The 57,671-nt window shown below is 68.2% G+C and carries 51 protein-coding genes, 1 tRNA gene, 3 rRNA genes and 1 riboswitch (2 of these 56 only partly in view); of the genes, 9 read left to right on the top strand and 46 right to left on the bottom strand.

Annotated elements, in window-relative coordinates; genetic code table 11:
* The 13 genes from ABI214_RS01445 to ABI214_RS01385 form a co-directional block, all read right to left on the bottom strand.
* Positions 1-365, bottom strand: the start of a protein-coding gene (locus tag ABI214_RS01445; protein ID WP_348605441.1) for a class I SAM-dependent methyltransferase. Its footprint begins 475 nt before the window's first position; the window shows 365 of its 840 coding nt (coding positions 1-365); it begins with the start codon at positions 363-365; its stop codon lies off the left edge, out of view.
* Between the two features lie 255 nt (positions 366-620).
* Positions 621-3,464, bottom strand: a complete 2,844-nt coding sequence (gcvP, locus tag ABI214_RS01440; protein ID WP_348611111.1) for an aminomethyl-transferring glycine dehydrogenase — start codon at positions 3,462-3,464, stop codon at positions 621-623.
* Positions 3,465-3,673: 209 nt separating this feature from the next.
* A riboswitch (glycine riboswitch) is annotated at positions 3,674-3,779 on the bottom strand.
* Between the two features lie 53 nt (positions 3,780-3,832).
* The gene (locus ABI214_RS01435) at positions 3,833-4,450 is read right to left on the bottom strand and encodes a MerR family transcriptional regulator (RefSeq protein WP_348605440.1); all 618 of its coding nucleotides are present in this window, start codon (positions 4,448-4,450) and stop codon (positions 3,833-3,835) included.
* Between the two features lie 243 nt (positions 4,451-4,693).
* A complete protein-coding gene (locus ABI214_RS01430; RefSeq protein WP_348605439.1) occupies positions 4,694-5,167 on the bottom strand; it encodes a bifunctional nuclease family protein in 474 nt (157 codons plus the stop codon).
* Between the two features lie 98 nt (positions 5,168-5,265).
* Positions 5,266-6,003, bottom strand: coding sequence for a transcriptional regulator FtsR (gene ftsR / locus ABI214_RS01425; RefSeq protein WP_348605438.1), 738 nt, complete (start codon positions 6,001-6,003; stop codon positions 5,266-5,268).
* Positions 6,000-6,497 carry an oxoglutarate dehydrogenase inhibitor Odhl gene (odhI, locus tag ABI214_RS01420; RefSeq protein WP_280763925.1) on the bottom strand — a complete coding sequence of 166 codons (498 nt, stop codon included), beginning with the start codon at positions 6,495-6,497 and terminating at the stop codon, positions 6,000-6,002. The genes ftsR and odhI overlap by 4 nt, the downstream gene beginning before the upstream one ends.
* 212 nt (positions 6,498-6,709) lie before the next feature.
* Complete coding sequence (gcvH, locus tag ABI214_RS01415) at positions 6,710-7,114, bottom strand: glycine cleavage system protein GcvH (RefSeq protein ID WP_348605437.1); 405 nt, start codon at positions 7,112-7,114, stop codon at positions 6,710-6,712.
* Between the two features lie 43 nt (positions 7,115-7,157).
* Positions 7,158-7,952 carry a DUF881 domain-containing protein gene (locus tag ABI214_RS01410; protein ID WP_408586768.1) on the bottom strand — a complete coding sequence of 265 codons (795 nt, stop codon included), beginning with the start codon at positions 7,950-7,952 and terminating at the stop codon, positions 7,158-7,160.
* A 5-nt stretch (positions 7,953-7,957) separates the two neighbouring features.
* Positions 7,958-8,317, bottom strand: coding sequence for a small basic family protein (locus ABI214_RS01405; RefSeq protein WP_348605436.1), 360 nt, complete (start codon positions 8,315-8,317; stop codon positions 7,958-7,960).
* Complete coding sequence (locus ABI214_RS01400; protein WP_348611100.1) at positions 8,314-9,120, bottom strand: DUF881 domain-containing protein; 807 nt, start codon at positions 9,118-9,120, stop codon at positions 8,314-8,316. Before ABI214_RS01400 ends, ABI214_RS01405 begins: the two co-directional genes overlap by 4 nt.
* 56 nt (positions 9,121-9,176) lie before the next feature.
* Positions 9,177-9,800 carry a CDP-alcohol phosphatidyltransferase family protein gene (locus ABI214_RS01395; protein ID WP_348605435.1) on the bottom strand — a complete coding sequence of 208 codons (624 nt, stop codon included), beginning with the start codon at positions 9,798-9,800 and terminating at the stop codon, positions 9,177-9,179.
* Positions 9,801-9,918: 118 nt separating this feature from the next.
* Positions 9,919-10,950 (bottom strand): SMP-30/gluconolactonase/LRE family protein, encoded by a 1,032-nt coding sequence (locus ABI214_RS01390; RefSeq protein WP_348605434.1) that lies wholly within the window; start codon positions 10,948-10,950, stop codon positions 9,919-9,921.
* A gap of 42 nt (positions 10,951-10,992) precedes the next feature.
* On the bottom strand, positions 10,993-11,610 hold the full coding sequence (locus ABI214_RS01385) for an NUDIX hydrolase (RefSeq protein WP_348605432.1): 618 nt from the start codon (positions 11,608-11,610) through the stop codon (positions 10,993-10,995).
* Between the two features lie 92 nt (positions 11,611-11,702).
* Between ABI214_RS01385 and ABI214_RS01380 the strand changes: the two genes are divergently transcribed.
* The 3 genes from ABI214_RS01380 to ABI214_RS01370 are packed head-to-tail and all read left to right on the top strand — an operon-like array spanning position 11,703 to position 13,974.
* Entirely contained in the window at positions 11,703-12,968 is a 1,266-nt protein-coding gene (locus tag ABI214_RS01380; protein ID WP_348605431.1) for a hypothetical protein, read from the top strand.
* The gene (locus ABI214_RS01375; protein ID WP_348605430.1) at positions 12,965-13,429 is read left to right on the top strand and encodes a GyrI-like domain-containing protein; all 465 of its coding nucleotides are present in this window, start codon (positions 12,965-12,967) and stop codon (positions 13,427-13,429) included. Before ABI214_RS01380 ends, ABI214_RS01375 begins: the two co-directional genes overlap by 4 nt.
* Positions 13,430-13,485: 56 nt before the next feature.
* Positions 13,486-13,974: a DUF732 domain-containing protein gene (locus tag ABI214_RS01370; protein ID WP_348605428.1), complete on the top strand. Its 489-nt coding sequence runs from the start codon at positions 13,486-13,488 to the stop codon at positions 13,972-13,974.
* A gap of 253 nt (positions 13,975-14,227) precedes the next feature.
* Here the strand turns inward: ABI214_RS01370 and ABI214_RS01365 are convergent, their stop codons facing one another.
* Positions 14,228-14,905 (bottom strand): LysR substrate-binding domain-containing protein, encoded by a 678-nt coding sequence (locus tag ABI214_RS01365; RefSeq protein ID WP_348605427.1) that lies wholly within the window; start codon positions 14,903-14,905, stop codon positions 14,228-14,230.
* A gap of 33 nt (positions 14,906-14,938) precedes the next feature.
* Here ABI214_RS01365 and mqo point away from each other — a divergent pair, with 33 nt between their 5' ends.
* Together mqo and mdlC are read left to right on the top strand one after the other, a co-directional pair.
* The gene (gene mqo, locus ABI214_RS01360) at positions 14,939-16,402 is read left to right on the top strand and encodes a malate dehydrogenase (quinone) (RefSeq protein ID WP_408586815.1); all 1,464 of its coding nucleotides are present in this window, start codon (positions 14,939-14,941) and stop codon (positions 16,400-16,402) included.
* A 513-nt stretch (positions 16,403-16,915) separates the two neighbouring features.
* Positions 16,916-18,532, top strand: coding sequence for a benzoylformate decarboxylase (mdlC, locus tag ABI214_RS01355; RefSeq protein WP_348605426.1), 1,617 nt, complete (start codon positions 16,916-16,918; stop codon positions 18,530-18,532).
* Between the two features lie 123 nt (positions 18,533-18,655).
* Here the strand turns inward: mdlC and ABI214_RS01350 are convergent.
* The 15 genes from ABI214_RS01350 to ABI214_RS01280 form a co-directional block, all read right to left on the bottom strand.
* Positions 18,656-18,729 (bottom strand) — tRNA-Pro (locus tag ABI214_RS01350).
* Positions 18,730-18,912: 183 nt separating this feature from the next.
* Positions 18,913-20,355 carry a ribosome biogenesis GTPase Der gene (gene der, locus ABI214_RS01345; RefSeq protein ID WP_348605424.1) on the bottom strand — a complete coding sequence of 481 codons (1,443 nt, stop codon included), beginning with the start codon at positions 20,353-20,355 and terminating at the stop codon, positions 18,913-18,915.
* On the bottom strand, positions 20,352-21,044 hold the full coding sequence (gene cmk / locus ABI214_RS01340) for a (d)CMP kinase (RefSeq protein WP_348605423.1): 693 nt from the start codon (positions 21,042-21,044) through the stop codon (positions 20,352-20,354). Before cmk ends, der begins: the two co-directional genes overlap by 4 nt.
* Positions 21,041-22,003, bottom strand: coding sequence for a pseudouridine synthase (locus ABI214_RS01335; protein ID WP_348605422.1), 963 nt, complete (start codon positions 22,001-22,003; stop codon positions 21,041-21,043). Before ABI214_RS01335 ends, cmk begins: the two co-directional genes overlap by 4 nt.
* Before the next feature lie 15 nt (positions 22,004-22,018).
* Positions 22,019-22,717 carry an SMC-Scp complex subunit ScpB gene (gene scpB / locus ABI214_RS01330; RefSeq protein WP_348605420.1) on the bottom strand — a complete coding sequence of 233 codons (699 nt, stop codon included), beginning with the start codon at positions 22,715-22,717 and terminating at the stop codon, positions 22,019-22,021.
* Positions 22,714-23,562 carry a segregation and condensation protein A gene (locus ABI214_RS01325; protein ID WP_408586817.1) on the bottom strand — a complete coding sequence of 283 codons (849 nt, stop codon included), beginning with the start codon at positions 23,560-23,562 and terminating at the stop codon, positions 22,714-22,716. The genes scpB and ABI214_RS01325 overlap by 4 nt, the downstream gene beginning before the upstream one ends.
* On the bottom strand, positions 23,550-24,422 hold the full coding sequence (locus tag ABI214_RS01320; RefSeq protein ID WP_348611094.1) for a ParA family protein: 873 nt from the start codon (positions 24,420-24,422) through the stop codon (positions 23,550-23,552). The genes ABI214_RS01325 and ABI214_RS01320 overlap by 13 nt, the downstream gene beginning before the upstream one ends.
* 156 nt (positions 24,423-24,578) lie before the next feature.
* Positions 24,579-25,508 carry a site-specific tyrosine recombinase XerD gene (xerD, locus tag ABI214_RS01315; RefSeq protein WP_348605418.1) on the bottom strand — a complete coding sequence of 310 codons (930 nt, stop codon included), beginning with the start codon at positions 25,506-25,508 and terminating at the stop codon, positions 24,579-24,581.
* Positions 25,505-26,155 (bottom strand): NUDIX hydrolase, encoded by a 651-nt coding sequence (locus tag ABI214_RS01310; protein WP_348605417.1) that lies wholly within the window; start codon positions 26,153-26,155, stop codon positions 25,505-25,507. Before ABI214_RS01310 ends, xerD begins: the two co-directional genes overlap by 4 nt.
* Positions 26,156-26,164: 9 nt before the next feature.
* On the bottom strand, positions 26,165-27,895 hold the full coding sequence (locus tag ABI214_RS01305) for a CTP synthase (RefSeq protein ID WP_348605415.1): 1,731 nt from the start codon (positions 27,893-27,895) through the stop codon (positions 26,165-26,167).
* Between the two features lie 146 nt (positions 27,896-28,041).
* On the bottom strand, positions 28,042-28,986 hold the full coding sequence (locus tag ABI214_RS01300) for a copper transporter (protein ID WP_348605414.1): 945 nt from the start codon (positions 28,984-28,986) through the stop codon (positions 28,042-28,044).
* Positions 28,983-30,167 carry a putative cytokinetic ring protein SteA gene (gene steA, locus ABI214_RS01295; RefSeq protein WP_348611092.1) on the bottom strand — a complete coding sequence of 395 codons (1,185 nt, stop codon included), beginning with the start codon at positions 30,165-30,167 and terminating at the stop codon, positions 28,983-28,985. The genes ABI214_RS01300 and steA overlap by 4 nt, the downstream gene beginning before the upstream one ends.
* Before the next feature lie 103 nt (positions 30,168-30,270).
* Positions 30,271-32,049 carry a DNA repair protein RecN gene (recN, locus tag ABI214_RS01290; RefSeq protein WP_348605413.1) on the bottom strand — a complete coding sequence of 593 codons (1,779 nt, stop codon included), beginning with the start codon at positions 32,047-32,049 and terminating at the stop codon, positions 30,271-30,273.
* A 1-nt stretch (position 32,050) separates the two neighbouring features.
* On the bottom strand, positions 32,051-32,974 hold the full coding sequence (locus tag ABI214_RS01285) for an NAD kinase (RefSeq protein ID WP_348611090.1): 924 nt from the start codon (positions 32,972-32,974) through the stop codon (positions 32,051-32,053).
* A gap of 26 nt (positions 32,975-33,000) precedes the next feature.
* Positions 33,001-33,840, bottom strand: a complete 840-nt coding sequence (locus ABI214_RS01280; protein WP_348605412.1) for a TlyA family RNA methyltransferase — start codon at positions 33,838-33,840, stop codon at positions 33,001-33,003.
* A 43-nt stretch (positions 33,841-33,883) separates the two neighbouring features.
* On the opposite strand from ABI214_RS01280, the gene ABI214_RS01275 reads away from it, so the two are divergent.
* Positions 33,884-34,051 (top strand): hypothetical protein, encoded by a 168-nt coding sequence (locus ABI214_RS01275; protein WP_348605411.1) that lies wholly within the window; start codon positions 33,884-33,886, stop codon positions 34,049-34,051.
* Between the two features lie 86 nt (positions 34,052-34,137).
* Here the strand turns inward: ABI214_RS01275 and ABI214_RS01270 are convergent, their stop codons facing one another.
* The 7 genes from ABI214_RS01270 to ABI214_RS01240 all read right to left on the bottom strand — a co-directional run bounded on the left by ABI214_RS01270 (position 34,138) and on the right by ABI214_RS01240 (position 44,027).
* On the bottom strand, positions 34,138-35,148 hold the full coding sequence (locus ABI214_RS01270; RefSeq protein WP_348611088.1) for an HAD-IIA family hydrolase: 1,011 nt from the start codon (positions 35,146-35,148) through the stop codon (positions 34,138-34,140).
* Positions 35,149-35,159: 11 nt separating this feature from the next.
* A complete protein-coding gene (locus ABI214_RS01265) occupies positions 35,160-36,254 on the bottom strand; it encodes a hypothetical protein (RefSeq protein WP_348605410.1) in 1,095 nt (364 codons plus the stop codon).
* 60 nt (positions 36,255-36,314) lie between these two features.
* Positions 36,315-36,431: ribosomal RNA gene (gene rrf / locus ABI214_RS01260) — 5S ribosomal RNA — on the bottom strand.
* A 131-nt stretch (positions 36,432-36,562) separates the two neighbouring features.
* Positions 36,563-39,692 (bottom strand): 23S ribosomal RNA (locus tag ABI214_RS01255).
* 337 nt (positions 39,693-40,029) lie between these two features.
* Positions 40,030-41,548, bottom strand: a 16S ribosomal RNA gene (locus ABI214_RS01250).
* Together the 16S, 23S and 5S rRNA genes form the textbook arrangement of a ribosomal RNA operon.
* 558 nt (positions 41,549-42,106) lie before the next feature.
* Positions 42,107-43,384, bottom strand: a complete 1,278-nt coding sequence (gene tyrS, locus ABI214_RS01245) for a tyrosine--tRNA ligase (protein WP_348605408.1) — start codon at positions 43,382-43,384, stop codon at positions 42,107-42,109.
* Positions 43,377-44,027 carry a DNA-3-methyladenine glycosylase gene (locus ABI214_RS01240; protein ID WP_348605407.1) on the bottom strand — a complete coding sequence of 217 codons (651 nt, stop codon included), beginning with the start codon at positions 44,025-44,027 and terminating at the stop codon, positions 43,377-43,379. Before ABI214_RS01240 ends, tyrS begins: the two co-directional genes overlap by 8 nt.
* A gap of 109 nt (positions 44,028-44,136) precedes the next feature.
* Here ABI214_RS01240 and ABI214_RS01235 point away from each other — a divergent pair, with 109 nt between their 5' ends.
* Genes ABI214_RS01235 through ABI214_RS01225 form a run of 3 tightly spaced genes read left to right on the top strand, consistent with a single transcriptional unit; the run spans position 44,137 to position 46,270 of the window.
* Entirely contained in the window at positions 44,137-44,904 is a 768-nt protein-coding gene (locus ABI214_RS01235) for an ABC transporter ATP-binding protein (protein WP_348605406.1), read from the top strand.
* A complete protein-coding gene (locus tag ABI214_RS01230) occupies positions 44,901-45,662 on the top strand; it encodes an ABC transporter permease (RefSeq protein ID WP_348605404.1) in 762 nt (253 codons plus the stop codon). Before ABI214_RS01235 ends, ABI214_RS01230 begins: the two co-directional genes overlap by 4 nt.
* Positions 45,662-46,270 (top strand): TetR/AcrR family transcriptional regulator, encoded by a 609-nt coding sequence (locus tag ABI214_RS01225; RefSeq protein WP_348605403.1) that lies wholly within the window; start codon positions 45,662-45,664, stop codon positions 46,268-46,270. Before ABI214_RS01230 ends, ABI214_RS01225 begins: the two co-directional genes overlap by 1 nt.
* Before the next feature lie 4 nt (positions 46,271-46,274).
* Here ABI214_RS01225 and ABI214_RS01220 read toward each other — a convergent pair whose 3' ends face one another.
* The 10 genes from ABI214_RS01220 to argC form a co-directional block, all read right to left on the bottom strand.
* A complete protein-coding gene (locus ABI214_RS01220) occupies positions 46,275-46,493 on the bottom strand; it encodes a Trm112 family protein (RefSeq protein ID WP_348605401.1) in 219 nt (72 codons plus the stop codon).
* A 63-nt stretch (positions 46,494-46,556) separates the two neighbouring features.
* Complete coding sequence (locus ABI214_RS01215; protein WP_408587485.1) at positions 46,557-49,565, bottom strand: acyl-CoA synthetase; 3,009 nt, start codon at positions 49,563-49,565, stop codon at positions 46,557-46,559.
* Positions 49,566-49,654: 89 nt separating this feature from the next.
* Positions 49,655-51,076 (bottom strand): argininosuccinate lyase, encoded by a 1,422-nt coding sequence (gene argH / locus ABI214_RS01210; protein ID WP_348605399.1) that lies wholly within the window; start codon positions 51,074-51,076, stop codon positions 49,655-49,657.
* A gap of 3 nt (positions 51,077-51,079) precedes the next feature.
* Positions 51,080-52,279, bottom strand: coding sequence for an argininosuccinate synthase (locus tag ABI214_RS01205; RefSeq protein WP_127916647.1), 1,200 nt, complete (start codon positions 52,277-52,279; stop codon positions 51,080-51,082).
* A 49-nt stretch (positions 52,280-52,328) separates the two neighbouring features.
* Complete coding sequence (locus ABI214_RS01200) at positions 52,329-52,838, bottom strand: arginine repressor (RefSeq protein ID WP_127916646.1); 510 nt, start codon at positions 52,836-52,838, stop codon at positions 52,329-52,331.
* Positions 52,835-53,776, bottom strand: coding sequence for an ornithine carbamoyltransferase (gene argF / locus ABI214_RS01195; RefSeq protein WP_348605397.1), 942 nt, complete (start codon positions 53,774-53,776; stop codon positions 52,835-52,837). The genes ABI214_RS01200 and argF overlap by 4 nt, the downstream gene beginning before the upstream one ends.
* A gap of 3 nt (positions 53,777-53,779) precedes the next feature.
* Positions 53,780-54,997 carry an acetylornithine transaminase gene (locus ABI214_RS01190; protein ID WP_348605396.1) on the bottom strand — a complete coding sequence of 406 codons (1,218 nt, stop codon included), beginning with the start codon at positions 54,995-54,997 and terminating at the stop codon, positions 53,780-53,782.
* Positions 54,994-55,917 (bottom strand): acetylglutamate kinase, encoded by a 924-nt coding sequence (gene argB / locus ABI214_RS01185; protein ID WP_348605395.1) that lies wholly within the window; start codon positions 55,915-55,917, stop codon positions 54,994-54,996. The genes ABI214_RS01190 and argB overlap by 4 nt, the downstream gene beginning before the upstream one ends.
* The gene (argJ, locus tag ABI214_RS01180) at positions 55,914-57,158 is read right to left on the bottom strand and encodes a bifunctional glutamate N-acetyltransferase/amino-acid acetyltransferase ArgJ (protein WP_348605394.1); all 1,245 of its coding nucleotides are present in this window, start codon (positions 57,156-57,158) and stop codon (positions 55,914-55,916) included. The genes argB and argJ overlap by 4 nt, the downstream gene beginning before the upstream one ends.
* Positions 57,155-57,671, bottom strand: partial view of an N-acetyl-gamma-glutamyl-phosphate reductase gene (gene argC, locus ABI214_RS01175; RefSeq protein WP_348605393.1) — the 3' end only. The gene runs 566 nt beyond the window's last position; 517 of the gene's 1,083 nt are visible here — the last part of the coding sequence; the start codon falls outside the window, past its right edge; the stop codon is at positions 57,155-57,157. Before argC ends, argJ begins: the two co-directional genes overlap by 4 nt.

The raw sequence follows: 57,671 nt of genomic DNA, 5'->3' as shown, positions 1-57,671 counted from the left end.
GCCGTGATCGCGTTGAACGTGCCGTTCCTCAGCGTCGGCTGCATCGCGTCCATGACCTGGACGTTCACATTCGAGAGTCCGCGAGCTCGGGCCTCGTGCGCGGTTGTCGCAACCATCTTCGGCGACAGGTCGATCCCGGTCACCTCCCCCGTCGACCCCACCGCGGAGGCCAGCCGGAACAGCACGGCGCCACGACCACACCCGATGTCGAGCACCCGATCTCCTGGCTGTGGATCCACTGCGGCAACCAGTCGATCCGCGATGGGACCGAAGAAGGAGACACCGACATTGTCGTAGCTGTCGACGACAAGATCGAACAGTTCCGCGATCCGTTCGGACCGCCCAGCGTCCGGCGCTTCGACCATCTTCCGATCATCTGCCCGCCGATGAACGACGGTCAACGACGATTGGGTATCGGCCACCCTCCGACTCGATGACATCTCGACCAGCCCGGGCGGAACGTTCACGTATGTCGGGAACGTCGGTGTTCCGCACGGCGCCGCACTAGGGTTCCGACATTCCATTGCTTCCGTATGACACAGACTTCTGCTGGACGATTGCTCGCCGGAACGCCGATGGCCCGGACGCTCGATGCGAGCGTCCGGGCCATCGGATGCGAATCAGCTGGTGAACGCCTCGATCGGCGGGCACGAGCACACGAGGTTGCGGTCGCCGTGCGCACCATCGATGCGCCGGACGGCCGGCCACACCTTCGGCCGGCCCTTACCCCGCGGGTAGACGGCGATCTCCCGCGAGTACGGGTGATTCCACTCGGCAACAAGGCACTCGGCGGTGTGCGGGGCGCCGCGCAGCGGGTTGTCGTCGACGGGCCACTCCCCTGCCCCGACCCGGTCGATCTCGCGGCGGATCGCGATCATCGCGTCGCAGAACTCGTCGATCTCGTCGAGGTTCTCGCTCTCGGTCGGCTCCACCATGAGGGTGCCTGCCACCGGGAAGCTCATTGTCGGGGCGTGGAAGCCGTAGTCGGCCAGTCGCTTCGCGACGTCGTCGACCGTCACACCAGTTTCCTTGGTGAGCGGGCGCAGATCGAGGATGCACTCGTGGGCCACCATGCCGTTCTCACCCGTGTAGAGCACCGGGAAGTACTCGTCGAGTCGACGCGCGATGTAGTTGGCCGACGCAATCGCCGTCAGCGACGCCCGACGCAGCCCCTCGGCGCCCATCATCTTGATGTACGTCCAGGTGATCGGCAGGATCGATGCACTGCCGTACGGTGCCGCGGATACCGGTCCCGAACCACCGAGTTCCGGCGCCATCGGATGGCCGGGGAGGAACGGCGCCAGGTGCGAACGCACGCCGATCGGGCCGACACCGGGGCCGCCGCCGCCGTGCGGGATGCAGAACGTCTTGTGGAGATTCAGGTGGCTGACGTCGCCGCCGAACCGCCCCGGGCGGGCCAGCCCGACCAGCGCGTTGAGGTTGGCGCCGTCGACGTACACCTGACCGCCGGCGTCGTGCACGGCCGCGCAGATCTCGCCGACCTCTTCCTCGTACACGCCGTGGGTCGACGGGTAGGTGATCATGATTGCTGCCAGGCGCTCGGCGTGATCGGCGATCTTGGCGCGCAGGTCGTCGAGGTCGACGTCGCCGTTCTCGCGGCAGGCGACGACCTCGACCCGCATGCCGGCCATCACTGCGGACGCCGCGTTGGTGCCGTGCGCGCTCGACGGGATCAGGCAGGTGTCACGATGATCGTCGCCGTGGCTGAGGTGGTAGTTACGGATCGCGAGCAGGCCGGCGTACTCGCCCTGGCTGCCGGCGTTGGGCTGCAGGCTCACCGCGTCGTAGCCGGTGATCGCCACGAGCCAGTCCTGCAGGTCCGAGATCACCTTCAGCATGCCCGGGGCGTCCGCGGTCGGCGCGAACGGATGCAGCTTCGAGAACGCGGGCCACGTGATGGGTTCCATCTCGGCGGTCGCGTTGAGCTTCATCGTGCACGAACCGAGCGGGATCATGCTGCGGTCGAGGGCGATGTCCTTGTCCGACAGCGCGCGCAGGTAGCGCAGCATCGCGGTCTCGGTGCGGTACTTCGTGAACGACTCGTGCTGCAGGTACACGCTGGTGCGGTCACCGAACGGCGCCGGGGTGTAGGCGATCTCGGCATCGGACGGCAGCCCGAACGCCGCCAGCACCGACGCAATGTGCGCCTCGGTGGTCGCCTCGTCGCACGCGATGCCCACGTGATCGGCGTCGACGAGACGCAGGTTGACGCCCCACGCCTTCGCCTCCGCGGCGACGTCGGCGGCTCGTCCCGGCACCCGCGCGAGGACGGTGTCGAAGAAGTCGTCGTGGACGACGTCGACGCCGGCGGCCCGCAGACCGGCGGCGAGGTTGGCGGCGCGGTCGTGCACGCGCTGCGCGATCGCCTTCAATCCCTCTGCGCCGTGGTAGCTCGCGTACATCGCGGCGACGACCGCCAGCAGGACCTGCGCGGTGCAGATGTTGCTGGTCGCCTTCTCGCGGCGGATGTGCTGTTCACGGGTCTGCAGCGCCAGTCGGTACGCCTTGTCGCCGTCGGCGTCCACCGAGATGCCGACGAGTCGGCCCGGAAGCTGACGGGCATGCTTGCCGTGGACCGCGAGGTAACCGGCGTGCGGTCCACCGAAGCCCATCGGGACACCGAACCGCTGCGTCGTGCCGAAGCAGGCGTCGGCCCCCATCTCGCCGGGCGGGGTGAGCAGCGTCAACGCGAGCAGGTCGGCGCCGACCGCGACCAGGGCGCCGCGCTCGTGGGCCGCCGCGATCATCGCCGAGTGGTCGACGACCCGCCCGGAGGCGCCGGGCAGCTGCGCCAGCACACCGAAGAACTCGCCGTCCGGCAGCCCCTGCGTGAGGTCCGCCTCGACGATCTCGATGCCGAGCGGTTCGGCGCGGGTGACCACGATGGCACGGGTCTGCGGGAACAGGTCGGTGTCGACGACGAACCGCGGCGACTTGCTGCGCGACGCCCGTCGCAGCAACGTCATCGCCTCGGCCGCGGCGGTGCCCTCGTCGAGCATCGACGAGTTGGCGATCTCCATGCCGGTCAGGTCGCCGACCATGGTCTGGAAGTTCAGCAGAGCCTCGAGCCGGCCCTGGCTGATCTCCGGCTGGTAAGGCGTGTACGCGGTGTACCAGGCGGGGTTCTCGAGGATGTTGCGCACCAGCACCGGCGGGGTGAGGGTGTCGTAGTAGCCGAGGCCGATCATCGAAGTCGCGACGGTGTTCTGCGCGGCCAGCTCGGACAGCGCGGCCAGCGCGTCGTGCTCGGACAGCGGCGCGTCGAGCGCGTCCAGACCTGCTGCGACGCCCGCCGGCGCGGGGTCGAGGATGCTCGCGGGCACGGCGCGGGCGGCGAGCTCGTCGAGCGAGCCGACGCCGACGATGTCGAGGATGCGCGTCAGTTCAGCCGAGTCGGGACCGACGTGACGGTCTGCGAACGAATGGCTACGAGCGTCGATCAAGTGAACTCCCAGGCGGTTCGTCAGGTGCAGGATGCGCTCCACGAATGGAACGGTCCTCCCCCTCTGTCGCCTGCTCGGGAATCCCGAGCGCCTGAGAGATTCGGTCGCTGCGCTGTCCGTGGGTGTCCGATGCGTCCCCGGACATCCAAAGACGACGCGCGCCTTTCCCCGTGGGCGGGTGGGTGCTCCCACCGCTTTCCAGAGGCGTCGGAGCCCGTACGGTCCTCGGTGCCTGAGAGATTGACGGGGAGGTGTTGCTCCTTCGGCGTCCGCGCAGGTCTACTGACCTGCCCGGAACTCTCCCGTACGACGGCGACGCCCCGTCAGTCTATGCCACCGCCGGGCACCTGGACGAAAGCCCAGAACAGCTAGCCGGTCTTGCGGTCGCCACGGTTCTTGCGGCGCGATGCCAACTCGTCCTCGGGCCGCTCGGTCGCATCGCCGCCGTCGGCACGCTCCGCCGGGAAATCGGCGATGGTGCCGGTGAGTTCGCGCATCGCGCCGCTCACTGCGATACCGAATACACCTTGACCGCCCTGCAGCAGGTCGACGACCTCCTCGGCGGACGTGCACTCGTAGACCGTGGTGCCGTCGGAGAAGAGGGTGATCCGCGCGAGATCCCGCACGCCACGCTGACGGAGGTGATCGACCGCGACACGGATGTTCTGGAGCGAGATGCCGGTGTCGAGCAGGCGCTTCACGATCTTGAGAACGAGGATGTCCTTGAACGAGTACAGGCGCTGGCTACCCGATCCGGCGGCACCTCGGATCGAGGGGACGACGAGATTGGTGCGGGCCCAGTAGTCGAGCTGCCGGTAGGTGATGCCGGCGATCTGACACGCACTCGGCACCCGGTAGCCGACGAGTTCGTCGGGAACGGAGTCGTCGGGGAACAACCCGGGCTGCACGTCCTCGTCGACGCTGGATGCCCCGACGGTCGTCCCACCGGAGAGGTTCAACTCGTGTTCCTGCGGCCGATCTCCCACGGACTACTCCCTCTCGCATGTTCAGGGGCAACTGTCAGGGGGAAGCACATCAGCATCCCCACTACCACTGGTCACCCACTCGTGCACATCGAGTAAACCCGAATGGTGGATCCACTCAGCGTACGCCCTGGATACAAGGCGTGGCGGGCGTTCACAGACAGACGGTATGACCCCGGCGCAGCCGGGTCAACGCGACACACCCCAAAGTCTCAACCTAAACTTGAACTTTAGGCTGAAGGTGCATCAACCGTCCGTTGCCTTGAAATCATCCGGCGAAACCGACTCGAGGAATTCCTTGAACTTCTCGACCTCGTCCTCACGTTCGTCTGGCATCACGAGGCCTGCCTCGGCGAGCACAGCCTCCTCGACGAAGATCGGAACTCCGATCCGCAGGGCGATCGCCACCGAGTCCGACGGTCGCGCCGAGACCCTCACGTCCCCCTCGAACACCAGATCCGCGTAGAAGGTGCCGGCCTGCAGGTCCACGATCCGAACCTCGCGCAGGGTGTGCCCGAAAGCCTCGAGCAGGTCCTTGATGAGGTCGTGTGTGAGTGGGCGTGCGGGTTCGACCCCCTGCTGCTCCAACGCGATCGCGGTGGCCTCGGTCTGCCCGATCCAGATCGGCAGATAGCGATCCCCATTGCTCTCACGCAGAAGCAACACCGGCTGGTTCTGCGGCTGTTCGACACGGATTCCGATCACACGCATCTCACTCATCGCGTCCTCCACCTCGTACCGGTGACCGGGTCCACCTCGAACGGCGAACGAGTCCCGTTTGACGTACTCCCCGATTCTATTCGTTCCCGCAGCGGCCGTCAGCGATCGAGCGCCCCGCGCACCGCCGCCTTCACGAGGCAGGTGTGGAGCGTCAGGGAGAGCGCGGCCAGTTCGCGGACCATTTCCTCGGCGCGATCCCGCGCGCCGGCGTCTCGCCCCTTCGCGACGGGGCCGGCGATCTGCGCGACCAGTCCGGCCTCGCGGTCCGCGGCGAGCTTGAAGGCGCGCAGGTGCCGGACCTCGAGTCCGAACTCCGACATCGACTTCGCGGTGCGCGCGAGCGTCACCGCGTCCTCGTCGAAGAAGCCGGCCGGGCCGGGGATCACCAGTCCGCTGCGGAGCAACTCGTTGAGGAAGCGGTCGTCGATGCCGGATCGGGCCATCAGATCGTCCCGGCTGACCCGCACCTCACGGTCGGTGCGGAACTCCTCCGGTGACACCTCGCCGGGCGCAACCGCGAGCGTGCGCGGGCGCCGTGGCATCGAATCCACGGCGCCCACGGTCGCCACGCCCTTGTCGATCGCCTCGAGCTGCTCCTTGATGACCTTGAGCGGCAGGTACTGGTCCCGCTGCGCCGTGAGGACGTAGCGCAGACGTTCAACGTCTGCGATCGAGAACCGCCGATAGCCGGACGGCGTCCGCTCGGGACTGATCAGCCCCTCCGATTCCAGGAACCGGATCTTGGAGATCGTCACGTCCGGGAACTCGGGACGCAGCCGGTCGAGCACCGTCCCGATGGACATGCCCGTGGCGGTCTCCTGCCGAACGGCCGTCATTGGTTGCCCGCACCAGCCGCGGACTCACCGATCTGCGAACCGCCGGCGTTTCCTCGCGGGCCGGTCAGGAAGACGAGGCGGAACTTGCCGATCTGCACCTCGTCCCCGTTCGCGAGCACCGCGGAGTCCACCGGTTCACGGTTGACGTAGGTGCCGTTGAGGCTGCCCACATCGACCACCTGGAACTCGTCGTCGTCCTGGCGGAACTCGGCGTGCCGCCGACTCACCGTGACGTCGTCGAGGAAGATGTCGCTGTCGGGGTGGCGGCCCGCCGACGTGGTCGGCTGGTCGAGCAGGAAGCGCGAGCCCGCATTCGGACCCCTCTTGACGACGAGCAACGCGGACCCGGCGGGCAGACCCTCGACCCCGGAGACAGGTGCCTCGGCCGTCTGCGACGCCGAGCTGTCCATCTCGTTGAGAAAATCCGCACGGAAAACCGATGTGGTCTCGGCCGGCGTCTCTCCGTAAACCGCATCGTTGCCGTTCTCGCTCACCGTTTCTCCTCCTCAGTCCGACGACCCGGGAGCCCTTTCCGAGCCCCAAGGTCACGCGATACAACTCGGCCCAGACGAATCTCGGCCACGATCACATTCCGATGCGGATATGAACAACCGACACGGCACTGCGCTCACCTTGACCGTACCCTGAGAGTGCCGGTGCGTGTAGGTGGACAGGCCGGGCGAATACCCGCGAAACCGACGGAAAATCAGCTCCCGGAAACCGCGAGGTACGCGTCGGCATCCAGCGTTCCGGCGAGCGCCTCGTCCAGCGCCGCCTCGGACGCCACCTCGAGGTCCACGAGCCATCCACCGGCGTAGGGCTCGCTGTTCACCAGCTCGGGGTTGGCGTCCAGCTCACCGTTGACCGCAACGACTTTCGCGCTGAGCGGCGCGTAGATGTCGGACACGCTCTTGGTCGACTCGACCTCACCGAACGAGTCGCCGGCGGCCACGTCCTCGCCCTCCGCGGGAAGCTGCACGAACACCACGTCGCCGAGCTGCGACTGCGCGAAATCGGTGATGCCCACACGCACCGTCGTCGGACCGGTACGCCGCACCCATTCGTGCTCCTCTGTGTAGCGCAGATCGGCAGGCGTAGCGAGCTCACTCACGGTGGCTTCCTTTCGGGGGACGATCCGGCGACCGGATCGAAGATCAGTTTCCGGGTTGAGCGTATTGGCGCGGTTTGATCTCCCGCAAGGCGGTGACCGTGACCTGCGGGGATTGCTCGATCCGGAGCTGTCCGCCGCTGCGTGCGACGGTGTCGACGACTCCGCCGGGGATGTTCAGCGCGGCCGCCAGCGTCGGCGGATCGCCGATCGCGACCACACGGAACGGGGCCGACACCTTCCGCCCGTCGACGGTGACGTTTCCGCCGCTGCCGCTCACCCAGGAGTCGACGCCGATCCGGATCGGGTCGGATCCCGCGCCACTGATCTCGATGGCCTCGGCACCCGCGGCGCGCAATTCCTGGACGAGGTCGAGCAGCACCTCCGAGCCGACCGACTTGCCCGGGTCCGCGATGGTGAGCACGACGCCGGGGCCGGTCGCGGCGACGGTCCCCACCTGGATCGACAGCGCCGCGAGCCGGGACTTCGCCTCGTCGAGGGCCGCGCTCGAACTGCCACCACCGGCCTCGAGCTTCGACAGCGTCTGTTCCAGACCGGCGACCTCCTGCCGCAGCGCGGCCTCGCGCTGGTTGAGGTTGCCCAGAACTGCGAGCAGGTCCGCGGGCCGCGCCGAGTCGAGGTTGTCGCCCGATCCGGTGCTGCTGACCTGCGTCGCGATCCCGACGCCGAGGGCTGCCATGAGCAGCACCGCCAGCAATCCGAACCCGAACCGGCGGCGGGTGCGGGTGGGCGCCGGCGGCGGCATCTCGTGCCGGCCCTCCGTGCGCTGTTCCGCGGTGTCGTCGGCGAGTGCGTCGGGGCGTACTTCGTTGTCCTGCATGCGCGTCACGCCCCGAACAGGCGCCGGCGCAGGGCTGCGGCGTTGCCGAAGATCCGAATTCCGAGCACGACGATGATCGCGGTCGACAGCTGAGTTCCGACGCCGAGCTGATCGCCGAGCCACACGATCAGGGCCGCGACGAGGACGTTGAACACGAACGAGACGACGAAGACCTTCGAGTCGAAGATCTCGTCGAGGTAGGCGCGCAGCCCCCCGAACACGGCGTCGAGCGCCGCGACCACCGCGATCGGCAGATAGGGCTGGACGGCGTCGGGCACCTGCGGGCTGAACAGAATCCCGACCACGATGCCGGCGACGAGCGCGAGCACTCCATAGAGCGCGTATCCGCCTTTGACGGTCTTCACGGTGCCCCCGTTTCCTGTGCGAACCTCGTTTCGCGACCTGCCGCGCCGGGTAGCCGCAGGTCGTCGGACTCGGCGATGGTGAAACCCACGCCGTACAGCTGTTGGACGGTCGACATCCGCAGGTAGGCGTCGCTGACGACGAATCCGGTCTGCAGTTTCGCCGGTGGTCCGATCGCGGACACCCGGTACGGCGACGGCACGGGCTGGTTGTCGACCAGCATCGCGCCGCCTGCCTGGCGGATGGTGACGGCCGGTCCGACGCGCACGTCACCGACCGCGACCGCCTCGGCGCCGCTCGCCCACAGAGCGTTCACGACGGACTGCAGGTCGCGGTCCAGGACGCCGGCCTGCGGCGATCCGGATACCCGCTGCGAGGAGTCGGACAGGTCGGGGCGCGCGGCAGGATCGGTCAGGGTGACGACCAGTCCGGGTCCGTGTACCGGTTCGCCGGCGGCGGCCGCCTCGAGGGTGTGCAGCTGGTCGAGAACCTCGGCACCCTCCGCGTCACCTGCGAGGACGCTCGCCCGCAGGTCGTCGACCCGGACGGTGAGATCGTCGCGGTTCCCGGCGAGGCTGCGACCGCGTTCCTCGGCCGCCCGGACCTTGGTCAGCATCTCGGTCCGGGTCTGGTCGGCGTCGCTCGCAGAGGACGACGCCTGCGCGTAGGCGACGCCGAAGACCAGCCCGACCAGCGCCGCACCCACGGCGATCCAGGAAACGGCGCCGACCCGCGTCGGCTTCGTGTGCCCCTGCGCCCGGTCCTCGGCGGCCCCCGCGTACCCGGGATCGAGGTGATCGTTCATGAGCGACTTCAGCAGCGACGGAACCGGATTCCGCCGCACCTGCCGCGGGGTCCCCGTCACGGGCCGCTCCGTGCGACCGTCGGCGGCACCGTGCGTGCGACGTCGACGGCCTTGGCGATGTACAGGCCCCCGGTCCACACGTAGAGGACGGTCCCCCAGATCAGCAGCGCGTACCCCCACGCGTGTGCCACGCCCGCGATGCCCCAGTCACCCTGTGCCGCCAGCACCAGCGGCATCGCGAACATCAGCGCGAACGTCGCGGCCTTGCCGAGGTAGATGACCTCGGGCGGTGGGAGTCCACGACGGCGGTAGATCGGCAGCGTCAACGCCAGGATCAGGTCGCGGCCGATCAGGATCGCGGCCACCCACCACGGGATGATGTCGCGTAGGACGAACGCGATCAGCGTCGTGATCACGTACAGCCGGTCGACGAACGGGTCCAGGAGCGCGCCGAGTCGCGACGTCTGGTTCAGCAGACGGGCGAGCTTGCCGTCGGCCCAGTCGGTGAAGCCGCTGAGTATGAGGATCGCGAGCGCCCAGCCGTCCGCATGCGGGCCCAGCAGCAGGTACAGGAACAGCGGCACGCCGGCGAGCCTCACCATGCTGAGGAGGTTCGGGACGGTCAGGATGCGATCTTCGCCCTGCTTCGAGCCGGACTTCTGCTGCCCTACCGCGTCCACCAACAATCCTCTCGGGTCCCGTCCGCTGTCGGTGGCCAGCTTTCCACACCCGGTGTCCCATTTCAGGAACCGACCGTTCGGAGGCGACTTTGCTCAGGCCTGCCAGTCAGCGGACCGGTCAGGTCCGCGGCACCCGCGCGATGGATCCGGCGGTGATGCTGCCGAGGTAGATCCAGTCGGGTGTCTCGCGCACACCAGTCACCGGCGAGTAGCTGCCCTTCGCGCCCTGCAGACTTAGGACCACGCGCCCGCCGTCGTCGAGACCGAGTACCCACGCCCGGCGTTCCGGATCCGGTTGCACGACGCTCGGCAGGTTCGCGGCGAGCACCCGCAGTCCCGGATACGGCGCCATCCCGTCCAGCAGTCGCATCCGCGGGCTGTAGAGCGCGACCCAGAAGATGCCGTCGGCGGTCTGCGAGGTGACGTTGTCGGGGATCCCGGGCAGATTGTCCGCCCACACCGACACGGTCCCCGTGCGCGGTCCGGTCAGCTCGACGCGCTGGATCCGGTACGAGCCGGTCTCCGCGACGACCACGTACGACTCGTCGCGAGCGAGACCGACCCCGTTCGCGAACTGGAGGCCGTCCGCAAGCAGATCCATCTCCCCCGTGCGCGGGTCGAAGCGCAGCAGCCGGCCGGTGCCGCTGTGCTCGAGCATGTCGAGTCGGTGGTCCTCGACCGTGAACCGTGACGACGAGTCGGTGAAGTAGACGACGCCGTCGCGCGTGACGGCGGAGTTGTTGCACGCCAACAGCGGTCGACCGAGCGCCTCGTCGGCGAGTACCTCCACACGCCCGGTCTCGTCCACCCGCAGCACGCCCCGTCGGCTGTCGCAGACGAGGAAGCGCCCGTCGTCCAGCACCTCGACACCGAGCGGACGCCCGCCGGTGTGGGCGAGTTCGGTGGCACGGCCGTCGGCGTCGAACCGCCAGATCCTCCCGTCGTCGCCGCCGGTGATCACGCGCCCGTCGCCGTCGACCGCGACGTCCTCGGGGCCGCGTCCGGTGGGCAGCTTCCACTGCTGCGCGGCGTCGAGTTCCCGACTCGGTGCGAACAGTCCCGTCTCGGCCGGGGCAGGCGGCGGCCGCCACGCGACCGGTTCGATGCCGGTGCGGTCGACGGCGTGCAGGACCGATCGGAGGATCGTCACGGCCTCGACGCTAGTCGCGGGCGGGGCCCTCCGCCCGGGATTTCAGCGCCACGCGAAGCTCGGCTGCGCCAGATCCCCGACCCGGGTCGGGCGGCCGTGCAGGACGACCTCGCAGAACTGGTGGATCACCGCCCCCGTCGGTGCGTGGATGTGTTCGCCGCGGAACGGCCAGCACGCGACCGGTTCCGGTGATCCGGGGATCTCGACGAACCGGGTCGGCACGTCGAGCTCCCCCAACGGAACCGCGAACACGTGCGCCACCTCGTCGGGGTTCGGCACGAGGGCGTCCACCGAATCCTTCGACCACACCACGAACGGTGTCATGACGTAGCCCGAGCGGGTCACGTAGTCGTCGAGGCGCCCCAGCACGTCGTCGGGGCCGACGCCGATGCCGAGTTCCTCACGCAGTTCCCGCAGCGCCGCGTCGCGGGCCGTCTCGCCGTCGTCGAGGCGGCCGCCCGGCAGCGCGAACTGTCCTGCGTGGGCCCGCATCTTCGACGGCCGCAGGGTCAGCGGGAACACTGGGACGCCGTCGTCGCCGGCCATCACCGCGATCACGACGGCTGCCGCGCGCCGGTCTTCCAGCGGCTCCGTCCGGGCGTCGAAGGCCCGCAATCGCGATTCGATGTCCGCGCGGGTGAGCTTCGCCGTGTTCGTCATGTCCGCCTCCTGCACCCCGACCGTCGTTCGACCGATCATGCCCCACCGGGACAGCGGTCTCGTTATCGTGGGAGCCTGCGATTGGGGCCCAGATGCGCACGTCACCGCGATCGATCGTCCGCCGCCTGTCGCGCGTCCTCCTGTGTGTCGTCGCCGCCGTGCCCGCGGCCGTCGTCGTCGACGCGGCCGCCGCCAAGCCTGCGGGTCCGACGCCCTGCGCGTGGCGATTCATGTCCGACGGCGACGTACTCGACGTGGCCTTCCCCGACGAGAACGCGACCTACTGGGTGTTGCCATATGCCCTCGGGGCGAACGACTCGATCGAGGTGTCCGGCACGTACCCGTCGGCGCGGTACTTCTCGCTCAACACCTACGGCACCGACCTCGACACCACCGACACCCTGCGGGACGACCAGATCCTGCCCGACTCCGGCAGCGGCAACCCCTTCGCCGATCCCGCGGCACAGGTGCTCCCGCCGGAGCAGCGCCGGCGGCACGCGACCCTCGTGACCGGTCCGGCCGACCACGAGCGCAACGAGATCCGCGCGCTGCGCGACGGCGGCCCACCCGTCGGGTTCCTGATCATCCGCGTGTACGTGCCGGACGATCCCGCGTCGCCGAGTGGCGGTGTCCCACTCCCGCAGTTCGCCTACCGACTCGGCGGGACGACGACCCCCGTCCAGCCATGTGCCCAGCCGTTCGATCCGCGCACGCTGCCCGCCCCCGTCGCCGACGCCGGACAGTGGGTCGTCGACCGCGCGATCGAGCGGGCCGCGTCGGGCGCGTTCCGCGCGGACACCCCCGAGGCCACGTTCGTGAATCCCGCGAGCACGTCGGGCCTGTTTCCCAACGGCGACAACAAGTACATCGGAGCCGTGCTGACGTATCAGCCGGGACGGGTCGCGGTGGTGCGGGGCCGGGCACCCGTTTTCCCGGACACACGCGCCGGTGCGTCTCCCACCGAGCCCGGACAGCAGGTGCGCTACTGGTCGATGTGCCAGAACGACCTCGTCTCGCCGTACCCGGTGGTGGCGTGCGCGGCCGACTTCCAGACCGATCGGGGCGCCGACGGCCGGTACACGTACGTCGTGGCGGCCCCCGGCGACGTTCCCTCGAACGTGGATCCGACGGTGACCGTGCTGCCGTGGGGCTCGACGGACGTGCCGAAGAAGCTCCTCATCCTGCGGAACATGCTGCCCACGGCGGCGTTCTATCCCACATCGATCCAGGCGTCGCAGGCGGACGGCACCGATCCGGCGGCCACGATGGGTGCCTACTACCCCGAAGTGACGTACTGCTCGACGGCGACCGTCGAGATGCGGGGTTACGCGGGCTGTTTCGAGGGAGACCGACGATGAACTACGACATCCGGATTCGCGATCTGCCGGAGCAGCCCGCCGCGATCGTGCGGGGCGCCGTCACGGTCGAGGCGATCCCCGCCTTCCTGGGGCCAGCCTTCGACGCCGTCGCCCGCGCCGCGACGGATCAGGGCGTCGAGATCGTCGGCCCCCCGTTCGGACGGTTCCTGCCGCTGCCGGGCGACCGCTGGAACATCGAGGCCGGGTTCCCGCTCGAGCGCGACCTCGTCGAGGCGGGTCCGGTCGAGTCGGCGTCGCTGCCGGCCGGGCCGTGCGCCTGCACGGTTCACGCCGGCGGCTATGACACCGTCGAATCGGCGTATGTCGCTCTGACACAGTGGATCAGCGAGCACGGATACGCGACCGTGGGCGAGCCCTGGGAGTCCTATCTCGACGCCCCCGATACGCCGCGACCGCGGACCGAGGTGTTCATGCCAGTCGTGCGCCCGGACTCCAACTGATCCGACCGCCGACCCGCCAACGATCTTGTCGCCCTGGTAGGGCAAGATCTCGCATCGTGACTCGCTCCACCCGGCTCGGCCTCCTCCTCGCGCTCTCCGGCTCCCTTCTGGCCATCACCGGGTGCAGCAGCACCCCCACCGACAGCGAACCCGTCGTCATCGCCCGGACGACCCCGGATCCGACGACGTCGCACAGGGTATCGGCGACCCCGCGTCACGTCCCGACCACGTCGGCACCCGCCCGAGCGGTGGTCACCGAAACCTCGACTCCCCCGGCGCCCGGCGTCACCCCCGACGCCGCGCCGATGGACGCCCTCGGCCCCGAGGATCTGCTGTTCCTGTCGTACATCACCGAATTCACGCTCATGGAGAAGCCCGAGAGCGACCAGATCAGGCTCGGCCTGTCGATGTGCAACTCCCTGTATCGCGGTGAGAGCAAGCCCGACCTCACCGCCGAATACCTGGGCGACGGCCGCTACACCAGGGCCGAGGTCGCCAACGTCCTGGGCGCCGCGACGGTCGCGTACTGCCCCGAGTTCGCCTGACGCACCAGTGTCGGCGTTGAACGAGCCTATCCCCTACGACCGCATGCGCCGACTGCTCGGCCTGCCCGATCTCGTGGTCGGCTCCCCTGCTCGATGGGCGGTTCGGAAGATCCGAACCGGCGCACAGTCCGGCCAGTGGGGCGTGTGGCGATGCCCGGGTTCCGCGAATTACACGCTGGTCGAGGCATTTCGGACGTGGCCGGACGCGATCGACGGAGTGCGACGTGCGGTCCACGGTGCAGGGCGCGGCACATCACCCACCGACCTGCAGGCGGCCGGCGAAGGCGGACGCGCGGTCGACGAGGTGATCGCGCAGGCGTGACACTGCCGGCGTCGGCCGGTGATGTCCCGACGCCAGCCCGATGCTGCGCTCGCGCGCACCCTCGAGCGGGACGGCCACGACGCCCCCGTGCGGCGTCTCCGCGGTCGGCAGCAGCGCGACGCCCAATCCGTGTCCGACCAGCGCCCTGATCGTCTCGAACTCGGTGATCTCGAACGACACCCGCGGGGTGAATCCCGCCTCGGCGCACCACGAGTCGACGAGCTGACGCAGATGGTAGGACGGCGGGTTCGCGATGAACGCCTCGTCCGCGAGTTCGGCCAGGTCGACCTGCGCCCGGCCCGCGAATCGATGGGTATCCGCGACGTGCAGGTGGATCGCCTGACGGCCGAGGACGACCACGGGCAGGTCTTCCGGCGGCGGGATCATCACCGCCAGGTCGAGTCGGCCGTCTCGCACCATCCCGGCGAGCGCATCACCGTGCGCCTGGACCAGATGGAGCCGGATCCGCGGCGCCGCTGCATGGAATTCCGCGAGCACCGACGGAATGCTCACCGGCCCGAGCGTGAGCGGAAAGCCGAAGCGCACGAGGCCTCCCTCGGGATCGGCGTTGCGCCGGACGACTCCGAGCGCGTCGTCGAGCGCACCCACCAGGCCGTGTGTCCGCTCGAACAGCTCGCGCCCCTGCGCGGTGAGCGCGATGCCGCAGAGGACATTCTGGACGTCGTCCTCATCGGGGGCGGCATCATGTCCGCGACGCTCGGCGCGCTGCTGTCCACGCTGCAGCCGGACTGGTCGATCGTGATGCTCGAACGGCTCGACGGCCCAGCCCAGGAGAGTTCGAACGCGTGGAGCAACGCCGGGACCGGGCATGCCGGGTTGTGTGAACTCAACTACATGCCCGATCCGAGTGATCCCGCCCGCGCCGCCGACATCGGACGCCAGTACGCGCTCTCACAGCAGTTCTGGGCTGCGCTCGTCGACAACGGTGACATCGACGGTCCGCGGTCCGTCGTCAATCCGACACCGCACATGGACGTCGTCTTCAGCGAACGCGACATCGCATATCTGCGTGAGCGTTTCGCGACGCTGCGGCGGCTGCCCCTGTTCGCGGACATGGAGTACAGCGAGGATCCCGAGACGATCAGGGCCTGGGCGCCGCTGCTCACCGAGGGGCGCGATCCCGCCCAGCCGATGGCGGCGACGCGCCACACGGCCGGCACCGACGTCGACTTCGGCGCGTTGACTCACGCGCTGGTGAACACGATGACCGCTCGCGGCGCGCGAGTGCGGACGCACCACGAGGTGACCTCCCTGTCCCGGTCCGCGGACGGGGTCTGGAGCGTCGGCGGACGGGACCGCCGCGAGAAGCGCCGCTTTTACGTCCGGTCGAGGTTCGTGTTCGTCGGCGCCGGCGGATATGCCCTGAAGCTGCTACAGAAGGCCCGGATCCCCGAGGTCCGCGGGTACGCGGTCTTCCCGCTGGGCGCCCAGTTCCTCCGTACCGATCACCCCGACGTGGTCGAGCGGCACGACGCGAAGGTGTACGGACAGGCGGCGATCGGCGCGCCACCGATGTCGGTGCCGCATCTCGATCGGCGGATCGTCGACGGGCGTCCCGCGCTCATGTTCGGGCCCTACGCCACCTTCAGCACGAAGCTGTTGAAGCACGGCCGACTGCGGGACCTGTTCACCACCATCCGTTTCCACAACGTCGCACCGCTGATGGCCGTGGGGATCCAGAACCTGGGACTGGTGCGGTACCTGATCGGCCAGTTGGTCGCCTCCCGCCGACGGAAGTTCGCCGAACTGGAGCGGTTCTACCCCACCGCCGATCCGGTCGACTGGGACCTGATCCAGGCGGGACAGCGGGCGCAGCTGATCAAACCCGACCGGAGGAGGGTGGGCGTCCTGACGTTCGGCACCGAGATCGTCACCGGCGCCGACGGCACGATCGCGGGCCTGCTCGGGGCCTCGCCCGGCGCGTCCATCGCCCCGCCCCTGATGGCGGACCTCCTCGCGGCGTGCTTCCCCGAGGAGCACGCGCGATGGCAGCCCACCCTGCAGCGGTTGATGCCAGGCCTCGGGGCGGCGCCCGTCGACACCGAAGAATGCGCGGCCGACCCGGACGCGTCCGCCGCGGGCTGACCCCACGAAGAAGGCATGACGCCGGCGCTCCGAATTGATGATCCAGTCGACATTGCAGGCGGAATCACTACGAGTATTTCGTCCGCAATGACCGGAACGTGCAATCTTTGGCGATGGCGGGCAGGCGTCTGCCTGGACCCAATTCGTTGGACTTTCGACACCTGCCCAAACATCCACGCCAATTAGAGTCACCACCTGGCGGGCGTCGATTTCATCGAAGACGTGTTCAGCCCTGCATCGCGATCAGTCAATACGGACTGGAGTTGTCAATGCCCGGACAGGCCGACGACGACATCCCCGTCGACAGCGCCGGCCCGGTCCGGTCCGAGAGACCGTCGCGGGCGGGACTCGTGCCGCCGGGCTGAGCGCGCGACACCAACCACCGCTCCGGCACGTGGTGCCCTGCTTCCCGACCATCAGCGAAGTCCGGCCACGCCTGCTCGAAGGCGTTCACGCAGAGGGAAAGGAATCACCCGCCACCTGAGACTCGTCAACGGGAAAGGGACCACCACGATGACGAAGAATGAGAAAACCGTCCAAGAAGTCACCTACGATCTGCTGCGTTCGCTGGAATTGACCACCGTATTCGGAAACCCGGGCTCCACCGAGCAGACGTTCCTGAAGCGTTTCCCTGACGACTTCACCTACGTGCTGGGGTTGCAGGAAGCGTCGGTGCTGGCCATGGCCGACGGGTTCGCACAGTCCACGGGCAGGCCGGCGTTGGTCAACGTGCATACCGGCGCCGGAACCGGGAACGCGATGGGCAGCCTGGTGGCCGCGTCCAAGGGAAACACGCCACTGATCGTCACGGCCGGTCAGCAGACGCGCGAGATGGTCCTGTGCGACCCGTACCTGACGAACCGCGACGAAACCCTGCTGCCGATGCCCTGGGTCAAGTGGGCCTATCAACCCGCGCGCGCAGAGGACGTGCCGGCCGCGTTCATGCGCGCCTACGCGGTCGCTCTGCAGCCGCCGGCGGGTCCGGTGTTTCTGTCCATCCCGCTCGACGACTGGGACAAGCCGGCCGAAGGGTCCGCGGTAGTCAGGACGGTGAGCGATCGAATCAGCCCGGATGCCGAGCGCCTGCGTGGATTCGCGGATCGCGTCAACCGCGCGCAGCGGCCACTCCTGGTCTTCGGGCCCGAGGTTGATCGCAGCCACGCCTGGGATGCCGGCGTGGCCCTCGCCGAGAAACTCGGGGCGCCGGTGTACAGCGGCCCGCTTCCCGACCGAGTGTCCTTTCCCGAGAATCACAGCCTGTACCAGGGGCAGCTCCCGATGACCATCGCGGGCGTCAACGAGGCTCTGCAGGGCCACGACCTGGTCCTCGTGATCGGAGCGCAGGTCTTCCGCTACTACCCCTACGTGCCCGGTGAGTACCTGCCCACGGGTACCGAACTGCTGCAGATCACGTCGGATCCGACGATGGCCGGAGCCGCGCCGGTCGGCGACAGCGTGCTCGGCGACGCGCGGTTGGCGTTGGAGCAGCTCGCGGGCATGGTTGATGACCGGAGCAGCGTGCCCGCCATGACCACGTCGGTGGGTGGCCACGACATCGCCGACGCCGAGTCCTCGCCCCTGACGCCGGCCGCGGTGTTCTCGACGCTGGGTACCGTGAAGCCGGCAGACGCTCCGCTGGTTACGGAATCGACATCCACGATGGCCCAACAGGTCCGGTGGCTGCCCACGACCCGTACCGGTTCGTTCTTCGCGACCGCCAGCGGTGGGATCGGCTGGGGCGTACCCGCGGCGGTGGGCATCGCGCTCGGCGACCGCGCCCGCGGGGTGAAGCGCACCGTGGTCGCGACCATCGGCGACGGATCGTTCCAATACTCGGTGCAGGCGATATGGACGGCGGCCCAACACCGCCTGCCGGTCGTGTTCGTGGTGTTGCGCAACGCGGAGTATTCGATCCTCAAGGCGTTCGCCCTGCTGGAGAAGACACCGGGGGTGCCCGGACTGGACTTGCCCGGCCTCGACATCGCCTCCATCGCAGAGGGTTTCGGGTGCCGGTCGGTCAACGTGGACACCACCGAGAAGCTCGCCGAGGCGTTCACCTCCGCACTCGAAGCCGATGGGCCCACTGTCATCGTGGTGCCGACTGAACCGGAGTTGGCGCATCTGGGCTGATTCCGGCGCGCACCCGCGTATCGCCCACGCCGCCACCGCTCACGTGCGGTCGATCTCCGACCGGAACCGGCGCCGGACAGCAAGAAACCCAGGTGAAAGGATCTTCACCTGGGTTCTCGTCGGTCGGGCTGACAGGATTTGAACCTGCGACCACTTGACCCCCAGTCAAGTGCGCTACCAAGCTGCGCCACAGCCCGTCCACGCCCTCGTTCGGGCGCCTCAGAAGATTACAACAGTGTCGCCAGGGAAAGCGAATCGCCTGGTCAGCAGCCCTGGACGACCCCACTGAGGCGCTGTCGCACCGGTTTTGCGACCGTCACACACCGAATCCGCGTCGAATTCCCGTGTGCTCTGGGCAACCTGTGCGACAGCGCCGTCGGTCAGCGGCTGCGGCGGTCCCGCTTCTCCCGCACGCGCACCGAGATGCGCACGGGGCTGCCGTCGAAGCCGAACTCCTCACGCAGGCGACGCTCGAGGAAGCGGCGGTAGCCGGCCTCGAGGAAGCCCGTGGTGAACAACACGAATGTCGGCGGACGGGTGCCGGCCTGGGTCGCGAACATGATGCGGGGCAGGCGTCCACCACGCATCGGCGGCGGCGTGGCCGCCACGACCTCCTTGAGCCAGTTGTTGAGGCGTCCGGTCGGGATGCGCTTGTCCCACGACTCCAGCGCCGTGTCGAGCGCAGGAACGAGCTTCTGGACGGCCCGACCGGTGTGCGCGGAGATGTTGACCCGCTGCGCCCACGGCACGCGGACCAGTTCGCGGTCGATCTCCTTCTCGAGCATCAGACGCCGGTCCTCGTCGACCAGGTCCCACTTGTTGAAGGCGAGCACCAGCGCACGACCCGTCTCGGCCACCATGCTCAGGACGCGCAGGTCCTGCTCGGTGATCGGCTTCGACGCGTCGATCAGGAGGATCGCGACCTCGGCGGCCTCGATCGCGCCCTTGGTCCGCAGCGACGCATAGAACTCGTGACCGCTGGCATGGTTGACCTTCTTGCGCAGGCCGGCGGTGTCGATGAACTTCCACACCTTGCCGCCCAGCTCGACGAGCGAGTCGACGGGGTCGACGGTGGTGCCCGCAACGTCGTGGACCACCGAGCGCTCGTCACCGGACAGCTTGTTGAGCAGGCTCGACTTGCCGACGTTCGGCTTGCCGACGAGCGCCACCCGGCGGGGGCCGGTGCCGCCGGTGCCCTCGCGCGGGGTCTCCGGAAGGACCCGGAGGACCTCGTCGAGCAGATCACCGGTGCCGCGACCGTGCGTGGCACTGACCATGTACGGCTCGCCCAGGCCGAGCGACCACAGGGCCGCAGCCTCCGCCTCGGTACGGGCGTCGTCGACCTTGTTCGCGACGAGGATCACCGGTGTCTTCGACCGGCGCAGCACCCGAACGGCAGCCTCGTCCGTCCCCGTGGCACCGACGACGGCGTCGACCACGAGCAGGATCGCGTCCGCGGTGTTCATCGCCAGTTCGGCCTGACGCGCCACTGACTGCTGCAGGCCCTTGGCGTCGGGCTCCCAGCCGCCGGTGTCCTGCACCATGAACCGGCGTCCGGCCCAGTTGGCGTCGTACGAGACGCGGTCGCGCGTCACACCGGGGATGTCCTCGACGACCGCCTCACGACGGCCGATGATGCGGTTGACGAGCGTGGACTTGCCGACGTTCGGCCGTCCGACCACCGCGAGTGTCGGTACCGCGAGGTGCTCCTCGGCGTCCTCACCGTCGAGGAAATCGGCGAGGTCCCAGTCGGACTCCTCGCTCCAGATTCCGTCTCCGGCGTACTCGGTCGCCGTCGAATCTCCTACATAACCGTCGGTCACTGCACTGCTCCAGTTCTGTCGCCTACCACCAGCAGCAACCTGCCGATCACGTCTTCGATACCCAGTTCGCTCGTGTCCACCGTCACCGAATCCTCCGCCGGACGCAACGGAGATACCGCGCGGGTGGAATCGAGGTGGTCGCGGCGCTGCACGTCGGCGAGGACTGCGGCGAAGTCGTCTCCGCGTCCTTCCGCGATGTTCTGGGCGTTGCGCCGCATGGCCCGGGCCTCCGCGGAGGCCGTCAGGAAGATCTTCACGTCGGCGTCCGGCAGCACGACGGTGCCGATGTCGCGGCCCTCGACGACGATGCGCCCGGCCTGCTCCACGATGCGCCGCTGCAGATCCACCAGGAACGTCCGCACGTCTGGCACCGCGGACACCGCCGACACGGCCTGCGTGACGGCCGCGCCGCGGATCTCGTCGGTGACGTCCTCGCCGGCCAGTCGCACGCCGTCCGCGTCGGGATCGGTGCCGATCGACAGCGGCAGCGACGACGTCGCCTCGGCGACGGCTACCGGATCACCGATGTCGACGCCGCGGCGCAGCACGTGCAGCGTCGCGATCCGGTACATCGCGCCGGTGTCGAGGTAGCGCGCACCCAGACTCTTCGCCACCCGGCGGGACACGCTGGACTTACCGGTGCCCGACGGTCCGTCGATCGCGACGACCAGTGGGGTCGGTGTGGTCACAGACCCACCGCCCCGTAGAGGCCGCCGACCTCGCCGCGGCCGAGGACCCGCAGGGTGCCGGGACGGCCGTCGCCGAGCGCGACGTTGCCGATGTCGGTGCGGACCAGCCGCACCACCGGGTGTCCGACGGCGTCGAGGAGGCGGCGCACGATGTGCTTGCGGCCCTCGTGCAGGACGATCTTGACCAGCGACTTGCCACCGTTGATGTCGAGGAGCTGGAACGCGTCGACCTTCGCCGGCCCGTCGTCGAGCTCGACGCCGGCCTTGAGGGTCTTGCCGACGCTGCGGTCGACGACACCCTGCACGGTGGCCAGGTACGTCTTCGGCACCTCGTACGACGGGTGCATCAGCCGGTGCGCGAGGTCACCGTCGTTGGTCAGCAGGATCAGTCCCTCGGTGTCGGCGTCGAGACGACCGACGTGGAAGAGGCGCTGACCGGCGGAGACGCGTTCGGAGACGATGTCGCCGATGCACGGGCGTCCGAGGTCGTCGGACATCGTGGACTGCCAGCCCCGCGGCTTGTTCAGTGCGATGTGGACCAGATCCTTCTTCACGACGACGCGGATACCGTCGACGCGGACGACCGCGTTCTCGGGGTCGACCCGCAGGCCCTGCTCGAGGACGATGCGGCCGTCGACCTCGACGCGGCCCTGGTCGATGAGTTCCTCGGCGGCGCGTCGGGAGGCGACTCCGGCCTGTGCGAGGACCTTCTGCAACCGCACGCCGTCGCCCTTCATGGGCGCGAGGTCGCGGTCGATGTCGGCGTACTGGTGCTTCGCGGGCTTCGCGTTGCTGATCTTGGGAGTCTGCGCCTGGGTCTGGGCGCGCTGGGGCTTGGCCGACTTCGGCTTGCCCCGCTTGTTCAGCTGCTTGTTCGCAGCGGTCGAGCGTGCAGCACCCTTGGCGGGCTGCTTCTTCTTACGGTCCGGTGTGCCATCACGGCGAGCGGGCTTGTTCACTTTTTTGGATCCCTGTCAGTTTTCGATGTCGAGCTCGGGGTCGGAGGCCTTTGCTCCGGATCCCATTGACGAACTCGTCCTGTCCATTCTCGCAAATCGCGGATCGGCTTCGAGACTCTCGGTGATGTCATCGATCACATCTACGTCGGGAAGCAGGGGCGCGAGGGGCGGCAGATCCGCAAGTGACGCCAGTCCGAGGCGTTCGAGGAACATCTCGGTGGTCGCATACGTGGTCGCGTTGGTCTCCGGGTCCGGGCCGGCCTCGGTGATCAGTCCGCGGGCCAGCAGGGTGCGGATGACGCCGTCGACGTTGACGCCGCGAACGGCGCTGATCCGCGCCCGGGTGAGTGGCTGCCGGTAGGCGATCACCGCGAGCGTCTCGAGCGCTGCGCGGGTCAGCTTCGATCGGGCGCCGTCGAGCAGCAAACGCTCGACGTACGGTGCGTACTCGGTGCGCGTGTAGAAGCGCCACCCGTCCCCCGCGAACCGCAGGTCGATGCCGCTGCCACGGGCGGTGAGGCCGTCGGACATCGTGCGCAGCATCGTCTCGACCCTCGCCTCGGACTCGCCCAGCGCGTCGGCGAGCATCGCCGACGACGCCGGCGAGTCGACCACCAGCAGCATCGACTCGAGCGCGCCCGCCAGGCGGTCGTCGGTCATCTCCGCGAACTCGTCCTCGAACGGGCTCAGGTCCTCGGTGTCGACGGACGTCATCCGTAGTCCTCCTCGCTCGCGGGCGCGGCCGCGGCCTCGCCGGTCCAGCACACCAGCAGATCCCCCAGCGGTTCGGGCTGCTCGAACAGCACCGACCGCTCCCGATACAGCTCGAGCAGCGCCAGGAAACGGGCCACGATCTGCACGGGGACCTCGCACTCGGCGATCAGCTCACCGAAGGGCGCCCACACGCCGGCACCACGCTCCCGGAGCAGTTCGAGGATCCGCGCCGCCTGCTCCGGAACCGAGACGGTCGGGACATGGAGGTGATCCAGTCCCACCTCGGCGACCGGTCGGGGCCGGAAGGCGGTCGCGGCGATCTCGGCGAACTGGCGCGGATCGACCCCGAGCAGCACCTCCGGAAGCAGGTCGACGTACCGGTCCTCGACCGACACCGACCGCGGATACCGCCGCAGCGCCGCCGCCTCCAGCTCACCGAACAGCTGCGCCACCTGCTTGTAGGCCCGGTACTGCAGCAGCCGCGCGAACAGCAGGTCGCGCGCCTCGAGCAGCGCCAGGTCCTCGTCGTCGTCCACCTCACCGGCGGGCAACAGACGCGCGGCCTTCAGGTCGAGCAGAGTCGCCGCCACCACCAGGAATTCGGTGGTCTGATCCAGGCCCAGCTCGCTGCCGAGGCGGCGCGTGTAGGAGATGAACTCGTCAGTCACCTGGTGCAACGCGACCTCGGTGACGTCCAGCTGGTGCTGGCTGATGAGCGTCAGCAGCAGATCGAACGGACCCTCGAAGTTGTGCAGACGCACCCGGAAACCCCGGCCGTCCCCACCTTCTACCCCTGTATGCGCTGTCTCGGCCCCCGACGCGACGTCCGTGCTCACCGGGCGCAGCGGTGGATGACCTCGCGGGCGAGGGCCCGGTAGGCCTCGGCGCCCCCGGACTTGGGCGCCCACGTGGTGATCGGTTCTCCCGCGACGCTGGTCTCCGGGAAGCGAACGGTGCGGTTGATGACGGTGTCGTACACGAGGTCGCCGAACACCTCGACGACCCGCGACATCACCTCACGGGCGTGGAGGGTGCGGGCGTCGAACATCGTCACGACGATGCCCTCGAGCGACAGCCGCGGATTGAGGCGGTCACGGACCTTGTCGACGGTGTCGTTGAGCAGAGCGAGCCCGCGCAGCGAGAAGAACTCGCACTCCATCGGGATGATCACACTGTCGGCGCAGGCGAGCGCGTTGACGGTGAGCAGGCCCAGCGACGGCTGGCAGTCGATCAGCACGTAGTCGTAGCGGTCGAGCACCGGGTGCAGCACGCGGCCCAGCGTCTGCTCGCGTCCCACCTCGGTGACGAGTTGGATCTCGGCCGCCGAGAGGTCGATATTGCTGGGCAGCAGATCGAGGCCCTCGATCCGGGTCCGCATCAGCACGTCGTCGATCGACGTGCGCTCGACGAGAAGGTTGTGGACGGTCAAATCCAGATCATGGTGCGCGACACCGAGTCCCGCGGACAGGGCGCCCTGCGGATCGAGGTCGACGAGCAACACCCGGCGACCGTGCTCGGCGAGCGAGGCACCCAGGTTGATCGTGGATGTGGTCTTTCCCACACCGCCCTTCTGGTTGCACATCGCGATGATCCGGGCGGGACCGTGACCGACGACCGGGCCGGGTTCCGGCACCGCGCGCAACGGCCGGCCGGTGGGCCCGAGCGGTACCACGTCCCTGCACTCGACGTCTCTTGCATATGACAGCGCATCCCCGGAAAACGGGTGCGCGGGCTCCGCGTGCTGCGGCTGCGGTGTCACCACGGTCCGATGTCCCCTGTCCTGTCGATCCCGTCCTGTCTTCCAGCTGATTTCGTAACGCTACCGCTTCGTGACCTCAAACGACGGCCAACACGCACCGGCTCAGCGGGCCCGCGGGTGCGCCTGCGCCCACACCTCGCGCAGGGCGCTCACGGTCACCATCGTGTAGATCTGCGTCGTCGTCACCGACGAATGCCCGAGCAACTCCTGGACGACGCGCACGTCCGCACCGCCGTCGAGCAGGTGCGTCGCGAACGAGTGCCGCAGCGTGTGCGGCGACACCGCGACCGTGATCCCCGCCTTCTCCGCGGCGTCGTGGAGGACCTGCCACGCGCTCTGCCGCGACAGTCGGCCGCCGCGGGCGTTGAGGAACAGCGCCGGCGTGCCGCGGCCGACCAGGCCGGGACGGCCGCGGACCAGATAGTTGTCGATGGCCGCGATCGCGGGACGGCCGACGGGCACGACACGTTCCTTGCCGCCCTTGCCGCGCAGCAGCACCGAACGCGACTCGGTGTCGAGGTCGTCGAGGTCGAGGCCGACGGCCTCCGAGATGCGTGCGCCTGTCGAGTACAACAGTTCGAGCAGGGCCCGGTCCCGGAGCGTCCGCGGATTGTCGGACGCCCCGTCGCCGCCGGCGGCGTCGAGGATCGAGAGGACGTTGTCGAGGGGCAGGGACTTCGGCAGGCGCCGGCCCGGGGTCGGGGGCTTCACGGCCCGCGCGACATCCGCCGGCGTCACGCCTTCCGCCGCGGCGAATCGGTGCAGTCCGCGCACCGCGATCAGCGCCCGCGCCGCGGAACTGGGAGCGAGCGCGACCGTCCCCGAGTCCGGGTCGCCGCGCCGCAGCGCGACGACGAACTCGGTGACGTCGGACTCGGTGACCGCCCGGAGGTCGTCGATCTGCCGGTCGGACAGGAACCGCGCGTACCGATCGAGGTCACGACGGTACGAGCTCAGCGTGTTGCGCGCGGCGCCGCGCTCGACGGCCAGGTGGTCCAGATACGTGTTGATCTGGCCGCCCAGCACGGTCATGCGGATTCGCTGTCGGTCCGACCGTGCTTGCGTCGCGCGAACGTGTCGGGCCGATCGATCCAGTCCGCACCCGGGTCCCGCAGGCCGTCGCCCCGAGCGCGGGCCGCGGCGAGCGCGAGAATGCCGGACACGGCAGTGGCGTTGACGATCTCGCCGCGCAGCGCCATCGCCACCGCGTCGTCGAGCGGAACGCGGTCGATCTCGAGGTCCGCCTCCTCGTCGTGGGCGTCGGGACGGCCGACCTCACGCAGGCCGGTCGCCAGGAACACCCGCACCGACTCGTCCGTGAAGCCCGGGGAGAGCGCGATGTCGACGAGCACGGACCAGTTGTCCGCCGCCAGCCCCGTCTCCTCCACGAGCTCCCGGCGGGCGGCATCGAGCGGATCCTCGCCCGGTTCGTCGAGCAGTCCGGCCGGCAACTCCCACAGGCGTCGTCCGAGGGGATGCCGGTACTGCCGGATGAGGACCAGCCGATCGGCGTCGTCGAGCACCGCGACGGCAACCGCGCCGTGATGCTCGACGACCTCCCGATCAGCTTCTCGCCCACCGGGCATGGCGACCCGGTCCACCCGCAGCGCGACGATGGCGCCGCTGTACACGTCGCGCGACGCGACGGTGTGGAACTCGTGCTCCCCCGGCAGGCTCATCAGCGACCGTTATCCGACGCTGTCCGCGGTGGTCGACTCGACCTTCGCCTCGGGCGTGACGTCGACCGGCAACTGCTCGGCGGCCTTGTAGTCGAGCGCCGCACCGATGAACGCCGAGAACAGCGGGTGCGGGCGGGTCGGCCGGCTCTTGAGCTCCGGATGTGCCTGCGTCGCAACGAAGAACGGATGCTTGTCGGCGGGCAGCTCGACGAACTCGACGAGATGTCCGTCCGGCGAGGTGCCGGAGAACTGCAGTCCGCTCTTGGCGATGCGGTCGCGGTAGGCGTTGTTCACCTCGTAGCGGTGGCGGTGGCGCTCGGAGACGTTCTCGCTCCCGTACGCCTTCGCGACGACCGAGCCCTTGGCCAGCACGGCCGGGTAGGCACCCAGGCGCATCGTGCCACCCAGATCCGCCTCACCGGCGACGATCTGCTCCTGATCGGCCATCGTCGAGATGACGGGGTGCTTGGTGTCCTGGTCGAACTCCTCCGAGTTCGCGTCCTTCAGGCCCACCGAGCGGGCCGCCTCGATCACCACGGCCTGCAGACCGAGGCACAGACCCAGCAGCGGGAGCTTGTTGGTGCGGGCGTAGCGGATGGCGCCGAGCTTGCCCTCGATGCCGCGGATACCGAAGCCGCCGGGGATCAGGACCGCGTCCACGTCACCGAGCGCGGCCTGCGCGCCCTCTTCGGTCTCGCACTCGTCGGACGGCACCCAGGAGATCTCCACCTTGGAGTGGTGCGCGAAGCCGCCGGCCCGCAGCGCCTCGGTCACCGACAGGTACGCGTCGGGCAGATCGACGTACTTGCCGACCAGCGCGACCTTGACGATCTCGCGCGGGTTGTGGACGCGATCGAGCAGGTCGCCCCACACCGTCCAGTCGACGTCGCGGAACGGCAGGCCCAGCTGGCGCACGACGTAGGCGTCGAGGCCCTCGCTGTGCAGCACCTTCGGGATGTCGTAGATGGACGGCGCATCGGGGGTCGAGATGCACGCGTCGACGTCGACGTCGCACATCAGCGCGATCTTCGCCTTCAGCGCCTGCGGCACGTCACGGTCGCAGCGCAGGATCAGCGCGTCGGGCTGGATACCGATGTTGCGCAGCGCGGCCACCGAGTGCTGCGTCGGCTTGGTCTTGAGCTCGCCGGACGGGCCGAGGTACGGCACGAGCGAGACGTGCAGGAAGAAGACGTTCTCCCGGCCGACGTCGTGGCGCACCTGACGGGCCGCCTCGAGGAACGGCTGAGACTCGATGTCGCCGACCGTGCCGCCGATCTCGGTGATCACGACGTCCGGGACCTGGCCCTGCGCGTCGGGGCCGGCCATCGCGATGATGCGGCTCTTGATCTCGTCGGTGATGTGCGGGATCACCTGGACGGTGTCGCCCAGGTACTCGCCGCGGCGCTCCTTCGCGATGACCGCCGAGTAGACCTGCCCGGTGGTCACGTTGGCGAAGGCGTTGAGGTCACGGTCGAGGAAACGCTCGTAGTGTCCGACGTCGAGGTCGGTCTCGGCGCCGTCCTCGGTGACGAAGACCTCACCGTGCTGGAACGGGTTCATCGTTCCGGGGTCGACGTTCAGGTAGGGATCGAGCTTCTGCATGGTCACGCGCAGTCCGCGCGCGGTGAGCAGCTCGCCGAGGCTGGAAGCGGTCAATCCCTTACCGAGGGAGGAGGCGACACCCCCGCTCACGAAGATGTGCTTGGTGGCGCTACGCGAATGAATGCGTGACTGTGGCAAAGGGGCTCCCGTGACGACTGTGCAGGACTTGGTCTGAGATGAAGCATGCTGGGGCCTGCCGACCCACGGGACTTCACGGTAACACCTGTCGCCCGAGAACCGTGCACGACGCTCCCGGTTTCCGAGCGACAGGCGTCACATCCGTGCTACGGCTTCGGCGCACCCACCGTGACCGCGGCGGCGCCGGGGCCCGTCCCGTAACGCCCGGAACCGCCTCCCAGCTGCTCCTGGAGTGCGAGGACGGTCGTGATCCGACCCGACTCGCGGTCCACGTTGTCGACCGTCGTCAGCACCGACGCCACCGCGCCGTCGGCGCGCGCGACCGCGATCGGGCCGTTGCCCTCGGCGGCCGACGGCGGTCCGGCTAGCACGGTGCCCGCGCCGCGGCCGTCGAGCGCCCCGGCGAAGCGGGCGATCACCGCGCCACGATTGCCGCTGGTGTTCCCGGGGTCGCCGCTGCCGGTGAGGACGACCGCCAGCTGAGCGGGCTGGACGTTGCCGTCGTAGTCGATGAAGCCGCCGCCGCGCAGCGTTTCCAGCGCCAGCGTCCGCTCCTCCGGCGTGGTCTGCGGCTGGGCCGTCTGCGGGTTCAGCAGCAGCACCGAACCGAGCAGGTCACCGGCCAGGCTGCCCTGGTCGACGGCGCCGGTCCGGAGCTGGATACCGGCGGGGATGACGTTCGTCACTGTCGTCCGCAACTGGTCGCCGTTGACGGAGTCGACGAACGACGGGGTGAGCGACACCCGACCGGTGACCGAACCGCCCGCCTGCGCCACCGACCGCTGCACGCCTTCGATGTCGCCCGGATCGGCGTCCGGGGTGGTGATCACGATCACCGAACGCTGGGCGAGGGTGTCGTGGAGGATCCGGTCGGCGACGGCCGAATCGAATCCGTCGGCCGCGGTGAGCTGCTCGCCGAGCTGGTTGTTCTTCTCGTTGAGGTTCTCGATCTGGTTCTGCAGTTCGGCCTTGTCGTCCCGCAGTCCCGACAGCATGCCGTTCGAGAGCAGGCCGGATCCGAGCACCACGCCGATCGCGAGGGCCAGGAAGATCGCCGCTATGGAGATGGCGTGTTGACGCATGGAAATCACTTGAAGAGCCCCTGTACCCACAGCGCGAAGCTGTTCCACGTATCGATTGCCCAGTCCACTGCCTCGCCGCCGATGTTCGAGACGACGAGCGCGACGATCACCGCGGTCAACGCCGCGAGCACGAGCAGCGCGATCGCCGCACCGGACACCCGGCTGCGGTACAGCGTCGCGACGGCCTTGGCGTCCACCAGCTTCGGCCCCACTTTGAGGCGGGTCATGAACGCCGCCGGGTTGGTGTCACGGCGTCCGCGGTCGAAGAACTCGTCGAGCGAGACCGTGCTGCCGACCGTGACGATCAGCGACGCCCCGTGGTGGTCGGCCAGCAACAGCGCCAGGTCGGACGGGGAGGCCGACGCCGGGAACGTCATGGCGCCGATGCCGAGGTCCTGGATGCGGGACAGGCCCTGTGCGTGACCGTCCGGGTCGGCCGGCAGCACGACCTCGGCACCGCACTTGAGGGTCTCGCTGGTGATCTCGTCCGGGTCGCCGACGATGAGGTCGGGACGGTAGCCCGCCTTCGTCAGCGTGTCCGCGCCCACGCCGACACCGACGAGGATCGGCGAGTACTCCTTGATGAACGGCTTGAGTGCCTTCAGATCGGCCTGGTGATCGGGGCCGTCCGCCACGACCACGACGTGCCGGTCCTTCAGGTCGACGTCGATGTCCGGGACTCCGACGCCGTCGATCAGCAGCGGACTCTCCGATCGGATGAACTCGATCGTGTTGCCCGAGAACGCCTCGAGGTGGTCGACGAGACCGGTCTTGGCCTCGATCATCCGATCGGAGATCTCGGCCTCGGACTGCTCCTGTCCCTCGGCCAGCCGGCGCTCGCCCGCGTACACGCCGCCTTCGTGCAGACGGACCTTCGACCCGTCCTTGATCGTCTTGAAGATCTCGGTGCCGGCCGAGTCGATCAGCACGATCCCGTTCGCGACCAGGACCTCCGGGCCGAGGTTCGGGTAGCGGCCGGTGATCGACGGCGACGCGTTGACCACGGCCAGCACGCCGGCCGCCACGAGAGCGTCCGCGGTGACCCGGTCCAGGTCGATTTCGTCGAGCACGACGACGTCACCGTGCCCGACGCGGCGCAGCAGCTTGCCGGTGTCGCGGTCGACCCGAGCGATGCCACTGATTCCTGGGAGGGATTCGGTCTTACGGGAGAGCAGCGCCGGCATCTTCATGACCTCGATGATCGCCCGCCGGAAACGGATGTTCACGGAGGCGCGCCGTACCAAATACCACACCCGTCACAGCTTCACCAACCAAAAAGTCGGTTTCACGAGGTCACGCGGACGCGGTGCTGCGCTCCTGTCCGGCGATCGAGAGCAACTCCTCGGCGTGCGCGCGTCCGGTCTCGGTGTCGTCGAGCCCCGCGAGCATCCGCGCCAGCTCGACGACCCGCTCCTCCTCCGTCAGCGTCCGGACGCCACTGTCGACGCCGCTGCGCACGTCGTCGGTCTTGTCGACCACCAGGTGCGTGTCCGCGAACGCCGCGACCTGCGGCAGGTGCGTGACGACGATGACCTGGTGGGTGCGCGCCAACCGGGCCAGCCGACGCCCGATCTCGACGGCGGCGCGGCCGCCGACGCCGGCGTCCACCTCGTCGAACACCATCGTCGCGCCCCGGTCGGATCCGGCGAGCACGACCTCGAGCGCGAGCATGACGCGGGACAGCTCGCCGCCCGACGCGCTCTTGCTGATGGGGAGCGCCTGCGCGCCGCTGTGCGCGGCGAGGCGGAACTCCACCTCGTCGACCCCGGAAGTGCCGGCGTGCAATTCGCGGCCGTCGACGCGGAGCGGTGCCGAATCGTTGGGACCCGCTTCGCGCAGCCTGACCGACACGTCCAGCGCCGCGCGGCCCATCGCCAGCCCGGCCAGTTCGTCGCTGACGGCCTTCGCGAGCTTCGTCGCGGCCTTCGCCCGCGCCGCGGACAGCTTCACCGCGGCCTCGGCGGTGAGCTTCGCCGACTGGTCCACGCGGGCCGAGAGCGCGGCCAGGGCATCGGAGGACGTGTCGATCCGTGCGAGACGTTCACGGGCCGAATCGGCCCATTCGAGCACGCCGTCGATGTCGGCGGCGTATTTGCGGGTCAACGTCTTGAGTTCGGCCTGACGGGTCAGCAGCGTGTCGAGCGCACCCGGATCGCTGGGCAGCCCCGACAGGTAGCCGGACAGCTCGCCCGCGACATCGGCGACCACCGCGATCGCCTCCCCCAGCCGCGGACCGAGTCCGGACAGGGCGGGATCGTCGGACGACTCGATTCGTGCGCGGGCCTCGCCGAGCAGGTCGAGGGCCCCGGCGGCGTCGCCGATGCCGCCGTCGTCGAGTCCGGCGAGCGCGGCCTGCGCACCCTCCGCGGCCGTGCGGAGCGAATCGAGGTCGCCCAGACGGCGGACCTCGTCGACGATCCCGGCGTCCTCGCCCGGTGTCGGCGCGATCCGGTCGATCTCCTCGAGCGCGAAGGTCAGCTGATCGGCTTCCTGGACGAGTTCGCGTGCGCGGCTGGTGCGTTCGATCAGCTCCGCACGCGCCTCGACCCACTCGCCCCGGTGCTTGCGGTACCGCGCGAGCAGTGGCCCGATGGTCTTGTCCGCGAAGCGGTCGAGTGCGCCGCGCTGCTGGTCCGGCCGGAGCAGCCGCAGTTGGTCGTTCTGACCGTGGACGGTGAGCAGCGGATCGGTGAACTCGGACAGCACACCCGCCGGAACGCTCCGTCCACCCAGGTGGGCCCGCGAACGGCCGTCACCGCCGACGGTCCGCACCGCGATGATGCTGCCGTCCTCGTCGCGGTCGGCGCCACAGGATTCGAGCAGCCTCGTCACCTCGCGGTCGATCTGCGGCGCGGACTCCTCGACGTTGAATCGTCCCTCGACGACGGCTCGTGCGGCTCCGACCCGGACCCGGCCGGCGTCGGCGCGGGCGCCGCTCAGCAGGTGGAGGCTGGTCACGACCATCGTCTTGCCTGCGCCGGTCTCACCGGTCAGGACCGTGAGACCCGCGTGGAACTGCGCGCAGGCCGACGAGATGGCCCCGAGGTTGTCGATCCGAATCTCCGCCAGCACGCTACCGTTTCCTCCCTCGCCACCCCGTCACCGGAAGTTCGAACTTGCGCACCATCCGGTCCGCGAACGGCGCCGAATCGAGCCGCACCCAGCGGATCGGGTCCTTGCCCCGCACCACTTCGACGCGCCCGCCCGCGGGGAGCTCCAGCGTGCGGCGCCCATCGCAGAATACGAGGCCATCGTGACTGTCCGCGACCGTCTCGACCGCGATGATCGACTCCGGGCTCGTGACCAGCGGACGCGCGAAGAGCGCGTGCGCGTTGCTCGGAATCACCAGCAGCGCTTCGAGTTCCGGCCACACGACAGGTCCGCCGGCCGAGAAAGCGTAGGCGGTGGATCCCGTCGGCGTCGCGATGAGCACGCCGTCGCAGCCGAACGCGGACACCGGCCGGCCGTCGACCTCGAGCACCACCTCGAGCACGCCCAGACGCGAACGGTTCTCGATGCTGGCCTCGTTGAGCGCCCATCCGCGCTGCACGATCCGATCCTCGACGCGAACCAGCACATCGAGGGTCATCCGGTACTCGATGCGGTACTCGCGCCGAACCACCTGGTCCATGGCCTTCTCGAGATGCTCCGCTTCGGCCTCCGCGAGGAACCCGATCCGGCCGAGATTGATCCCGAGCACGGGGACATCGGCGGACTGGGCGAGCTCCGCGGCGCGCAGGAAGCTCCCGTCGCCACCGAGCACGATGACCATCTCGCAGTCCGACGCCGCCCCGGGCCCTTCCGGAACGACGCTGACCACGGGCCTGTCCGGTCCTCCGGCGAAAGACTCGACCCGGTCGACGTCGACCTCGTTCTCGAGCAGCCGCAACGCGATACCCGCGCGGGCACAGATCTCGGCGACGCGGCGGGCCGTCTCGGTGATCTCGGCGCGGCCGGTATGCGCCACCAGGAGGATCTGGCGTTCCGGCACACGCAGCGGAGCCGCTGATGCCGTCGCCTCGGTCACTGGGGCCCCTCGGCGACGGCCCGGCGGATCAGCTCCTCCACCGACGGGCTCTCGCCGGTGTCGGACACCGCCTCTGCCTCCGCGCCGTCCTTGCGCAGCCACAGGAAGTACTCGACGTTTCCGGACGGACCCGGCAGCGGACTCGCGACGGCGCCGACGGTGCGCAGACCCAGTTCGGCAGCGGCCTCGGCGACCTCGATGACGGCGCTCGCCCGCAACTCAGGGTCGCGGACCACACCACCCGACCCGACGCGTTCCTTGCCGACCTCGAACTGCGGCTTGACCATCGGGACCAGATCGGCGCCGTCGTTCACGCAGGCGACGAGGGCCGGAAGCACCAGTTTGAGCGAGATGAACGACAGATCCGCCACGACCAGGTCGACCCGACCGCCGATCGTTTCGGCGTCGATCGAGCGGACATTGGTGCGATCGACGACGTGCACCCGATCGTCCGATTGCAGCCGCCACACCAACTGGCCGTACCCAACGTCCACCGCGACCACCTCGCGCGCACCGTTGTGCAGCAGGACGTCCGTGAATCCTCCCGTCGAGGCGCCGGCGTCCAGGCATCGGCGCCCCTCGACGGTCAAGCCTTCCGGCGTGAACGCGTCCAGAGCTCCGAGGAGCTTGTGCGCTCCCCGCGAGGCCCACGAGATCTCCTCGTCGACGTCCGTGACCAGAAGCGGGGTTCCCGCCTCGATGGCGGTTGCCGGCTTGGTCGCGACGGTTCCCGCGATCAGAACCCGGCCGGCCGAGATCAACTCCACCGCCTGCTCACGCGAGCGGGCGAGACCCCGCCGCACCAGTTCCGCATCGACCCTTGCTCGACGTGCCACCTCAGACCTTGTCCACTGCTGCCAGGGACTCAACGAGAACATCGTGAGCCCGTTCGAGAATCTGTGCCTGCTGCCCGAGGGCTCGGGCGTCCTCTGCGCCGCCACCAGCGTCGTTCAACCGTTCGAGCAGGGCGTCGACACGCTGGTCAACATCCGCCGGATCGACACCGCCACCGGATCCGGGGAGGTGCTGGCCTGGAAGTGGTACTGACGTGCTCATCGGTGCAAACCTAGCCCATTCGCCCGGTAGCCGACCACCGACGACGGCCCAGTGGGACAGACAGTTGCCCTGCTCGGTCACATCTCGCCGAGCAGGAAGGAGACCGCTGCCCGCGCGTCATCGTCGGCCGCGCGCACGCGGACGAACTCGGGATGCCGCCAGGCCGCGTCGAGAACCGACAGGAATGCACCGGCCCGATCGGCAGGTGCACCGTCGGCTGACTCCGGATCGTCCGAATGGACGACGAGGTCACCTGAGACGAACTCGACACGCCACCCGGGATGGCAGGTGACCGCCGACACCGCTGCCGGACGATTGAGTGCGTCGAGCGACTTCGCGACGTACGTCGGACGGTGCATCGCGTCGGCCCGCAGAAGATCAGCCGTCGTGCTCACACCGGTGAGGACGAGCAGCGACTCGGCGCCGACCGCGTTCGCCCCGGCAATGTCGGTGTCGAGCCGATCGCCGACGACCAGCGGCCTCGCTTCGCCCGCCCGCTCGAGCGCATCCTCCATCAACGGCGCCGCCGGCTTGCCCGCGACGATCGGCTCCCGCCCCGTCGCGGTCCGCAGCGCGGCGACCATCGACCCGTTGCCCAGCACCAGACCGCGTTCCGTCGGGAGAGTCGAGTCGACGTTCGCCGCGACCCACAACGCGCCGGCCCGGATCGCGAGCGTCGCCTCGGCGAGGATGGCCCAGCCGGTCTCCGGCGAGTGTCCCTGCACCACCGCCACCGGTCCGTCCTCGAACCGACGGACCGGTCGCAGACCGACATTCTCGATCTCCGCCGCGAGGGCATCGGTACCGACGACGAGGACGACCGCACCCGGCTCGAGCTTCTCCGACAGCAGACGCGCCGTCGACTGCGAGCTCGTGACGACGTCCTGGTCCGCTGCGTCGAATCCGAGCTCGCGGAGGTGCTCCGCGACCGCCGCCGGGCTACGGCTCGCGTTGTTGGTGACGTACAGCCGGCGTTGATCTCCGGCAGCCAGTGCCTCCCGGGCGCCCGGGATCGCTTCGGGCCCCTGGTAGACGGTTCCGTCCAGATCGAGGAGCAGGACGCCGAATGCTTCCCGCAGCGGGGCGATGACGGGCTCCGTCACTGACCTTCTCCGGTCAGCTCGGCCACACGCTCCTCCGCGTCCGTCTCGCCGTCGAGGTCGGCGGCAGCTGAATTGAGGAACCACTTGAGTCCGTCCTCCACCCGGCCCGCCGCAACCAACGCGTCGGCGTAGGCATAGAACAGGCGTGCCGCGGCGGAACCCGTGCGCTTGGCATCGAGATCAGACGTCTGCAGCGTGACGACCGCCTGGTCGAACTGCCCCAGATCCATGCGGGCACCGGCAACGACCATCCGCAGCTCGCTCGCCTCGTCACCGGTCAGCGCACGTGCCTCGTCGCTGCGACCGAGTTCGATGGCCCGCTCGGGACGGCCGAGGCCGCGCTCGCAGTCCGCCATCACCGCGAGGAAGCCGGGGCCACCGGACATACGGCGAGCGGCACGCAGTTCCGAGAGGGCTTCGGCCCATTCACCGGCGTGGTAGGCCGTGATGCCGGCGGTCTCGCGCACAACCGCGATGCGACCGGCGCGCTGTCGCGCGGCCCGAGCATGTGCGAGAGCGAGACGTGGATCGTCCTCGATCAGTCGAGTCGCCATCACCAGGTGGCGTGCGACGGTGTTCGCGTTGTTCTTGTCCAGGCTCAGCAGATCGCGGCGAACCGTCGGATCGAGCTCGCCGGCCTCGACCTCATCGGGGATGTCCGGCTCGTCCGGGCGGGCGTCACGGCGCTGCGGGCCGACAGCCTCTCGGCCGCGAGCCGGTCCGAAGCCGCCTTCGCCGCCGCGACGTCGAGGCGCACCACCGGCACCGCGACGATCGTCACCGCGGCCGGAGAATTGACGCCGGTCGTCCCCACGACGTTCGCCGCGCCTGTCGTCGCGCCGCTCTTCACCTCGGCGATCGTCGCGCCGGTCGTCGCCACGGCGGTCGTCGCGTTCCCGCCACTGACCGGTGCCACGCCCCTGTCCCTGACCCTGACGGCCGGCGCGGTCCTGGCCGCCGCTCGAATCGCGACGCCGTTCGTCGCGCGGACCACGACGGTCCTCCGGTCGGCCGCCGCGGTGTCCTTCGGAACGGTGGGTCCCGTCTCCGCGGAAGTTCCGACGTTCACCACTGCTTTCCGACACAGCCATTCCTTTCATACAAAACACGAAAGGGGACCCAATGTATCGGGTCCCCTTTCGGTAACGGATGTTCGGCGGTGTCCTACTCTCCCACACCCTGTCGAGTGCAGTACCATCGGCGCTGGAGGGCTTAGCTTCCGGGTTCGGAATGGGACCGGGCGTTTCCCCTCCGCTATGGCCGCCGTAACTCTATGAAACTGTCACACATTCAATTCCCCCGCCCGAACCACCCGCCGGCCACGAGGGCTCCGGGGTGTTGGGGGTGAATGATATCTGTGTGTTGTTTCAGATACCGCACAGTGGACGCGTAGCTTCTTTGTGGTAAGTCCTCGGCCTATTAGTACCAGTCACCTCCATCCGTTACCGGACTTCCAGTTCTGGCCTATCAACCCGGTGGTCTGCCGGGGGCCTTACCCCCTCGAGGGGGTGAGAAACCTCATCTTGGAACAGGCTTCCCGCTTAGATGCTTTCAGCGGTTATCCCTTCCGAACGTAGCTAACCAGCAGTGCTCCTGGCGGAACAACTGGCACACCAGAGGTTCGTCCGTCCCGGTCCTCTCGTACTAGGGACAGCCTTCCTCAAGTTTCTAACGCGCGCGGCGGATAGAGACCGAACTGTCTCACGACGTTCTAAACCCAGCTCGCGTGCCGCTTTAATGGGCGAACAGCCCAACCCTTGGGACCTACTCCAGCCCCAGGATGCGACGAGCCGACATCGAGGTGCCAAACCATCCCGTCGATATGGACTCTTGGGGAAGATCAGCCTGTTATCCCCGGGGTACCTTTTATCCGTTGAGCGACACCGCTTCCACTTGCCGGTGCCGGATCACTAGTCCCGACTTTCGTCCCTGCTCGACCTGTCAGTCTCACAGTCAAGCTCCCTTGTGCACTTGCACTCGACACCTGATTGCCAACCAGGCTGAGGGAACCTTTGGGCGCCTCCGTTACATTTTGGGAGGCAACCGCCCCAGTTAAACTACCCACCAGGCACTGTCCCTGAACCAGATCATGGTCCGAGGTTAGATGTCCAATACGATCAGAGTGGTATTTCAACAACGACTCCACACACACTGGCGTGCATGCTTCACAGTCTCCCACCTATCCTACACAAACCGAACCGAACACCAATACCAAGCTATAGTGAAGGTCCCGGGGTCTTTTCGTCCTGCCGCGCGTAACGAGCATCTTTACTCGTAATGCAATTTCGCCGAGTCTGTGGTTGAGACAGCAGAGAAGTCGTTACGCCATTCGTGCAGGTCGGAACTTACCCGACAAGGAATTTCGCTACCTTAGGATGGTTATAGTTACCACCGCCGTTTACTGGGGCTTAAATTCTCAGCTTCGCCATTACTGGCTAACCGGTCCTCTTAACCTTCCAGCACCGGGCAGGCGTCAGTCCGTATACATCGTCTTACGACTTCGCACGGACCTGTGTTTTTAGTAAACAGTCGCTTCTCTCTGGTCTCTGCGGCCCCACCCAGCTCACCAAGCAAGTTGGATCACCAGACGAGGCCCCCCTTCTCCCGAAGTTACGGGGGCATTTTGCCGAGTTCCTTAACCACAGTTATCTCGATCGCCTTAGTATTCTCTACCTGACCACCTGTGTCGGTTTGGGGTACGGGCCGTGTGAAAGCTCGCTAGAGGCTTTTCTCGGCAGCATAGGATCACTGAATTCGCCTCAATCGGCTACGCATCACGTCTCAGGCTATATGTGACCCGGATTTGCCTAGGCCACGCCCTACACGCTTACACCAGTATTACCACTGACTGGCTCAGCTACCTTCCTGCGTCACCCCATCGCTTGGCTACTACCAGATCGGTTCACGCGCATCCACACACCGGAGAACCCGAAGGTTCGAAAGTGGCTTCAGGGCGCTTAGCATCACTGATTCACCAGGGGCGCGTTCACACGGGTACGGGAATATCAACCCGTTGTCCATCGACTACGCCTGTCGGCCTCGCCTTAGGTCCCGACTCACCCTGGGCGGATTAACCTGGCCCAGGAACCCTTGGTCATTCGGCGGACGAGTTTCTCACTCGTCTTTCGCTACTCATGCCTGCATTCTCACTCGTGCAGCCTCCACACCTGGATCACTCCGGCGCTTCCATGGCTGCACGACGCTCCCCTACCCATCCACACCACTGCACAACCCCCCGCAGGAGGAAGTGGGTGTTATGTGAATGCCGCGGCTTCGGCGGTGTACTTGAGCCCCGCTACATTGTCGGCGCAGGATCACTTGACCAGTGAGCTATTACGCACTCTTTCAAGGGTGGCTGCTTCTAAGCCAACCTCCTGGTTGTCTTCGCGACCCCACATCCTTTTCCACTTAGTACACGCTTAGGGGCCTTAGCCGGCGATCTGGGCTGTTTCCCTCTCGACTACGAAGCTTATCCCCCGCAGTCTCACTGCCGCGCTCTCACACTCTGGCATTCGGAGTTTGGCTGACGTCAGTAACCTTGTGGGGCCCATCGGCCATCCAGTAGCTCTACCTCCAGAGTGAAACACGCGACGCTGCACCTAAATGCATTTCGGGGAGAACCAGCTATCACGGAGTTTGATTGGCCTTTCACCCCTACCCACAGCTCATCCCCTCAGTTTTCAACCTAAGTGGGTTCGGGCCTCCACGACGTCTTACCGTCGCTTCACCCTGGCCATGGGTAGATCACTCCGCTTCGGGTCTAGAACATGCCACTGACTCGCCCTATTCGGACTCGCTTTCGCTACGGCTACCCCACACGGGTTAACCTCGCGACATGCCGCTAACTCGCAGGCTCATTCTTCAAAAGGCACGCCATCACCCCCCACCCGAAGGTGCGAAGGCTCTGACGGATTGTAAGCGCACGGTTTCAGGTACTATTTCACTCCCCTCCCGGGGTACTTTTCATCTTTCCCTCACGGTACTAGTCCGCTATCGGTCACCAGGGAGTATTCAGGCTTATCGGGTGGTCCCGACAGATTCACAGCAGATTTCACGGGCCCGCTGCTACTCGGGTGTCCGTCACGACAGTCACCATGTTTTCGTCTACGGGATTTTCACCCTCTACGACGGGCCGTTCCAGACCACTTCGACTAACACGATGATTTCTTACTGTCGGCCAATCCGGCAGAATTGACAAGACGGATCCCACAACCCCACGAATGCAACGCCCGCCGGCTATCACACACCCATGGTTTAGCCTCATCCGCTTTCGCTCGCCACTACTCACGGAATCACATGTTGTTTTCTCTTCCTGTGGGTACTGAGATGTTTCACTTCCCCACGTTCCCTCCACACGCCCTATATATTCAGGCGCGGGTAACCACACATCACTGTGGCTGGGTTTCCCCATTCGGACATCCTCGGATCTCAGCTCGGTTGACAGCTCCCCGAGGCTTATCGCAGCCTCCTACGTCCTTCATCGGCTCCTGGTGCCAAGACATCCACCGTACGCTCTTAATTACTTACAACAAAGATGCTCGCGTCCACTGTGCAGTTCTCAAACAACACACAAGCAGAAAACTCGTGCAGACACCGGACCAACCGGAACTCCCGTTCCCGCTGCGGTATGACCTGCGTTTCCCGCTTGTCGTTTCTTCCTTCGAGGAAACACTTGCGTGTTCTCTCAGGACCCAACAGTGCGCCGATATAACTCTCTTCCCACCGGCACTCGGGCCGGCAGTCATGAAGAAAATGCTTGTCAGTGTTCCACCCATGAGCAACCGCAGTCCCACATGTGGGGACTAAACGGCCTCTGCCAGCGAGGACACAACCTGTGTCGGCCCTCGACTGGAGAATGCTCCTTAGAAAGGAGGTGATCCAGCCGCACCTTCCGGTACGGCTACCTTGTTACGACTTCGTCCCAATCGCCGATCCCACCTTCGACGGCTCCCTCCACAAGGGTTAGGCCACCGGCTTCGGGTGTTACCGACTTTCATGACGTGACGGGCGGTGTGTACAAGGCCCGGGAACGTATTCACCGCAGCGTTGCTGATCTGCGATTACTAGCGACTCCGACTTCACGGGGTCGAGTTGCAGACCCCGATCCGAACTGAGACCGGCTTTAAGGGATTCGCTCCACCTCACGGTATCGCAGCCCTCTGTACCGGCCATTGTAGCATGTGTGAAGCCCTGGACATAAGGGGCATGATGACTTGACGTCGTCCCCACCTTCCTCCGAGTTGACCCCGGCAGTCTCCTGCGAGTCCCCGCCATTACGCGCTGGCAACACAGGACAAGGGTTGCGCTCGTTGCGGGACTTAACCCAACATCTCACGACACGAGCTGACGACAGCCATGCACCACCTGTATACCGACCACAAGGGGGCACCTATCTCTAGGTGTTTCCGGTATATGTCAAACCCAGGTAAGGTTCTTCGCGTTGCATCGAATTAATCCACATGCTCCGCCGCTTGTGCGGGCCCCCGTCAATTCCTTTGAGTTTTAGCCTTGCGGCCGTACTCCCCAGGCGGGGCGCTTAATGCGTTAGCTACGGCACGGATCCCGTGGAAGGAAACCCACACCTAGCGCCCACCGTTTACGGCGTGGACTACCAGGGTATCTAATCCTGTTCGCTACCCACGCTTTCGCTCCTCAGCGTCAGTTACTGCCCAGAGACCCGCCTTCGCCACCGGTGTTCCTCCTGATATCTGCGCATTTCACCGCTACACCAGGAATTCCAGTCTCCCCTGCAGTACTCAAGTCTGCCCGTATCGCCCGCAAGCTTGGGGTTGAGCCCCAAGTTTTCACGGACGACGCGACAAACCGCCTACGAGCTCTTTACGCCCAGTAATTCCGGACAACGCTCGCACCCTACGTATTACCGCGGCTGCTGGCACGTAGTTGGCCGGTGCTTCTTCTGCAGGTACCGTCACTTTCGCTTCGTCCCTGCTGAAAGAGGTTTACAACCCGAAGGCCGTCATCCCTCACGCGGCGTCGCTGCATCAGGCTTTCGCCCATTGTGCAATATTCCCCACTGCTGCCTCCCGTAGGAGTCTGGGCCGTGTCTCAGTCCCAGTGTGGCCGGTCGCCCTCTCAGGCCGGCTACCCGTCGTCGCCTTGGTAGGCCATTACCCCACCAACAAGCTGATAGGCCGCGGGCCCATCCTGCACCAGTAAACCTTTCCAACCCCCGCCATGCGACAGGAGCTCATATCCGGTATTAGACCCAGTTTCCCAGGCTTATCCCAGAGTGCAGGGCAGATCACCCACGTGTTACTCACCCGTTCGCCGCTCGTGTACCCCCGAAGGGGCCTTACCGCTCGACTTGCATGTGTTAAGCACGCCGCCAGCGTTCGTCCTGAGCCAGGATCAAACTCTCCGTTGAAGACTCTAGATTTCGCAGCCGAAGCCACTAATCAGTCATAGACATCGAGTCAAATCACTAGCAAAATAAACTCAAACTAGCTGTTTGCGCTGACCATCCCAGACGGAAGAATGAGACGATCAGCAAATACCCACCACAAAAAGTGGTGGAGTACCAAAATTTGGCACTGACATTCATCGACACACTGTTGAGTTCTCAAAGAACACGCGCACACCATCACTCGAAACTTTGCAGTTCCTCATTCCGGGGCAACCGTTCCAGCCTAACCCGCACCGGCACCGGATGCAAATCCGGCCCCCGCAGGAGTTTCAGCAGATTCGCCAGGCGCTCCCCGTACAACCTCGTTTTCCCTCGCTGACCTGTGAAGATCGCGGCCGGGTCGGTGTCCGTGTCGCTCTGACCTGGAATAAGTTACGGGGCTTCGCCGCGTTTCGCCAAATCACCAGGTCAGAGGGCCGGTCGTGCGTCGGGGGTTGGAGAAACCCCAGGTAGCGCGAAGGGGGCGGGACGACTCCCGCCCCCTTCGGGCCGAACTAGATCGACGTGACGCCGGACACGTCAGCCCGCCAGGGACTTGATGCCGGCGAAGTTCTTGCGTCCACGGCGGATGACCAACCACTGACCGTGCAGCATGTCCGCGGCCTGAGGCTCCCAGTCCTCGGCCTCGACACGCTGGTTGTTCACGTAGGCCCCGCCCTCCTTCACCGCGCGTCGCGCGGCGCCCTTGCTTTCGCACAGCCCGCTCGCGACGAGCAGATCGACGATGGTGCGCGGCTCCCCTGCCCCGACCTCGACGATCGAGGCTTCCTTCAGGGCCGCGGCGAGCGTCGACTCGTCGAGCTCGGCCAGCTCCGCGCGACCGAACAGGGCCTTGCTGGCGTGCTCGACCGCGTCGGTGTTGGCCTGTCCGTGCACGAGGGTCGTCATTTCCGCGGCGAGGCGGCGCTGCGCCTCACGTGCCTGCGGACGTTCCGCGGTCGCGGTCTCGAGCTCGGCCAGCTCCTCCTGCGAGAGGAACGTGAACCACTGCAGGTAGCGCATGACATCGGCGTCACCGGTGTTCACGAAGTACTGGTACCAGGCGTAGGGGCTGGTCATCTCCGGGTCGAGCCACAGGCTGCCACCACCGGTGGACTTGCCGAACTTCTTGCCGTCCGAGGACGTCACGAGCGGCACCGTCATCGCGTGCACCGACGCCCCGTCGAGCTTTCGATTGAGGTCGACGCCGGCGATGATGTTGCCCCACTGATCGGAGCCTCCGACCTGGAGCGTGCAGCCGTAGTTGCGGCGCAGGTGCACGAAGTCGTTGGCCTGCAGCAGCATGTAGCTGAACTCGGTGTAGGAGATGCCGTCGGACTCGAGGCGACGCTTGACCGTGTCACGGGCGAGCATGACGTTCACCGAGAAGTGCTTGCCGATGTCGCGCAGGAAGTCGATCGCCGTGAGCTTGGACGTCCAGTTCGCGTTGTTCTCGATGACGGCTCCCGTCGGCGAGTCGTCGAAATCGACGAACCGCTCGAGCTGGGACCGGATGCGGTCGGCCCACTCGGCGACCGTGTCCGCGGAGTTCATGGTGCGCTCGCCGACATCGCGCGGATCGCCGATCATGCCGGTAGCACCACCGGCGAGGACGATCGGGCGGTGACCGGCACGCTGGAAGCGCCGGAGCGCCAGCAACGGCACCAGGTGTCCGGCGTGCAGGCTCGGTCCGGTCGGATCGAAACCGGCATACAACGTGACTGGGCCGGTCTCGGTCTCGCGACGCAGTGCGTCCAGATCGGTCGACTGGGCGATGAGCCCCCGCCAGGTCAGTTCGTCAAGAATGTTCTCAGTCACGCACCCGATCATCCCACCGCGTGGTGGGAGCCGATGCGCGCGGGCTGCGGCGATACGCCGACACCGCCGGCGAACCGTCGAGCCAGAGCCGCCAGGGGCGGTCGGCGGCGACGGCTATCCCCACCCGCGGACCGCTGAGGTAGGCGGTGGCATCGCCCAGGGTCAGCCGCATTCCCGGGTCGACGCCGAAGAGATCGAACCCGTTGTGCTCGAGCGTGAGCCCCATTGCGGACCCGAGGTTCCCGGGCCCGCGGGCGGCGTCGGCCGCCCGACGGATCGCTGGACGCCGGGAGGCCACCAGCTCGTCACCCTCCACGATCTCGGCCGCACGCAGCAGGACACCGCCGGCGACGCCGGCGGGACCGTACGACACGTTCGCGCAGAAGTGCATGCCGTAGCTGCGATACACGTACAGGTGTCCGGCCTCACCGAACATCACCGCATTCCGGGGCGACCGGCCCCGGAATGAATGAGACGCCGGATCGGGCCACGGACCGGAGGGGTCGCCGCCGTACGCCTCCACTTCGACGACTCGCGCACGGACCGTGCCGACGGTCAGCATGCCACCGAGGACGGCCCGCGCAGCGTCGAGCGGATGCCCGGCGTCCCGCAGCGTCTCTCGGCCTGTGAGGGTCACGGTCACGATTGTGCACGTATACGCGTTCGATACCGGCGAACCGTTGACCCGCTGCTCACATCGGACGAATAATTCATCGAGCGATGAGTTCATCAGCCGATGAATCGAGGTCGACATGACCGGAACATCCGAGCCGTTCGCGGCGGACCCGCTCGCGGGCGCGGCCGCCGTCGAGATCCAGGGTCTGACCGTGCGCCGCGGCGGTGCACCCGCACTGCGGGACGTGAACCTGTCGATTCCCCGCGGAACGGTCACCGGGCTGCTGGGGCCGTCGGGATGCGGCAAGACCACCCTGATGCGGTGCATCGTCGGAACCCAGATCGTCGAGTCCGGCACGGTGACCGTTCTCGGGCAGCCTGCCGGTTCGGCGCCGTTGCGGCGCCGGGTCGGATATGTGACCCAGGATCCCAGCGTCTACCTCGACATCAGCATCCGCGACAACGTGCGGTACTTCGCCTCGCTCTACGGACGTGGGAACGACGCGGTGGCGGAGACGATCGAAGCAGTCGGCCTGACCACGCATGCTCACCACACGGCCGGCGCCCTGTCGGGCGGTCAGCTCAGTCGCGTGTCCCTCGCATGTGCCCTGGTCGGACAGCCCGAGGTGCTCGTCCTCGACGAACCGACCGTCGGACTGGATCCGGTGCTGCGCGCCGAGTTGTGGGAGCACTTCGCCTCGCTGGCCGCGTCGGGCACGACGTTGCTCATCTCGAGTCACGTCATGGACGAAGCCGACCACTGCGAGAATCTCCTGCTCCTGCGCGACGGCCGCCTGCTCGCCCATGTACCGCCGGACGAACTGCGGCGCCGGACCGGCAAATCCAATCTCGAGCAGGCGTTTCTCGTTCTGATCCGGGACCAGCAGGTGGGAGTCCAGCGATGATCGTCAATCCACGGATCTACGCGTCGAGCACCACCCGCATCCTCCGCCAACTCCGCATGGATCGGCGCACGGTCGCGATGATCCTGGTCGTGCCGTCGCTGATCATGGTGCTGCTGTACTTCCTGTATCAGAACGTGCCCACCCCACCCGGCCAGATCCCGCTGTTCGACCGGATCGCGATCACGATGCTCGGCATCATCCCGTTCGTCGTGATGTTCCTGGTGACATCGATCGCGATGCAGCGCGAACGCAGTTCCGGGACCCTCGAGCGACTGCTGACCACTCCCCTGTCGAAGCTCGATCTCCTTGCCGGGTACGGGACCGCGTTCTCGATCGCCGCGACGGCGCAGGCGGCGCTGGCGTGCGCCGTCGCGTTCGGCTTCCTGAGCCTGACCACGCAGGGCAGCATCGTCTGGGTGATCCTGATCGCCGTGGTCAACGCGGTGCTCGGCGTCGCGCTCGGGCTGCTGTGCAGCGCGTTCGCCCGCACCGAGTTCCAGGCCGTGCAGTTCATGCCGGTGATCGTGATCCCGCAGCTCCTGTTGTGCGGTCTCCTCGTGCCACGAGGACAACTCCCACAGTGGCTCGAGTGGATCAGCAACGTCCTCCCGCTCAGCTACGCGGTCGAGGCGCTCCAACAGGTGGCCACGCATCCCGGCACGACGGCGCTAATGTGGCGCGATCTCGGCGTCGTCGTGCTGTTCGTCGTCGTCGCACTGGTCCTCGGGGCCGCCACGCTCCGTCGGCGCACACCGTGATGGCTGAGCCGACCGCGTCACCGACCCGCAGCGGGCGCCGGCCGGGACCGTCGGTGACGCGCGACAGGATCCTGTGCGCCGCCCGACATCAGTTCGCCGACAAGGGATTCGATCACACCACGATCCGGTCGATCGCGTCCGAGGCAGGCGTCGACTCGGCGCTGGTGCATCACTACTTCGGGACGAAGCAGCAACTGCTCATCGAGGCGATCGCACTGCCGATGGATCCGACGGCGATCCTCAGGACGTTCGAGTCCGTGCCGGTCGACCGGCTCGGTGAGGCGCTGGCACGTACCGTGATCGGCATCTGGGATTCGCCGCACCAGCCGGCGGTCGTTGCGGCGGTCCGGTCGGCGCTCACAGGGGGTCGCGAAGGGCTACTGCGCAGCTTCCTGCTGGAGGTGGCCCTCCGGGGCATCGTCCCGCGGGTCGATTCGCCGCCGGGGACAGGTGAGCTACGCGTCGCGCTCGTCGCCTCGCAGATGGCCGGGCTGTTCGTCACCCGCCACCTGCTGGGCATCAAGGCACTCGGCGCGCTCTCCACCGACGAGGCCGCGCTCCTCGTCGCGCCGACCCTGCAGCGCTATCTCACCGGGCCGCTCGACTGAGCGGTCAGGAGTCCGATGCCGCGACGCCGCGCCCGACGAAGTCCTCGTGCTCGGCGTCGGTGACATCGCGTGCTTCGTCGATCAGCAGCACCGGGATGCCGTTCTCGATCGGGTACGCGCGGCGCAGCCGAGGGTTGTACAGCACCTCGTCGCCGACCAACAGCAACGGCCCCTTGTCCTGCGGGCACGCCAGAATGCTGAGCAGGGTGGGATCAATAGCCACTTCAGTCCTCTCGGGCCGTCCGGAATCTCGGCTGGTCCAGGCTACAAGTCGACGCCGGGCCGGCTACGCGGGCACCCCACCCGGCTTCGCCGGCAGGTCACCGAACCGGGCCGCCGCAGCCTTCGTGAATCGCTTGTACCTGCCGCTGCCTGCGTCGAGGTACCACGCGCGCACGCTCGGCCTGGGCATGCCGCCCGCCTGGAGCTCGGCCGCCCGAGGGCGGTACGACGCACCCAGCGGAATCTCGTCCACCACGTGCACGACGTCCGGGCACTGCGCCAGCGGCAGCTGTGCGAGAGTGGCCGTGATCTCGGCGGCGCTGGGCACGCGTCCGTCGTGGACGGTGAACGCCGCGACCGCCACCTGGTCACCTCCGGCGGGAAGGCCGTAGGCAACCGCAAGATCGACCTGCGGCATCTCGCCGAGCGCGTCGACGATCGGCTGCGTGAACACCGGCCCGCGGGCCGCGGCGACGACGGTGTGCTTGTGGTCGACGAGCCAGTAGTCGCCGTCCGGGTCGCGGCGGAAGAGGTTCTCCGTCGGGACCCACGCGTCACCGGCCGCGAAGACGCCGCGCATCACGCCGGATGCCGCCTCGGCGGCGGAGCCGGGTCGCCCGAGCAGAAGCCCGACCTCGTCGTCCGCGCACTCGCGGACGAACCCACGCTCGTCCTCGAGTAGCCGGCCCGCGACCGGGTCGTACGCGCCCAGCCGGACTTCCGCGCTGCCGGGCAACGGCCGGCCCTTCGAACCGACCTTCGCACCGGAGACGTTGACCAGCACGACGTCGCCCTCGGTGGACGCGTAGAACTCGAGCACCCGCGCCGGCGCGAACCGCTCGGTGATCCGGCGCCACAGGCCGGGCGGCATACCGGACCCGATGAACAGACGGACCGGGTGCCCCTCCTCGAGGGGCAGTGACTTGGCGTCGAGGATCTCGCGCATCGAGGTCCACGTGTAGCTGACGACCGTCACGCCGTAGCGGTGGATCTCCTCAGCGAAACGCTCCGGATCGAGGCCGCGAGACAGCGCGATGCGGGCCCCGCCGGCCACCGCGCCACCGAGAGTCGCCATCAGGCCCGAGGAATGATGCAGCGGCGCAAGGCAGTACACGGTGTCGCCGCGGCTGAGCGACGCCGCCGACGCGGTGCCGAACGCCGACAGCGCCCACCGGTAGTTGGTGATGAACTTCGCCTCGAGGTTGCCGGTCGACCCGCTGAAGATCACGAACGCGAGTTCGCGCGCCAGTCCGGGGTCGGGCCGGTACCACCCGGGCAGCCTCACCGCAGCCGGGTCGATCTGTTCGAGGTCGACGACGTCCGGTCCCAGCTCGACCGGGAGACCACGGAACTCACCGCCGCCGAGGACCAGCACCTGCTTGCCGGTCACGACCGCGTCCTCGAGGTTGTCGGGGTCCGCGACGATGCGGTCCACCCGGCCCAGTCGGACCGCCTCGTCCAGGTCGCCGCCGGGAGGCAGCAGCACGGCCACGGCGCCGAGCCGGCTCAGCGCCGCGATCGTCACCAGCGCGCTCGGCCGCGTCTCCATCAGGACGCCGACGTGGGTGGCGGGTCGGACGCCGGCGTGGACGAGTCCCCGCACCACGTTGTCGATCCGCGTGTTGACGGCGGCGTTCGTGTGTACGCGGTCGTCGAACAGGAAGCACTCGCCGCCGGGCGCCTGGCGTCCCTGCTCGGCCAGCAGCAGACCCAGCGAGATCCGCGACCGCGGCTGCAACTGGCCCAGGCGGACCAACCGCGGCAGTGCGCGGGCCGCCTCGACCGAGAGTTCGCGGGTGCCGCGCACGGTGTCGGTCGCGAAATCGGCGATGCCCTTCCCCACGCCGACGCCGACCTCGGCGATCGACGCGACGGTGTGGGTGATCCGGTTGGTGAAGCTGACGCCGCTGTCGACGCCGGACGGCTCGTCGTGGATCATCACGTCCACCGACTCCGGTCGCGGCCCGATGCCCTCCCGCCAGCGCACCCATTCACCGGTGGTCGGCCACGTGCGCGCCGCCGCAGCCGATCCGACCACGAGCCCGAAATGGCCTGCACGCAAGGTCGATTCGAACACCTCGGCGCGGGGCGCGGCCCGTTTGATCCCGCGGACGGCGAGGGGCTGACCGATGTCGTCGACCTCGCCGACGAACGCCAGGATCGGGCACGAGATCTCCGCCAGACTGACCGCGGTGTCCCTGATGACGAAGCCGCCGGTCATCATCCGGTTGTGCACGATGAACTGCTTGAGCAGTTCCGCTACCGCCGGCCCCGACCACGCGACCCAGCCGTCCTGCGCCAGGAAGCGGCGCTGCTGCTCACGCGGGAGCAGCGCGTCGCGGTCGTGCAGTTGCCGGAGGAAGTCGAAGCGGGACTTGGCCGTCTTCACCGGATCGAGCAGTTGGAAACCGGTCCGCGCCATCCAACCGGCGATCGACAGCCGGTTGAAGACGTGGTCGGCCAGCAGGTCGGCGCCCCTGGTGGCGACGCCGGCCGGAATGTTGAAGGGCAGCGCGGCGAGCGTGTCGACGGGCGCCCCGAACGTGACGAGGCTGGCGACGTTGCGGCACCGCCGGTAGGCCGCGGCCTGGTAACAGAACATGCCGCCCTGCGAATAGCCCGACAGGTGCACGTCGCGACCGGTGTGCTCGTGGACCAGGTCGACGATCTCGCTGATCGCGACGATGTGGTCGGCGAGCGTCCGGTCCCATCCGCCCTCCTCGGCGTCCGGGGAACCGAAGTCGACGACCCACGGGTCCAGACCCATCTCGTGCAGGATGCCGACCGCACCCTGATCACGCGTGACGTCGTAGACGTCCGCCGACATCATCATCGGGGGGACGAGGACGATCGGCGGGCCCACCTCGGCCGGATCCGTGTCCGGGAAATAACGGCGCAGGCGATACATCGGGGCGCGCTCGACGATCTGGAACGGGGACGGCGTCGCACCCGTCTCCAGACCGCCGAGGCGTACCACCTCGAGACCGTTCTGCGCCGTGGCGATTGCCCGCCGAAGCGAACCCACCACGTAGTCGGAACTCAGACTCACCAGCGCACTCCCCCAGCAACCCATCGTGACTTTCATCACATCCTGTTCGATGAGCCTTTCACACTACTGCGTGCGTAGGAGCGCGGTTAAACCGAGTGGTTCTCCGATTCTCGTTACGCGCAGGTCCACTCGCGCAACGAGTTCGCCGACCGACGCACACCGCCGAGCTGTTCCGCGACGCGGATCCCGGCCGTGCCGCCGCGCGCACTGCGCGACGCGATCGACCCGTGGACCGTCAGGACCTCCCGCACCGCGGGAGTCAGCGCCGGATCCACACCGGCCAGCTCCTCGTCGGTGAGCTCGTCGAGCCCGACGCCACGCGCCTCCGCGACGCGAACGCACGCGCCCGCGGCCTCGTGCGCCACCCGGAACGGAACGCCCTGACGCACCATCCACTCCGCGATGTCGGTGGCGAGCGTGAAGCCCGCCGGAGCCAGCTCCTCCATACGATCCGTATGGAACTCCAGCGTGGAGACCAGGCCGGTGATGGCCGGCAGCAGCAGCTCGAGCTGCGCCACCGAATCGAACACCGGCTCCTTGTCCTCCTGCAGGTCGCGGTTGTACGCGAGCGGCTGCGCCTTGAGCGTCGCCAGCAGTCCGGTGACGTTGCCGATCAGACGCCCGGCCTTGCCGCGGGTCAGCTCCGAGACGTCCGGGTTCTTCTTCTGCGGCATGATCGACGACCCGGTCGACCACGCGTCGGCGAGCGTGATGTACCCGAATTCCGGTGTGCTCCAGATGATGACCTCTTCGGCCATCCGGGACAGGTCCACCGCGATCATCGCGAACACGAACGCCGCCTCGGCGGCGAAGTCGCGCGACGATGTCGCGTCGATCGAGTTCTCCGCGGCCGCGTCGAAGTTCAACTCGGCGGCGATCGCGTCGGGATCGAGCCCCAGCGACGACCCGGCCAGCGCCCCGGATCCGTACGGGGACACTGCGGCCCGCTTGTCGAAGTCCCGCAGGCGCTCGACGTCGCGCAGCAGCGGATGCGTGTGCGCGAGCAGGTGGTGCGCCAGCAGCACCGGCTGCGCGGCCTGCAGGTGCGTCTTGCCCGGCATCACGGCCTCGGGGTGTGCAGCTGCCTGCGTCGCGAGTGCCTCGACGACGTCGAGGACGCCGTCCGCGACCCGGCGGACCGCGTCGCGCAGCCACATCCGGAACAGCGTGGCCACCTGGTCGTTACGGGAGCGGCCCGCACGCAGCCGGCCACCGACCTCGGGGCCGACCCGCTCGATCAGACCGCGCTCGAGCGCGCCGTGGACGTCCTCGTCGGACTCCGCCGGCCCAAACGCGCCGGAGGCGACGTCCGCAGCGAGCCTGGTGAGGCCGTCGAGCATGGTCGCCAGGTCGGCCTCGCTGAGGAGGCCGGCCTTGTGCAGGACCTTCGCGTGTGCCTGCGACGCCCGCACGTCGTACGGGGCCAGAACCCAGTCGAAGTGCGTCGACTTACTCAGGGCCGCCATGGCGGCGGCCGGTCCGGACTCGAACCGGCCGCCCCACAGGGCGCCCTCGTTGGTGCCGTGGGCAGTCATCGACTAGAGGCCCAGATCGCGCTTCGCGGCGACCTTGGACGACAGGCCGTGGATGTTGACGAAGCCCTTGGCGTACGACTGGTCGAAGGTGTCGCCCTCGTCGTAGGTCGCCAGGTTGAAGTCGTACAGCGACTGTGGGCTGCGACGGCCGTTGACGGTGATGGCACCGCCGTGCAGGAACAGGCGGATGTCGCCGGTGACGCGCTCCTGGGTCTTCGCGACGAACGAATCCAGCGCGTCCTTGAGCGGCGAGAACCACAGGCCGTCGTAGACCAGCTCGCTCCAGCGCTGCTCCATCTGACGCTTGTAGCGGCCCAGCTCGCGCTCGAGGGTGAGGTGCTCGAGCTCCTGGTGCGCGGTGATGAGGACCATCGCTCCCGGGGCCTCGTAGATCTCGCGGCTCTTGATGCCGACGAGGCGGTCCTCGACGACGTCGAGGCGGCCGACGCCCTGCGCGCCGGCGCGCTTGTTGAGCTCCTGGATGGCCTCGAGCACCGTGACCGGCTTGCCGTCGATCGCGACCGGCTTGCCCGCCTCGAAGCTGATGATCAGCTCGTCGGGGCTGTTCCAGTTCAGGGTCGGGTCCTGCGTGTAGTCGTAGACGTCCTTGGTGGGCGCGTTCCACAGGTCCTCGAGGAAGCCCGTCTCCACCGCGCGGCCCCACACGTTCTGGTCGATCGAGAACGGCGAACGCTTGGTGACGTTGATCGGGATGTTGTTCTCCTCGGCGAAGGCGATGGCCTTCTCGCGGGTCCACGCGTAGTCGCGGACCGGCGCGATCACCTCGAGGTCGGGAGCGAGCGCACCGAAGCCCACCTCGAAGCGGACCTGGTCGTTGCCCTTGCCGGTGCAGCCGTGCGAGACGACGGTGCCGCCGTGCGCGCGCGCAGCCTCGACGATGTGCTTGACGATCAGCGGGCGGCTGATGGCCGAGACCAGCGGGTAGCGGTCCATGTAGAGCGCGTTCGCCTGGATCGTCGGCAGGCAGTACTCGTCCGCGAACTCGTCACGGGCATCCACCACGACCGACTCGACGGCGCCGCAGTCGAGGGCACGCTGACGCACGACCTCCATGTCCTCGCCGCCCTGGCCGAGATCGATGGCGACGGCGACGACCTCTTTGCCGGTCTCCTTGCCGATCCAGCTGATGGCCACCGAGGTGTCCAGCCCGCCGGAGTAGGCGAGTACGACGCGTTCAGCCATGGTGTGTGTGCTCCTTAGAAATCGAAGTGTTCGAGAAAGAGTCTAGTGGTCAGGCCAGGCGCTCTATCGCCGCGGCAAGCTCCGCTCCGGTGAGCGGTTCGCGGGCCACGACGAGGATGGTGTCGTCGCCCGCGATGGTGCCGACGACGTCGGGCAGCGAGGCCCGATCCAGCGCGCTGGCCAGGTAGTGCGCGGCCCCGGGCGGGGTGCGCAGGACCGCGAGGTTGCCGCTGGCGTCGGTCGACACCAGCAGCTCCCCCAGCAGCCGGGACAGGCGGTCGGTGCCGCCGGAGACGCCCCGCACGGGCGAGCCGTCCTCCGGCACCACGTACACCCCGGCGCCGCCGTCGGCGGCCCGCAGCTTCACCGCACCGAGCTCCTCGAGGTCGCGCGACAGCGTCGCGTTGGAGACCTCGATGCCCTCCGCCGCGAGTAGTGCGGCGAGTTCGGCCTGGCTGCGGATGTGCCGTTCGGCCACCAGCGCGGTGATGCGGGCCTGCCGGCCGGCGCGCGTGTGCGCGACGGCGGCGGCCGGCTGCGTGCCCGGGGCGGAGGTCACGGCCGCGTCCCGGAGCGCCGTTCGAGCAGCCACACCAGCAGCGCCTTCTGCGCGTGCAGCCGGTTCTCGGCCTCGTCCCACGCCGCGGACTGCGGGCCGTCGAGCACCTCGTCGGTGATCTCCTCGCCCCGGTGCGCCGGCAGGCAGTGCAGGACGACCGCGTCGGGCGCCGCCTTGGCGAGCAGGTCCGCGTTGATCTGGAACGGACGGAACGGGCCGATCCGGTCGAGCCCGTCCTCCTCCTGCCCCATCGAGGTCCACGTGTCGGTGACGAGCGCGTCGGCGCCGACGACGGCGGCCCGCGGATCGTCGGTGAGCGTGATCATCGCGCCGGTCTGCTCCGCCCGCACGCGGGCCGCGTCGACGACCGCCGGGGCGGGTGCGAACCCGACCGGTGCCGCGATCGTGACGTGCACACCCGCGGTGACGCCGCCCAGCAGCAGCGAGTGCGCCATGTTGTTCGCGCCGTCGCCGAGGTACGTCAGCTTCAGGCCCTTCAGCTCGCCCTTGCGCTCGGCGAGCGTCTGGAGATCGGCCAGCACCTGGCAGGGGTGGAACTGGTCCGACAGCGCGTTGACGATCGGGATCGTCGCACCCTCGGCCATCTGCTCGAGCCGCTCCTGCCCGAACGTGCGCCACACGACGGCGTCGACGAAGCGGGACAGGACGCGACCGGTGTCCTGCAGCGTCTCGTCACGTCCGAGCTGAGTCTTGCTGCCGTCGACGACGACCGCGTGCCCGCCGAGCTGCGCGATGCCCATCTCGAACGAAAACCTCGTACGGGTCGAGTTCTTGTCGAAGATGACACCCACGCCGCGCGGGCCGGCGAGCGGCTTGCGCGAGAACGGGTTCGACTTGAGTTCCCGAGCCAGCTCGAGCACCTCGGCCTGCTCGGCCGGGGTCAGGTCGTCGTCCCTCAAGAAGTGCCGGATCGTCATGTACTACTTGCCTCCTACCGATTCCGCCGCCGCTGCATCGAGAATTCCCGGCAGCGCCGCGATGAATCCTTCCGCCTGCTCCTCGGTGAGGATCAGCGGGGGTGCCAACCGGACGACTCCGGGCTGAGCGGCGTTCACGAGGTAACCGGCCTCCCGGGCGGCGGCCTCGACGACCGGGGCGACGTCCTCGGTCAGCACGACACCCAGCAGCAGGCCGGCGCCGCGCACGTGGTCGACGAGCGGGTGTCCGAGACCCTCGATGCCCGTGGAGAGCACCTTGCCGATCATGTCGGCGCGGGTCAGCAGGTCGTCGGCGGCGATCGTCTTCAGGACCGCGAGCGCAGCGGACGCGCACACCGGGTTGCCACCGAACGTGGTGCCGTGCTTGCCCGGACCGAACAGCTCCGCGGCCGCGCCGGTCGCGATGCAGGCGCCGATCGGCATGCCGCCGCCGAGTCCCTTCGCGAGGGTCATGACGTCGGGCACGATGCCGGCGGCCTGGTGCGCGTAGAACCAGCCGGTGCGGCCGATACCGGTCTGCACCTCGTCGAGGATCAGCAGCGCGCCGCGTTCGGCAGTGATCCGCCGGGCGCTGGCGAGGTAGCCCTCGGGCGGCACGACGACGCCGCCCTCGCCCATGATCGGCTCCAGGAACACCGCGGCGGTGTCCTCGTCGACGGCCCGGTCCAGCGCCTCGAGGTCGCCGTACGGGATGTGCTCGACACCGGCCGGCATCGGCTCGAACGGTGCCCGCTTGTCGGGCTGGCCGGTGAGCGCGAGCGCACCCATTGTCCGGCCGTGGAACGCCTTCTCCGCGGCGATGATCTTGCGCCGTCCCGTGGCGCGGGCCAGCTTGAACGCGGCCTCGTTCGCCTCGGTGCCGGAGTTACACAGGAACACCCGGCCGGTGACGGAACCGGCGCTGTCGCCGACTCCCAGCTGCGCGAGGAGATGCTCGGCCAGTGCGACGGCCGGCTCGCTGGCGTACAGGTTCGACACGTGCCCGAGCGTGGACAGCTGCGTGGTCACAGCCTCGACGATCGCCGGGTGCGCGTGGCCGAGGATGTTCACGGCGATGCCGGCGAGCAGGTCCAGGTACTGCTTCCCATCGGCGTCGGTGACGACCGCACCCTCGCCACGGACCAGCGCCACCCGCGGCACGCCGTAGGTGTTCATCAGGGCGCCGGACCAGCGCTGCTGGAGATCCGTCGTGGCAGTCATGCCAGTCCTTCCGTGGTTGCGAGGTGGAGTTCCGGTGCGGGGGTGACCATCGTGCCGATGCCCTCGCCGGTGAAGAGTTCGAGCAGAACCGAGTGCGCGACCCGGCCGTCGATGACGTGCGCGGTGGGCACGCCGCCCTCGACGGCGCGCAGGCAGGCCTCCATCTTGGGGACCATGCCGGCGTCGAGGCTCGGCAGCAGCTGACGCAGCGCGGCCGTGTCGATCTCGGACGCGAGCGACGAGCGGTCGGGCCAGTCGGTGTAGAGCCCCTCGACGTCGGTGAGGACGACGAGCTTCTCGGCACCGATGGCCTCCGCGATGGCCGCGGCCGCGGTGTCGGCGTTGATGTTGTGCACCACGCCGTCCTCGTCGGGCGCGATCGTGGAGACCACGGGGATGCGTCCGGCGGCGATGAGGTCGAGCACCGCGTCGGGATTGACGGTGGTGACGTCGCCGACGAGGCCGATGTCGGTGGGCTCGCCGTCCACCTGGACGGTGCGACGGGTCGCGGTCAGCAGCCGCGCGTCCTCACCCGAGATGCCGACGGCGAACGGTCCGTGCGCGTTGATCAGGCCCACCAACTCACGGCCCACCTGACCGAACAGCACCATGCGGACGACGTCCATGACCTCGGGGGTGGTGACGCGGAATCCGCCGCGGAACTCCCCCTCCATGCCGAGACGCTTCAGCATCGCGTTGATCTGCGGGCCGCCGCCGTGGACGACGACCGGGTGGATGCCGATGGTGCGCAGGAACGCCATGTCGGCCGCGAACGCGCTCTTGAGTTCGTCGTCGATCATCGCGTTGCCGCCGTACTTGATGACGACGACCTTGTCGTGGAAGCGCTGCAGCCACGGCAGCGCCTCCGCCAGGACGTACGCCTTCTGGCTCGACGTCAGGTTCTCGATGGACTCGGTCATGACGAGTACGCCGAGTTCTCTTCGACGTAGGCGTGCGAGAGGTCGGTGGTCCGGATGCTGGCGCTCGACGTGCCGACCGCGAGTTCGATCGTCAGGTCGATGTCCATGCCCGACAGGTCCACGTCCCGGGCGCCGGGAGCGCCGACACCGTCGATGCAGACGGGATTGCCGTTGAACGACACCGCGATCCGGTCCGGGTCGAGGGTGATGGGGGCGATGCCGACCGCGGCGAGCACGCGGCCCCAGTTGGGGTCGGAGCCGAACAGCGCCGTCTTGACCAGGCTGTCGCGGGCGACGGTGCGCGCGGCGACGAGCGCGTCCTGCTCGGACGCGGCGCCGCTGACGGTGACGGTGACGCGCTTGGTGACGCCCTCGGCGTCGGCCATCATCTGCTCGGCCAGGTCGTCGCACACCGCGAGGACGGCCGCGTTGAGCTCGTCCTGCGACGGTGCGACGGAGCTCGCGCCGGACGCGAGCAGCAGCACGGTGTCGTTGGTGGAGGTGGCGCCGTCGACGTCGAGCCGGTCGAACGTCATCCGGGTCGCGTGCCGCAGCGCCTCGTCGAGCTGCTCGGCGGTGGCGACGGCGTCGGTGGTGACGACGCAGAGCATCGTCGCCAGCGACGGCGCGAGCATGCCCGCGCCCTTCGCCATGCCGCCGACGTTCCACTTGTCGGCGTGGTGCAGCGCCGCCTGCTTCGGGACGGTGTCGGTGGTCATGATCGCGTGCGCGGCGTCGGTGCCGCCGGAGATGCCGCCGGCCAGCTCGTGCACGATCTCGGTGACGCCGGCGAGGATCTTGTCCATCGGCAGCCGGTCGCCGATGAGGCCGGTCGAGCACACGGCGACCTCGATCGCGCCGGTCTCGGTGCCCCAGTCGCTGAGCGACGCGGCGACGTGCTCGGCGGTCTTGTGCGAGTCCTGGAAGCCGGGGGCTCCGGTGCACGCGTTGGCGCCGCCCGAGTTCAGGACGACGGCCCGCAGCCGTCCGGTGGTGAGCACCTGCTGCGACCACAGGACGGGCGCGGCCTTGACCTTGTTGGCGGTGAACACGCCCGCGGCCGCGAGTTCCGGGCCCTCGTTGAAGACGAGCGCGAGGTCGGACTTGCCGCTGACCTTGATCCCGGCCTTGATGCCCGCGGCGCGGAAACCGGCGGGCGCGGTGACGCCCTGGGTGCGGATCAGCCGACCGCCCGCGATCTCCACGGCATCGGGTGCGGCGAACTCGGAATCGGTTGTCACGGAGCAACTCCCACAGTCGAGAGACCATCGGTCTCGGGCAGGCCCAGGGCCAGGTTCATGGATTGGACGGCACCGCCGGCGGTGCCCTTGGTGAGGTTGTCGATCGCGGCGACCGCTACAAGGAGTCCGGCAGCAGTGTCCACGGTCACGGCGATCTGCACGGCGTTGGACCCGACGACCGCCCCGGTCTGCGGCAGCTGCCCCTCGGGCAGCACGTGCACGAACGGCTCGTCCTTGTACGCCTTCTCGTAGACCGCGCGGATCTCGTCCGCACTCGCGGTGGTGGGCGCGGTGCACGTCGCGAGGATGCCGCGCGGCATCGGCGCGAGGACCGGCGTGAACGACACCGTCACGTCGGTACCGGCGGCCGCGGACAGGTTCTGCTTGATCTCGGGGGTGTGCCGGTGCGCGCCGCCGACGGCGTAGGCCCGGACCGAGCCCATCACCTCGGAGCCGAGGAGGTCCGCCTTGGGCGCCTTGCCGGCGCCGGACGTGCCACTGATGGCGACGACG

The sequence above is a fragment of the Prescottella soli genome, from assembly GCF_040024445.1.
Taxonomy (GTDB): Bacteria; Actinomycetota; Actinomycetes; order Mycobacteriales; family Mycobacteriaceae; genus Prescottella; species Prescottella soli.
Note: the sequence above shows the minus strand (reverse complement) of the source record. Positions and strands in the feature narration are given on the sequence as shown.

Coding starts and splice junctions, on each gene's coding strand:
- ABI214_RS01430 (WP_348605439.1), bottom strand. CDS start 5,167: ATGAGTGAGATGCGTGTGATCGGAATCCGTGTCGAACAGCCGCAGAAC.
- ftsR (WP_348605438.1), bottom strand. CDS start 6,003: ATGACGGCCGTTCGGCAGGAGACCGCCACGGGCATGTCCATCGGGACG.
- ABI214_RS01410 (WP_408586768.1), bottom strand. CDS start 7,952: ATGCAGGACAACGAAGTACGCCCCGACGCACTCGCCGACGACACCGCG.
- ABI214_RS01400 (WP_348611100.1), bottom strand. CDS start 9,120: ATGAACGATCACCTCGATCCCGGGTACGCGGGGGCCGCCGAGGACCGG.
- ABI214_RS01385 (WP_348605432.1), bottom strand. CDS start 11,610: ATGACGAACACGGCGAAGCTCACCCGCGCGGACATCGAATCGCGATTG.
- ABI214_RS01380 (WP_348605431.1), top strand. CDS start 11,703: ATGCGCACGTCACCGCGATCGATCGTCCGCCGCCTGTCGCGCGTCCTC.
- ABI214_RS01375 (WP_348605430.1), top strand. CDS start 12,965: ATGAACTACGACATCCGGATTCGCGATCTGCCGGAGCAGCCCGCCGCG.
- mdlC (WP_348605426.1), top strand. CDS start 16,916: ATGACGAAGAATGAGAAAACCGTCCAAGAAGTCACCTACGATCTGCTG.
- scpB (WP_348605420.1), bottom strand. CDS start 22,717: ATGACGTCCGTCGACACCGAGGACCTGAGCCCGTTCGAGGACGAGTTC.
- xerD (WP_348605418.1), bottom strand. CDS start 25,508: ATGACCGTGCTGGGCGGCCAGATCAACACGTATCTGGACCACCTGGCC.
- ABI214_RS01310 (WP_348605417.1), bottom strand. CDS start 26,155: ATGAGCCTGCCGGGGGAGCACGAGTTCCACACCGTCGCGTCGCGCGAC.
- steA (WP_348611092.1), bottom strand. CDS start 30,167: ATGAAGATGCCGGCGCTGCTCTCCCGTAAGACCGAATCCCTCCCAGGA.
- ABI214_RS01265 (WP_348605410.1), bottom strand. CDS start 36,254: ATGGCTGTGTCGGAAAGCAGTGGTGAACGTCGGAACTTCCGCGGAGAC.
- ABI214_RS01235 (WP_348605406.1), top strand. CDS start 44,137: ATGACCGGAACATCCGAGCCGTTCGCGGCGGACCCGCTCGCGGGCGCG.
- ABI214_RS01230 (WP_348605404.1), top strand. CDS start 44,901: ATGATCGTCAATCCACGGATCTACGCGTCGAGCACCACCCGCATCCTC.
- ABI214_RS01225 (WP_348605403.1), top strand. CDS start 45,662: ATGGCTGAGCCGACCGCGTCACCGACCCGCAGCGGGCGCCGGCCGGGA.
- ABI214_RS01215 (WP_408587485.1), bottom strand. CDS start 49,565: ATGGGTTGCTGGGGGAGTGCGCTGGTGAGTCTGAGTTCCGACTACGTG.
- argH (WP_348605399.1), bottom strand. CDS start 51,076: ATGACTGCCCACGGCACCAACGAGGGCGCCCTGTGGGGCGGCCGGTTC.
- ABI214_RS01205 (WP_127916647.1), bottom strand. CDS start 52,279: ATGGCTGAACGCGTCGTACTCGCCTACTCCGGCGGGCTGGACACCTCG.
- argF (WP_348605397.1), bottom strand. CDS start 53,776: ATGACGATCCGGCACTTCTTGAGGGACGACGACCTGACCCCGGCCGAG.
- ABI214_RS01190 (WP_348605396.1), bottom strand. CDS start 54,997: ATGACTGCCACGACGGATCTCCAGCAGCGCTGGTCCGGCGCCCTGATG.
- argB (WP_348605395.1), bottom strand. CDS start 55,917: ATGACCGAGTCCATCGAGAACCTGACGTCGAGCCAGAAGGCGTACGTC.